This is a genomic window from Streptomyces endophyticus, assembly GCF_035798155.1.
GTDB lineage: Bacteria > Actinomycetota > Actinomycetes > Streptomycetales > Streptomycetaceae > Streptomyces > Streptomyces endophyticus.
Genome location: NZ_JAOZYC010000134.1, coordinates 1 through 57671, shown reverse-complemented (window position 1 = coordinate 57671; position 57671 = coordinate 1). Strand labels below are relative to the sequence as shown.

51 protein-coding genes and 1 tRNA gene are annotated in these 57671 nt (G+C 71.1%); 29 read left to right on the top strand and 23 right to left on the bottom strand.

The window, feature by feature from the left end; all coding sequences use genetic code 11:
* The first annotated feature begins 53 nt into the window (after positions 1-53).
* Positions 54-368 carry a ferredoxin gene (locus tag OKJ99_RS23545; RefSeq protein ID WP_326019357.1) on the top strand — a complete coding sequence of 105 codons (315 nt, stop codon included), beginning with the start codon at positions 54-56 and terminating at the stop codon, positions 366-368.
* A gap of 75 nt (positions 369-443) precedes the next feature.
* Here OKJ99_RS23545 and OKJ99_RS23540 read toward each other — a convergent pair whose 3' ends face one another.
* The 3 genes from OKJ99_RS23540 to OKJ99_RS23530 all read right to left on the bottom strand — a co-directional run bounded on the left by OKJ99_RS23540 (position 444) and on the right by OKJ99_RS23530 (position 3746).
* On the bottom strand, positions 444-1019 hold the full coding sequence (locus OKJ99_RS23540) for a hypothetical protein (RefSeq protein WP_326019356.1): 576 nt from the start codon (positions 1017-1019) through the stop codon (positions 444-446).
* 217 nt (positions 1020-1236) lie between these two features.
* The gene (locus tag OKJ99_RS23535; protein WP_326019355.1) at positions 1237-2142 is read right to left on the bottom strand and encodes a tRNA (adenine-N1)-methyltransferase; all 906 of its coding nucleotides are present in this window, start codon (positions 2140-2142) and stop codon (positions 1237-1239) included.
* A gap of 59 nt (positions 2143-2201) precedes the next feature.
* The gene (locus OKJ99_RS23530; RefSeq protein ID WP_326019354.1) at positions 2202-3746 is read right to left on the bottom strand and encodes a site-2 protease family protein; all 1545 of its coding nucleotides are present in this window, start codon (positions 3744-3746) and stop codon (positions 2202-2204) included.
* Between the two features lie 179 nt (positions 3747-3925).
* Here OKJ99_RS23530 and OKJ99_RS23525 point away from each other — a divergent pair, with 179 nt between their 5' ends.
* Complete coding sequence (locus OKJ99_RS23525; RefSeq protein ID WP_326019353.1) at positions 3926-4825, top strand: RecB family exonuclease; 900 nt, start codon at positions 3926-3928, stop codon at positions 4823-4825.
* 49 nt (positions 4826-4874) lie between these two features.
* Complete coding sequence (locus OKJ99_RS23520) at positions 4875-5546, top strand: response regulator (protein ID WP_266721484.1); 672 nt, start codon at positions 4875-4877, stop codon at positions 5544-5546.
* A 40-nt stretch (positions 5547-5586) separates the two neighbouring features.
* Here OKJ99_RS23520 and OKJ99_RS23515 read toward each other — a convergent pair whose 3' ends face one another.
* The 4 genes from OKJ99_RS23515 to metH form a co-directional block, all read right to left on the bottom strand.
* Complete coding sequence (locus OKJ99_RS23515; RefSeq protein ID WP_326019352.1) at positions 5587-7164, bottom strand: ABC transporter substrate-binding protein; 1578 nt, start codon at positions 7162-7164, stop codon at positions 5587-5589.
* Between the two features lie 71 nt (positions 7165-7235).
* Positions 7236-8843, bottom strand: a complete 1608-nt coding sequence (locus tag OKJ99_RS23510) for an ABC transporter substrate-binding protein (RefSeq protein ID WP_326019351.1) — start codon at positions 8841-8843, stop codon at positions 7236-7238.
* Positions 8844-9200: 357 nt separating this feature from the next.
* Positions 9201-9896: an HAD family hydrolase gene (locus OKJ99_RS23505; protein WP_326019350.1), complete on the bottom strand. Its 696-nt coding sequence runs from the start codon at positions 9894-9896 to the stop codon at positions 9201-9203.
* Between the two features lie 99 nt (positions 9897-9995).
* Entirely contained in the window at positions 9996-13505 is a 3510-nt protein-coding gene (metH, locus tag OKJ99_RS23500) for a methionine synthase (protein WP_326019349.1), read from the bottom strand.
* A gap of 286 nt (positions 13506-13791) precedes the next feature.
* Between metH and OKJ99_RS23495 the strand changes: the two genes are divergently transcribed.
* The 4 genes from OKJ99_RS23495 (at position 13792) to OKJ99_RS23480 (ending at position 18944) form a co-directional block, all read left to right on the top strand.
* On the top strand, positions 13792-14604 hold the full coding sequence (locus OKJ99_RS23495) for an IclR family transcriptional regulator (RefSeq protein WP_326019348.1): 813 nt from the start codon (positions 13792-13794) through the stop codon (positions 14602-14604).
* A 324-nt stretch (positions 14605-14928) separates the two neighbouring features.
* Complete coding sequence (locus tag OKJ99_RS23490) at positions 14929-15723, top strand: MIP/aquaporin family protein (RefSeq protein WP_326019347.1); 795 nt, start codon at positions 14929-14931, stop codon at positions 15721-15723.
* 47 nt (positions 15724-15770) lie between these two features.
* A complete protein-coding gene (glpK, locus tag OKJ99_RS23485) occupies positions 15771-17318 on the top strand; it encodes a glycerol kinase GlpK (protein WP_326019346.1) in 1548 nt (515 codons plus the stop codon).
* Positions 17319-17327: 9 nt separating this feature from the next.
* On the top strand, positions 17328-18944 hold the full coding sequence (locus OKJ99_RS23480) for a glycerol-3-phosphate dehydrogenase/oxidase (RefSeq protein ID WP_326019345.1): 1617 nt from the start codon (positions 17328-17330) through the stop codon (positions 18942-18944).
* Between the two features lie 222 nt (positions 18945-19166).
* On the opposite strand, the gene OKJ99_RS23475 is transcribed toward OKJ99_RS23480, so the two are convergent.
* The 5 genes from OKJ99_RS23475 to OKJ99_RS23455 are packed head-to-tail and all read right to left on the bottom strand — an operon-like array spanning position 19167 to position 24203.
* Complete coding sequence (locus OKJ99_RS23475; RefSeq protein WP_326019344.1) at positions 19167-19688, bottom strand: MarR family winged helix-turn-helix transcriptional regulator; 522 nt, start codon at positions 19686-19688, stop codon at positions 19167-19169.
* 52 nt (positions 19689-19740) lie between these two features.
* Positions 19741-20355, bottom strand: coding sequence for an SRPBCC family protein (locus OKJ99_RS23470; RefSeq protein WP_326019343.1), 615 nt, complete (start codon positions 20353-20355; stop codon positions 19741-19743).
* A 22-nt stretch (positions 20356-20377) separates the two neighbouring features.
* Complete coding sequence (locus OKJ99_RS23465; RefSeq protein ID WP_326019342.1) at positions 20378-22720, bottom strand: xanthine dehydrogenase family protein molybdopterin-binding subunit; 2343 nt, start codon at positions 22718-22720, stop codon at positions 20378-20380.
* A 5-nt stretch (positions 22721-22725) separates the two neighbouring features.
* Positions 22726-23316, bottom strand: coding sequence for a (2Fe-2S)-binding protein (locus tag OKJ99_RS23460; RefSeq protein ID WP_326019341.1), 591 nt, complete (start codon positions 23314-23316; stop codon positions 22726-22728).
* A complete protein-coding gene (locus OKJ99_RS23455; RefSeq protein ID WP_326019340.1) occupies positions 23313-24203 on the bottom strand; it encodes an FAD binding domain-containing protein in 891 nt (296 codons plus the stop codon). Before OKJ99_RS23455 ends, OKJ99_RS23460 begins: the two co-directional genes overlap by 4 nt.
* Positions 24204-24405: 202 nt before the next feature.
* Between OKJ99_RS23455 and OKJ99_RS23450 the strand changes: the two genes are divergently transcribed.
* Positions 24406-25503, top strand: a complete 1098-nt coding sequence (locus OKJ99_RS23450) for a TetR/AcrR family transcriptional regulator (RefSeq protein ID WP_326019339.1) — start codon at positions 24406-24408, stop codon at positions 25501-25503.
* A gap of 72 nt (positions 25504-25575) precedes the next feature.
* Here OKJ99_RS23450 and OKJ99_RS23445 read toward each other — a convergent pair whose 3' ends face one another.
* On the bottom strand, positions 25576-26958 hold the full coding sequence (locus OKJ99_RS23445) for an MFS transporter (RefSeq protein ID WP_326019338.1): 1383 nt from the start codon (positions 26956-26958) through the stop codon (positions 25576-25578).
* 207 nt (positions 26959-27165) lie between these two features.
* On the opposite strand from OKJ99_RS23445, the gene OKJ99_RS23440 reads away from it, so the two are divergent.
* From OKJ99_RS23440 to OKJ99_RS23370, 15 genes are all read left to right on the top strand, one after another.
* Positions 27166-28650, top strand: a complete 1485-nt coding sequence (locus OKJ99_RS23440) for an aldehyde dehydrogenase (RefSeq protein ID WP_326019337.1) — start codon at positions 27166-27168, stop codon at positions 28648-28650.
* Positions 28651-28672: 22 nt separating this feature from the next.
* Positions 28673-29596 (top strand): VOC family protein, encoded by a 924-nt coding sequence (locus OKJ99_RS23435; protein ID WP_326019336.1) that lies wholly within the window; start codon positions 28673-28675, stop codon positions 29594-29596.
* Positions 29593-30387, top strand: coding sequence for an aspartate dehydrogenase domain-containing protein (locus OKJ99_RS23430; RefSeq protein ID WP_326019335.1), 795 nt, complete (start codon positions 29593-29595; stop codon positions 30385-30387). Before OKJ99_RS23435 ends, OKJ99_RS23430 begins: the two co-directional genes overlap by 4 nt.
* A complete protein-coding gene (locus OKJ99_RS23425) occupies positions 30384-31154 on the top strand; it encodes an alpha/beta fold hydrolase (protein WP_326019334.1) in 771 nt (256 codons plus the stop codon). Before OKJ99_RS23430 ends, OKJ99_RS23425 begins: the two co-directional genes overlap by 4 nt.
* A gap of 43 nt (positions 31155-31197) precedes the next feature.
* Positions 31198-31719 (top strand): cupin domain-containing protein, encoded by a 522-nt coding sequence (locus tag OKJ99_RS23420; RefSeq protein ID WP_326019333.1) that lies wholly within the window; start codon positions 31198-31200, stop codon positions 31717-31719.
* Positions 31712-32467 carry an SDR family oxidoreductase gene (locus OKJ99_RS23415; protein WP_326019332.1) on the top strand — a complete coding sequence of 252 codons (756 nt, stop codon included), beginning with the start codon at positions 31712-31714 and terminating at the stop codon, positions 32465-32467. Before OKJ99_RS23420 ends, OKJ99_RS23415 begins: the two co-directional genes overlap by 8 nt.
* Before the next feature lie 32 nt (positions 32468-32499).
* The gene (locus tag OKJ99_RS23410; RefSeq protein WP_326019331.1) at positions 32500-33279 is read left to right on the top strand and encodes an SDR family oxidoreductase; all 780 of its coding nucleotides are present in this window, start codon (positions 32500-32502) and stop codon (positions 33277-33279) included.
* Between the two features lie 9 nt (positions 33280-33288).
* Positions 33289-34929 (top strand): thiamine pyrophosphate-binding protein, encoded by a 1641-nt coding sequence (locus tag OKJ99_RS23405; RefSeq protein WP_326019330.1) that lies wholly within the window; start codon positions 33289-33291, stop codon positions 34927-34929.
* A gap of 10 nt (positions 34930-34939) precedes the next feature.
* The gene (locus OKJ99_RS23400; protein WP_326019329.1) at positions 34940-35881 is read left to right on the top strand and encodes a PDR/VanB family oxidoreductase; all 942 of its coding nucleotides are present in this window, start codon (positions 34940-34942) and stop codon (positions 35879-35881) included.
* A 28-nt stretch (positions 35882-35909) separates the two neighbouring features.
* On the top strand, positions 35910-36155 hold the full coding sequence (locus OKJ99_RS23395) for a recombinase-like helix-turn-helix domain-containing protein (RefSeq protein WP_326019328.1): 246 nt from the start codon (positions 35910-35912) through the stop codon (positions 36153-36155).
* Positions 36156-36160: 5 nt separating this feature from the next.
* Positions 36161-37183 (top strand): Rieske 2Fe-2S domain-containing protein, encoded by a 1023-nt coding sequence (locus OKJ99_RS23390; RefSeq protein WP_407700751.1) that lies wholly within the window; start codon positions 36161-36163, stop codon positions 37181-37183.
* Complete coding sequence (locus OKJ99_RS23385) at positions 37180-38436, top strand: MFS transporter (RefSeq protein ID WP_326019326.1); 1257 nt, start codon at positions 37180-37182, stop codon at positions 38434-38436. The genes OKJ99_RS23390 and OKJ99_RS23385 overlap by 4 nt, the downstream gene beginning before the upstream one ends.
* Before the next feature lie 141 nt (positions 38437-38577).
* Complete coding sequence (locus OKJ99_RS23380; protein WP_326019325.1) at positions 38578-39543, top strand: PAC2 family protein; 966 nt, start codon at positions 38578-38580, stop codon at positions 39541-39543.
* Between the two features lie 295 nt (positions 39544-39838).
* Positions 39839-41581, top strand: coding sequence for a S8 family peptidase (locus OKJ99_RS23375; protein ID WP_326019324.1), 1743 nt, complete (start codon positions 39839-39841; stop codon positions 41579-41581).
* A gap of 38 nt (positions 41582-41619) precedes the next feature.
* Complete coding sequence (locus tag OKJ99_RS23370) at positions 41620-42276, top strand: hypothetical protein (RefSeq protein ID WP_326019323.1); 657 nt, start codon at positions 41620-41622, stop codon at positions 42274-42276.
* Positions 42277-42379: 103 nt separating this feature from the next.
* Here OKJ99_RS23370 and mshC read toward each other — a convergent pair whose 3' ends face one another.
* The 4 genes from mshC to OKJ99_RS23350 form a co-directional block, all read right to left on the bottom strand.
* Positions 42380-43609, bottom strand: coding sequence for a cysteine--1-D-myo-inosityl 2-amino-2-deoxy-alpha-D-glucopyranoside ligase (gene mshC, locus OKJ99_RS23365; RefSeq protein ID WP_326019322.1), 1230 nt, complete (start codon positions 43607-43609; stop codon positions 42380-42382).
* Between the two features lie 204 nt (positions 43610-43813).
* Positions 43814-44644 carry an SCO1664 family protein gene (locus tag OKJ99_RS23360; protein WP_326019321.1) on the bottom strand — a complete coding sequence of 277 codons (831 nt, stop codon included), beginning with the start codon at positions 44642-44644 and terminating at the stop codon, positions 43814-43816.
* Entirely contained in the window at positions 44608-45198 is a 591-nt protein-coding gene (locus tag OKJ99_RS23355) for a DUF3090 domain-containing protein (RefSeq protein ID WP_326019320.1), read from the bottom strand. The genes OKJ99_RS23360 and OKJ99_RS23355 overlap by 37 nt, the downstream gene beginning before the upstream one ends.
* Positions 45199-45296: 98 nt before the next feature.
* A complete protein-coding gene (locus OKJ99_RS23350; RefSeq protein WP_326019319.1) occupies positions 45297-45983 on the bottom strand; it encodes a histidine phosphatase family protein in 687 nt (228 codons plus the stop codon).
* A 62-nt stretch (positions 45984-46045) separates the two neighbouring features.
* Here OKJ99_RS23350 and corA point away from each other — a divergent pair, with 62 nt between their 5' ends.
* Positions 46046-47047, top strand: coding sequence for a magnesium/cobalt transporter CorA (gene corA, locus OKJ99_RS23345; RefSeq protein WP_326019318.1), 1002 nt, complete (start codon positions 46046-46048; stop codon positions 47045-47047).
* A 106-nt stretch (positions 47048-47153) separates the two neighbouring features.
* On the opposite strand, the gene OKJ99_RS23340 is transcribed toward corA, so the two are convergent.
* Both OKJ99_RS23340 and OKJ99_RS23335 read right to left on the bottom strand, forming a co-directional pair.
* Positions 47154-47939 carry a ferritin-like domain-containing protein gene (locus tag OKJ99_RS23340; RefSeq protein WP_326019317.1) on the bottom strand — a complete coding sequence of 262 codons (786 nt, stop codon included), beginning with the start codon at positions 47937-47939 and terminating at the stop codon, positions 47154-47156.
* Between the two features lie 230 nt (positions 47940-48169).
* Entirely contained in the window at positions 48170-49231 is a 1062-nt protein-coding gene (locus OKJ99_RS23335) for an LLM class F420-dependent oxidoreductase (RefSeq protein ID WP_326019316.1), read from the bottom strand.
* 144 nt (positions 49232-49375) lie between these two features.
* Here OKJ99_RS23335 and OKJ99_RS23330 point away from each other — a divergent pair, with 144 nt between their 5' ends.
* Positions 49376-50359: an aldo/keto reductase gene (locus tag OKJ99_RS23330; protein ID WP_326019315.1), complete on the top strand. Its 984-nt coding sequence runs from the start codon at positions 49376-49378 to the stop codon at positions 50357-50359.
* Positions 50356-52620, top strand: coding sequence for a helix-hairpin-helix domain-containing protein (locus OKJ99_RS23325; RefSeq protein ID WP_326019314.1), 2265 nt, complete (start codon positions 50356-50358; stop codon positions 52618-52620). The genes OKJ99_RS23330 and OKJ99_RS23325 overlap by 4 nt, the downstream gene beginning before the upstream one ends.
* Positions 52621-52730: 110 nt before the next feature.
* Here OKJ99_RS23325 and OKJ99_RS23320 read toward each other — a convergent pair whose 3' ends face one another.
* A complete protein-coding gene (locus tag OKJ99_RS23320; RefSeq protein ID WP_326019313.1) occupies positions 52731-53402 on the bottom strand; it encodes a hypothetical protein in 672 nt (223 codons plus the stop codon).
* A 47-nt stretch (positions 53403-53449) separates the two neighbouring features.
* Between OKJ99_RS23320 and OKJ99_RS23315 the strand changes: the two genes are divergently transcribed.
* Positions 53450-53638, top strand: coding sequence for a DUF5703 family protein (locus tag OKJ99_RS23315; protein WP_111666225.1), 189 nt, complete (start codon positions 53450-53452; stop codon positions 53636-53638).
* A gap of 72 nt (positions 53639-53710) precedes the next feature.
* Here OKJ99_RS23315 and OKJ99_RS23310 read toward each other — a convergent pair whose 3' ends face one another.
* From OKJ99_RS23310 to OKJ99_RS23300, 3 genes are all read right to left on the bottom strand, one after another.
* Positions 53711-54433: a chaplin family protein gene (locus OKJ99_RS23310; RefSeq protein ID WP_326019312.1), complete on the bottom strand. Its 723-nt coding sequence runs from the start codon at positions 54431-54433 to the stop codon at positions 53711-53713.
* Between the two features lie 124 nt (positions 54434-54557).
* Positions 54558-54791, bottom strand: a complete 234-nt coding sequence (gene chpH / locus OKJ99_RS23305) for a chaplin ChpH (protein ID WP_326019311.1) — start codon at positions 54789-54791, stop codon at positions 54558-54560.
* 151 nt (positions 54792-54942) lie between these two features.
* Positions 54943-56268: a M20/M25/M40 family metallo-hydrolase gene (locus OKJ99_RS23300; protein WP_326019310.1), complete on the bottom strand. Its 1326-nt coding sequence runs from the start codon at positions 56266-56268 to the stop codon at positions 54943-54945.
* A gap of 196 nt (positions 56269-56464) precedes the next feature.
* On the opposite strand from OKJ99_RS23300, the gene OKJ99_RS23295 reads away from it, so the two are divergent.
* Together OKJ99_RS23295 and OKJ99_RS23290 are read left to right on the top strand one after the other, a co-directional pair.
* Positions 56465-56549: transfer RNA gene (locus tag OKJ99_RS23295), tRNA-Leu, on the top strand.
* Between the two features lie 82 nt (positions 56550-56631).
* Positions 56632-57671, top strand: a 1040-nt coding sequence (locus tag OKJ99_RS23290; protein WP_326019309.1) for a serine/threonine-protein kinase, incomplete at its 3' end; no start/stop codon positions are given.

Here is a 57671-nt window from a genome sequence, read left to right as displayed (position 1 = left end):
TGCTCCTCTGAAGGAGATTTTCGGGGGCCGCGACGCAGGAAACGGCAGGAGAAATGACCGTGCGGCAAGAGGCCGGATCCGGTACCGACAGCGAAGGTCCGCTGGAGGTGTGGATCGACCAGGATCTGTGCACAGGGGACGGGATCTGCGCGCAGTACGCTCCCGAGGTCTTCGAGCTGGACATCGACGGTCTCGCGTATGTGAAGGGCGCGGACGACGAGCTGTTGCAGGACGTGGGCGCGTCAACGCCCGTGCCGCTTCCGCTCCTCACCGATGTGGTGGCGTCGGCGAAGGAGTGTCCGGGCGACTGCATCCATGTGCGGCGGGTCGCGGACCGGGTCGAGGTGCACGGCCCGGACGCGGAGTGAACGCGGGGTAGCCCAAGGTGTGCGAAGGGCCCCGTCCGCCGGTGTTCCGGCGGGCGGGGCCTTTCGTGTGTGGTGTCAGGCGGCGCGGGCCTCGGAGGGCGTGGAGCGGACGAACGCCCCGTCCTTCCACTGCCACTTGGCCTTCTCGTGGACGTCCGGGCGGTATCGGGGCACGGAGTCGGAGGAGTAGCCGTCCAGGTCGGCGAGGACGGATCCGTCCTGTATGGCGAGCGTGGTCGTCGAGTAGTTGTCCTTGGGCGTGACGAGTGTGGCGACGACGCGCGGTTTCGCGCCCGCGGGCTGGGTGAGGACGTAGATGCCGCTGGGCGGTGTGCCGACGCCGGCGTCGCAGCGGACGACGGCGACGGTCTCCGGGCGTCCGTCGCCGTCGAGGTCTCCGGTGGCCTTCTTGACGACGGCGGTCTTCACGGGTCCGCAGTCGAGCGGGAAGTGGACGGCGGTGGGGTCGGGCGGGGCGACAGCCGCGGGTCTGCTCGCGGGTGTCTTGTGCTCGGCCTGGGCCGCGGTGGCGGAGTCCGGCTTGAGGAAGCCGGAGATCGCGACGACCGCGGCGAGGGCGGCCGCGGTGGCCAGCCAGTGGATGGGTCGTGTGGTGGTGTGCGCCAGTTCCGGGACGGCGGATTGCTGCACGAGGAGCGTCTCCTGTGAGGGCTGTGCCGGTGGGGGTGGCCAGCATCGTGCCATACGTCACAGTGCGCGGGAACGGGGGGGTCCGTTCTTTCTCAGGTGATATCTGGTTCTGGTGCTGCCGTTTCGCCAACGAACGAGCGCCGCCGTCGAGTTCCCGTAGGTGAGAGGGAACTCGACGGCGGCGCCGAAGTGTTGTGCGGTGGTGCGTGCGGGTGGCTCAGCGGCCGCGGTTGCCGCCGTCGGCGTTCGGGCCGTCGTAGTCCTCGCCGTAGGCGCCCTTGGAGGGGCGGCGGCGGCGCATGGGCGGCTCGACGCCGTCCGCGAGGCGGCGGGCGGTGAGCAGGAAGCCGGTGTGGCCGATCATCCGGTGGTCGGGGCGGACGGCGAGGCCTTCCACGTGCCAGTTTCGGATCATCGATTCCCAGGAGGTCGGCTCGTTGAAGCAGCCGATCTCGCGGATGGACTCGACGGTGCGGGCGAGCTGCGTGGTGGTGGCCACGTAGCAGCACAGGATGCCGCCGGGGACGAGCGCCTTCTTGACGACGTCCAGGCACTCCCAGGGGGCGAGCATGTCGAGGATGACGCGGTCGACGTCGCCGTCGGACAGGTTGTCCTGGAGGTCGCCGACGGTGAGCTGCCAGGCGGGGTGCGGTCCGCCGAAGTAGCGCTCGACGTTGCCCTTGGCGATCTCGGCGAAGTCCTCGCGGCGCTCGTAGGAGTGCAGCATGCCCTGGTCGCCGATGGCGCGCAGCAGGAAGCTGCTGAGCGAGCCGGAGCCCACACCCGCTTCCACGACGCGGGCGCCGGGGAAGATGTCGGCGAAGGCGAGGATCTGCCCCGCGTCCTTGGGGTAGACCACGGCGGCGCCGCGGGGCATGGACAGGACGTAGTCGGGGAGCAGGGGGCGCAGCGCGAGGTAGGCGACGTTTCCGGTGGTGCGGACAACGCTGCCCTCGGGTGCGCCGATCAGCTCGTCGTGCGGGAAGGAACCCTTGTGGGTGTGGAAGTTCTTTCCCTCTTCGAGCGTGAACGTGTAGTGGCGGCCCTTGGGGTCGGTCAGCTGTACCTGGTCCCCGACCGTGAAGGGCCCGCGCCTGCGGGCGGCACCGGTCGGTTCGGACATGTGAACAGCCTACCGGGCTTGTCGGGGGACGCCGACCACACGGCTTCCGCGACGGTTTTCTACGAAGGGCGGGCCATGGCCTTGACGAAGGCGCGCTCGACGTCGGCCGCGGAGAGCACTCCGTAGATGGCGCCGTTCTCCTCGACCACGAGGTATTCGGTGGCGGGGGTCTCGCGGAGGGTGTCGAGGAGTTCTTCGCCGGCGAGTTCGGCGGAGACGCGCATGCCGTCGGTGAGGTCCTGGGCGAGGCCGCTGACGGGGACCCAGGGGCGGCGGTGTTCGGGGATGCCGACGATGGCGGCTTCGCGGACGAGGGAGTGGGGGTCGCCGTCGGCGTCGACGACGACGAGGGCGCGGGCGCCGGCTTCGTTGGCGCGGCGCAGGGCTTCGGAGAGCGGGGTCTCGGCTTCGACGGGGACGGCGCGGCGGGTGAGGGAGCGGGCGCGCAGGTCGGGGAGGTGTTCGCGCAGGCGTGCCATGCGCAGGCTGTTGCCTGCTCCGGTCCAGATGATCGCGGCGAGGATGGCGGCGAGCAGCGCGTCCATGAGGGTGTCCATGCCGCCCGCTTCTTCGGCGCCTTCGCCGAGGGCGCCGGACTGGGTGAGCAGCGGCAGGCCGATGAGGACGGTGACGGCGAGGGCGCGGCCGACCCAGGCGGCGGCGATGGTGCCGCTCATGGGCTTGCCGGTGAGCTTCCAGACGACGGCGCGGAGCATGCGGCCGCCGTCGAGCGGCAGTCCCGGCAGGAGGTTGAACGCGGCGACGATCAGGTTGGAGATCATCAGGCCCGCGAGGAGGACGCCGGGGACGGTGCCGGGTTCGACGGCGCGCATCGCTACGTAGAAGACGCCGGAGAGGACGAGGGAGAGCAGGGGGCCCACGAAGGCGAGCACGAACTCGCGGCCGGGGGTCTCGGACTCCTTCTCGATCTCGGAGACGCCGCCGAAGAACTGGAGCTGGATGCGGCGCACCGGGAGCTTGTAGCGCAGTGCGACGACGGTGTGGGCGAGTTCGTGGATGAGTACGGAGGCGTAGAAGGCGACGGCGAAGAAGAGGGAGACCAGGTAGCGGGCGGCGCCGAGCTCGGGCAGCACGTGGTCGAGCTGGCCGCCGAACACCCAGGTGATCAGCGCGGCTACGAGGAACCAGCTGGGGGCGACGTACACCGGGACGCCGAAGGGTCGGCCCATGAGCAGGCCGCCGCGCGGTGCGGGGCGCTTGGTGGGGCCCTTGGTGGCGCCCTTGCGGGTGCCGGAGGTGGCGGCGGCGCGTTCGGGGTGGCGGTCGTAGGGGTGCGCGGGGGGCGCGTCCTGCGGGTGGGGGGTGGGGTCGGTGTGCGGGGTGCCGGTGGTCTGCCGCGTCGCCGCGCTGTCCGGTTCCGCGCTGTCCGGTTCCGCGGCGGCCTGTTCCGCGGCGGCCTGTTCCGTGTCGGCCTGCTGCTGCGCCGGGGTGCTCTCCGGCTGCTCGGGGGCCGCGTCCGGCTCGCCCGGGTCCCGGGCCTCGGTGGTTTCGCGGGCTTCGGTCGCATCCGGCTCGACCGCGGCCGGATGCCGGGGCGACGTCGCCTCGCCGGTGCCGGGCTGCGGCTGGCCGCTCTCGTCCACGGTGATCCCTCGGTCCCCTCGTTCGAAGCGTTTCCCGCCGCCCGGCGGGACGTTCTGGCGTCGATGGTATGCGGACAGTGTCGGCGGGCCCCCGTCGACTCCCCCGCGCCACGCTACGCAAGACGCGGCTCGGCGTGCAGATGCCTGACTGTCAGTGCGGGCCCGTATCGTCGTACGGCATGGAGACCAGCACCGATCAGGCCCCCGCGCAGGCCGCGGCCGCCCCGCCGAGGTCGCTCTCGCCGTCGCGCGCGAGCGATTTCATGCAGTGCCCGCTGTTGTACCGGTTCCGGGTGATCGACAAGCTGCCGGAGAAGCCGAGCGAGGCGGCGACGCGGGGCACGCTGGTCCATGCCGTCCTGGAAAGACTCTTCGACGCGCCGGCGGACGAGCGGACGGCGCCGCGGGCCGCGGCGCTGATCCCCGGCCAGTGGGACCGTCTTCGGGAGTCGAAGCCGGAGCTGGCCGAGCTGTTCGCCGACGACGGGGAGGGCGAGGAGGCCGCGGGCGAGCGGCTGGCGCGCTGGCTCGGCGATGTGGAGCGCCTCGTGGAGCGGTGGTTCACGCTGGAGGATCCGACGCGTCTCGAGCCGGTCGAGCGGGAGCTCTTCGTGCAGGCCGAGCTGGAGTCGGGCCTGAAGCTGCGCGGGATCATCGACCGGGTGGACGTGGCGCCGACGGGCGAGGTGCGCATCGTCGACTACAAGACGGGCAAGGCGCCGCGCCCCCAGTACGCGGAGGGCGCGCTGTTCCAGATGAAGTTCTACGCGCTGGTGGTGTGGCGTCTGAAGGGGGTCGTGCCGCGCCGCCTTCAGCTCGTGTACCTGGGCAGTGGGGACGTGGTGACGTACGACCCGGTGATCGCGGATCTGGAGCGGGTGGAGCGCAAGCTGCTCGCGTTGTGGGAGGCGATCCAGCAGGCGACGGAGACGGGTGACTGGCAGCCGAGGCCCACGAAGCTGTGCGGCTGGTGCGATCACCAGGCGGTGTGCCCGGAGTTCGGCGGCACTCCCCCGCCGTACCCGTTGCAGATCGTCTCGGCGGCTCGGGCCGGGGTGGAGGACCTCCCGCAGGCATAGCAGGGCAGAATGGGCCGCCGGGTCTATCGAAGGATCAAAGGAGAGTTTCGTGGCCATCCGCGTCCTACTGGTCGATGACCAGCCGCTGCTGCGTACGGGCTTTCGCATGATCCTGGAGGCCGAGCAGGACATCGCGGTGGTCGGCGAGGCCGGGGACGGTCTGCAGGCGCTTGACCAGGTGCGTGCTCTGCAGCCCGATGTGGTTCTGATGGACATCCGGATGCCGCGGATGGACGGGGTGGAGGCGACCCGGCAGATCTCGGGCCCCGGCAAGGACGGTCCGGCGAAGGTGCTGGTGCTGACCACGTTCGATCTGGACGAGTACGTGGTGGAGGCGTTGAAGGCGGGGGCCAGCGGCTTCCTGCTCAAGGACGCGCCCGCGGGCGAGCTGGTGCAGGCGATCCGTGTGGTGGCGGCCGGCGAGGCGATGCTGGCGCCGAGCATCACCCGCCGTCTGCTGGACAAGTACGCGGATCATCTCCCGTCCGGGGACGAGCCGGTCCCGGACACGCTGCACACGCTCACGGAGCGGGAGGTGGAGGTGTTGAAGCTGGTCGCGCGCGGGCTGTCCAACGCCGAGATCGCCGCCGACCTGTTCGTGAGCGAGACGACGGTGAAGACGCATGTCGGCCATGTGCTGACGAAGCTGGGCCTGCGCGACCGGGTGCAGGCGGCTGTGTACGCGTACGAGAGCGGACTGGTCCGCCCCGGCGCGCAGTGACCGGCCGCCCGCGGGCCCTAAGGCCCGCGGGCAGAGGGTGTCAGCCCTTGCTGATCTCCCAGAACCGGAAGACGGTCGACGCGTCGAGGCAGTTCTCCAGGCCGTACACGTCGGACTTGGCGACGGCGTACTGCTTGGCCTGCCAGACCGGCAGGATGGGCAGCTCGTCGGCGACGATGTTCTGCAGTTGCTCGTAGCGCGGGGCCGTTCCGGAGCGGTCGCTCTGGGCGCCGGTCTCGGGGATGATCCTGCCGGTGATGGTGCTGTTGTCGTAGCGGTTGTCGAGGACGTTGCCCTTGCCGAAGAACGGCTGGGTGAAGTTGTCCGGGTCCGGGTAGTCGGGGACCCAGCCCTTGACGTAGACGCCGTACTTGCCGGACTTGATGTCCCGCTCGTACTGGGCGAATTCGACGGACTTCACGTCGGCGTCGAACAGGCCGCTCGCGTTGAGCTGCTTGGCGATGGTCTTCAACTCGGCGTCGGTGGCGGGGCCGTAGCGCGCGGGCGTGGACCAGAGCGTGAGCTTGACCGGCGTGTTGATGCCGCCGGCGTGCAGCGCGGCCGCCGCCCTGCTCTTCGAGGGGCGGGCCCCGTACTTGTCGAAGAAGGCGGTGTTGTGGCCGGTGATGCCCGCCGGGATGATCGAGTACAGCGACGTGGCGGTCTGGTCGTACACGTCGTCGATGAGGGCGTCGCGGTCGATGAGGTAGGCCATGGCCTTGCGGACGCCGATCTTGCCGGCGACCGGGTCGTCCATGTTGAAGACGAGGTGCTGGACCTCGGCGCTCGTGCCCTCGATGACGTCCAGGTTCTTGGTGCCGGACTTCTCGATGTCGGCGACGTCCTTGGCGGCGAGGCCGCGGTAGGCGAGGTCGAGCTTCCCGGCGAGCAGTGACTTCTTCAGGCCCGCCTGGTCACCGTGGAAGAACTTCATGGTGACGCCCTGGTTCTTGACCTTGGCGGTGCCCTGGTACTTGGCGTTGACCGAGAAGCCGGCCTGCTTCTTGCCGAAGGAGTCGAGCTTGTAGGGGCCGGAGCCGACGGCCTTGCCGTCCGCGCGCAGCTTGTCCGCGGGGTACGCGGTGTGGTCGACGATCGATCCGGCGCCCGAGGCGATCTTGCTGGGGAAGGTCGCGTCAGCGGACTTGAGCTTGAAGGTGACGGTCCTGGCGTCCGGGGTCTCGACCTTGTCCAGCATCGGGAACATGATCGCGGGGCCGGCCGCGTCGTTGATCCTCATCATGCGGTCGAAGGAGAACTTGACGTCCTTCGAGGTGAGCGCGTGACCGTTGCTGAACTCCAGGCCGGAGCGGAGCGTGCACGTGTAGACCTTGGTGGCGGTGTCGCTGAAGTGGCACTCCTTGGCGGCTTCCGGCTGCGGCTCGGTGCCACCGTTGGGGAAGCTGAGCAGCGACTGGAAGACGTTGTTGAACAGCAGCCACGAGCCGGGATCGTAGCCGGAGGCCGGATCAGTGGCCTGGATGTCGTCGGACATTCCCATGACCACGGCGTCGCCGCTGTCGGCGGAGTCGCTCTCGCCTGAGCCACAGCCGGTCAGGAGTGCCGCGGCGAGTCCCGCGCCGAGGGGCATGACCAGCCACTGGTTGCGCATTCTCACGTACGTGCCTTGTCGTCGGTCGAGCGGACGGGCTGGGGCCGGCCCGCGAGTGGACCGGCCCCGAAGTGGGCTCAGCCGCTGACGCCGCGGCCCAGCTCCCACAGTTGAAGGACCGAGGAGGCGGACAGCGCCCATTCCACCCCGGTGATGTCGTCGCGGGCGGCGACGTACTGCTTGCCCTGCCACAGCGGGAGAACCGGCACGTCGTCGGCGACGACGTTCTGGATCTGCTGGATGGGCTTGGACGCGGTGAGCCGGTCGGCCTCGCGGCGCTCGGCCGGGATCAGGTCACTGCGGATGCCGCTGTTGGTGTACGGGGACGCAAGGAAGTTGTCCTTGTCGAGGAACGGCGCGAGGAAGTTGTCGGCGTCCGGGAAGTCCGGGAACCAGCCGAGGCCGTAGACGTCGTACTTTCCCTTGAGCTGGGCGTCGCGGTAGGTGTCCCAGACGTCGCCCTTGATGTCGACGTCGAAGAGGCCGCTGGTGTTCAGCTGCTTCTGGAGGAGCTCGAACTCCGTCTTCGTGCCGGATCCGTAGTGGTCGCTCGTGTAGTGCAGGGTGAGCTTGATCGGCGTGCGGATGCCCGCCTGCTGGAGGATCGACGCCGCCTTGGCCCTGCTGGGGTCGCCGTACTTGTTGAAGAACGAGTTCTGGTGGCCCGTGATGCCGCTGGGCACGAGCGAGTAGAGCGGCTCGGCGCCGGTGCCGTACACCTTGGAGGCGATCTCGCCGCGGTCGACGAGCTGTGCCATCGCCTGCCGGACGGCCTTGTCCCGGACGGTGCTCGCCTTGGTGTCGAAGCCGAGGTAGCGGATCTCCATGCCGGGCATCTCGACCAGGTTGACGTTCTTGGGCGCGCTGTCCGAGTACTTCTTGATCTGCCCCGGCGACATGGTGCGCGTCATCATGTCGATGTCGCCCTTCTCCAGTGCCTTGCCCATGGCGTCGGCGCCGGTGAAGGAGTCCAGCTCCACCTTGTCGTTCTTCGGCTTCAACTGCCCCTTGTAGTGCGGGTTCTTGGTGAAGACGGTCTTGACGACGGCGTCGTTCTTGACGGTGGCCTTCAGGGTGTACGGACCGGAGCCGTTCACCTTGAAGCCGGTGCGCAGCTTGTTCTTCGGGTACTCGTCGGGGTCGACGATGCCGGCGGAGGGCGTGGCCAGCTTGTACGGGAACGTGGCGTCCGGGGACTTGAGGTGGAAGATGACTCCGCGGTCGCCCTGGGTCTCGATGGTGTCGATCGAGGAGAGCAGACCGTAGGAGCCGCTGTCGCTCTTGATGTTCCTGACGCGGTCGATGGAGTACTTCACGTCGGCCGCGGTGATCGGCTTGCCGTCGGCGAACGTGAGGTCCTTGCGCAGCTTGCACGCGTAGCGCTCGCTGCCGCTGTCGGAGAAGATGCAGCTCTGGGCGGCCTCGGGCACGGGCTCGCCGCTGCCGCTGCGCGGCATCGCCATGAGCGTCTGCACGGTCTGGCGCAGCACGTTCCAGGATCCGGTGTCGTAGGCGTACGCCGGGTCGAACGGCGCGGGTACCTTTCCGGAGGCGATGAACCGGTCCGTGGTGCCCACCTTGATCGCATCGCCGCCCGCGTCTCCGCCGTCGGACCCGCCGCACGCGGCGAGCACGGGGGCCAGCAGGCCGATGATGGCCGGCAGCACCAAAGTCTTGCGGTTCATGCTCGAAATTCTCCAGAGCTGTTGAACCCGCCGGCCCGGCGAAAGGGGTGGGACGCGTGGGCGACGGGAGCGTACGGCGATGTTCCCGCGACGACATTAATGGTCGTGCCGCCGCGGTTCGCGGGCGCGGGATCGGGGCGCCCATCACGCTGTGGAATCAGGCGTGGACGCACCGAAAACACCTCAGGAGGAAGGTTCGTCGCACGGGGTGGCCAATCGGGACACAAGGGCACTCCTCGCCGCATGGAAAGCGGTCACCCAGCATGCGTCCGACGAGCTGTCGACCCCCGGGGAAGTGGGAAAGCTCACACCCTCAACGAGCTTGTCGTGCGCCTCGATTCAGCCACCCCGGGGACTTCAGGACGTCATGAGTCCCTGCAGGAAAGGCACGTTGACGTGTTCCAGGGAGCGGACGACGGTGCGCCGGGGCGCGGGCTCGATCGGCGACACGGACGGCACGGCGACGACCTGGCAGCCCGCCGCCTCGGCCGACGTGACGCCGGTGGCGGTGTCCTCGATGACGGCGCAGCGCCCCGGTTCGGCGCCGAGCCCCGCGGCGGCGAGGAGGTACGGGTCGGGGTGCGGCTTGGTGCGTGAGACCTCGTCACCGGCGACGGTGAGGCGGAAGTTGGCCGGTCCGAGGGAGTGCAGGACGCGGTCGATGATGCGGCGGTGGGAGGCGGAGACGAGCGCCGCCGGCACGTCGTGCGCGGCGAGTTCGGCGAGGAGTCTCGCGGCTCCCGGCATCAGCGGCAGGGAGCTGCTGATCCGCTTCTCGAAGCCGTCGTTGAGCAGCACGGTCAGCTCGGGCAGGGTGATGTCGGCGCCGGTGGCCTCGATGAGGAAGCCGGCGCTGCGGGTCATGGGCCCGCCGACGACGACATGGCGCCAGGCGTCGTCGAGGGCGTGGCCGAGTTCGGCGAAGACGGCCACCTCGGCGTCCCACCAGAATCCCTCGGTGTCGACGAGTGTTCCGTCCATGTCGAGGAGCACGGCCTGAAGCGTGGAGCCTTCGGCCGTTCGGGTACCGAGTGCGGGGACCGTACTGGTCATCCGTACACCTCCATGAGGGACGAAGAGGCCGGTTGCCCCCTTTTCGAGCTCAAGGGCAACCGGCCTGCGCTGGACCGAACAGTGTACGACTGCTCGGTACTACCGCGCGTTGAAGTACTTCGCCTCGGGGTGGTGGATGACGATCGCGTCGGTGGACTGCTCGGGGTGGAGCTGGAACTCCTCGCTGAGCTGTACGCCGATCCGCTCCGGCTCCAGGAGGTCGGCGATCTTCGCGCGGTCCTCCAGGTTCGGGCAGGCGCCGTAGCCGAGGGAGAAGCGGGCGCCCCGGTACTTCAGGTCGAACATGTCCGCCATGGCGGCCGGGTCCTCGCCGGCGAAGCCGAGTTCGCTGCGCACGCGCGCGTGCCAGTACTCGGCGAGGGCCTCCGCCAACTGCACGGACAGGCCGTGCAGTTCGAGGTAGTCGCGGTAGGAGTCGGACGCGAACAGCTTCGCCGTCTCCTCGCCGATCCGCGAGCCGACGGTGACGACCTGGAGCCCCACGACGTCGGTCTCGCCGGACTCCTCCGGGCGGAAGTAGTCCGCGAGGCACAGGCGGCGGCCGCGGCGCTGGCGCGGGAAGGTGAACCGGGTCCGCTCGTTGCCCGCGTCGTCCAGGATGATCAGGTCCTCGCCCTTGGACACGCACGGGAAGTAGCCGTGCACGACGGCCGCTTCGAGCATGTTGTCCGTGTGCAGCTTGTCGAGCCAGCCGCGAAGCCGCGGACGGCCCTCGGTCTCCACCAGCTCCTCGTACGTGGGTCCGTCGCCGGTCCGCGCCTGCTTCAGGCCCCACTGGCCCTTGAAGAGGGCGCCCTCGTCGAGCCAGGACGCGTACTCCTTGAGCTGGATGCCCTTGATGACGCGGGTGCCCCAGAACGGCGGCTCGGGGACCGGGTTGTCGACGGCGACGTCGGAGCGCACGGGGCCCTCGTCGGGCGCCTCCTCGACCACCACGTCACGCTTGGGCACCCGGCGCTGCTTGAGCTCCGGCAGCACCGCACCGGGCACGCCGCGCTTGACCGCGATGAGCGCGTCCATCAGGCGCAGGCCCTCGAACGCGTCGCGGGCGTAGCGGACTTCGCCCTCGTAGATCTCGTGCAGGTCCTGCTCGACGTACGCGCGGGTGAGGGCGGCGCCGCCCAGGATGACCGGGAAGTCGCCTGCCATCTTGCGCTGGTTGAGCTCCTGAAGGTTCTCCTTCATGATCACGGTCGACTTGACCAGGAGGCCCGACATGCCGATGACGTCGGCCCGGTGCTCGGCGGCCGCGTCGAGGATCGCGGAGACGGGCTGCTTGATGCCCAGGTTGACCACGTTGTAGCCGTTGTTGGACAGGATGATGTCGACGAGGTTCTTGCCGATGTCGTGGACGTCGCCGCGCACGGTGGCGAGCACGATGGTGCCCTTGCCCTCCGAGTCGGACTTCTCCATGTGCGGCTCCAGGTAGGCCACCGCGATCTTCATGACCTCGGCGGACTGGAGCACGAACGGCAGCTGCATCTGGCCGGAACCGAACAGTTCGCCGACGACCTTCATGCCCTCCAGGAGGGTGTCGTTGACGATGTCGAGGGCCGGCCGGGTCTGCAGCGCTTCTTCGAGGTCGGCCTCCAGGCCGTTCTTCTCGCCGTCGATGATGCGCCGCTGGAGGCGCTCGTCCAGCGGAAGGGCCGCCAGCTCCTCGGCCCTGCCCGCCTTCAGGGACTTCGTGGTGGCGCCCTCGAACAGCGCCATCAGCTTCTGCAGTGGGTCGTAGCCCTCGGCGCGGCGGTCGTAGATCAGGTCGAGGGCGGTGGTGACCTGCTCCTCGTCGAACCGGGCGATCGGCAGGATCTTGGAGGCGTGCACGATCGCCGAGTCCAGGCCCGCCTTCACGCACTCGTCGAGGAAGACGGAGTTGAGGAGGATGCGGGCTGCCGGGTTGAGGCCGAAGGAGATGTTCGACAGGCCCAGCGTCGTCTGTACGTCGGGGTGGCGGCGCTTGAGTTCGCGGATCGCCTCGATGGTGGCGGTGCCGTCGCCCCGGGACTCCTCCTGACCGGTGCAGATCGTGAACGTCAGGGTGTCGATGAGGATGTCGGACTCGAGGATGCCCCAGTTCCCGGTGAGGTCGTCGATGAGCCGCTCGGCGATCTGGACCTTGTGCTCGGGGGTGCGGGCCTGGCCCTCCTCGTCGATGGTCAGCGCGATCAGCGCGGCGCCGTGCTCCTGCGCCAGCCTGGTGACCTTCGCGAAGCGGGACTCGGGGCCGTCCCCGTCCTCGTAGTTCACGGAGTTGATGACCGCGCGGCCGCCGAGCTTCTCCAGGCCGGCCTGGAGGACGTCGACTTCGGTCGAGTCCAGGACGATGGGCAGGGTGGAGGCGGTGGCGAAACGCCCCGCCAGCTCCTGCATGTCGGCGACGCCGTCGCGGCCCACGTAGTCGACGCACAGGTCGAGCATGTGCGCGCCCTCGCGGATCTGGTCGCGGGCCATCTCCACGCAGTCGTCCCAGCGGGCCTCCAGCATGGCCTCGCGGAACTTCTTCGAGCCGTTGGCGTTCGTACGCTCACCGATCGCCATGTACGCGGTGTCCTGACGGAACGGCACCGTCTGGTAGAGCGAGGCGGCGCCCGGCTCGGGCTGCGGGGTGCGCGGCGTCGGCTCGGTGCCCCGGACGCGCTCGACGACCTGGCGCAGGTGCTCGGGCGTCGAGCCGCAGCAGCCGCCGATCAGCTGGAGGCCGAAGTCGCGGACGAACGTCTCGTGGGCGTCGGCCATCTCCGGCGGGGTGAGCGGGAAGTGCGCGCCGTCGCTGGTGAGGACGGGCAGTCCCGCGTTGGGCATGCACATCAGCGGCGTCGCCGAGTGGCGGGCGAGATAGCGCAGGTGCTCGCTCATCTCGGCCGGGCCCGTGGAGCAGTTGAGGCCGATCAGGTCGATGCCGAGCGGTTCGAGGGCGGTGAGCGCGGCACCGATCTCCGAGCCGAGCAGCATCACGCCGGTCGTCTCGAAGGCGAGCGAGCACACCAGCGGGACCGAGACACCGAGCGCGTCCATCGCCCGGCGGGCGCCGATGAGGCTGGACTTGGTCTGCAGCAGGTCCTGCGTGGTCTCGACGATCAGCGCGTCGGCGCCGCCCGCGAGCAGGCCCTCGGCGTTCTTCTGGTAGCCGTCACGGATCGTGGCGTAGTCGATGTGGCCGAGCGAGGGCAGCTTGGTGCCGGGGCCGATGGAGCCGAGCACCCAGCGCGTCCTGCCGTCCTTGGCGGCGAACTCGTCGGCGACCTCGCGGGCGAGGCGGGCGCCCGACTCGGACAGTTCGTGGATCCGGTGGCCGATGTCGTACTCGCTGGCGGCGGTGTGGTTCGCGCCGAACGTGTTCGTCTCGACGCAGTCCACGCCCACCGCGTAGTACTCCTCGTGCACGGAGCGCACGATGTCGGGGCGGGTGAGGTTGAGGATCTCGTTGCAGCCCTCGAGGTTCTCGAAGTCCTCGAGGGTCGGGTCCTGCGCCTGCAGCATGGTGCCCATCGCTCCGTCGGCCACCACGACGCGGGTGGCGAGGGCTTCTCGGAGGGCGTCCACACGGGCGCGGGAATCGGATGCGGGCGTTGGCAACGAGGCCATGAAAGTTCTCCCAGAGGTGCGACGGCTGTCGGCTTTGCGGCTCCACTCCCGGAGGCGCACCCGGTCAGGGTAACGGGGACGATGGTCCTGTCGTAGGTAGGTCCACGAGCCGGAACGGCGTGCGCGTGTCGTGGCCGGAAGCATCCGATGGAAATATTGGCGCACGCCGCGCTCGCCGGAGGTCGGCAACGACCGATACTGTTCAGCATTGCCGAACGTCGCATGGCGACCACCCCTGCCGGCCGTCAGCTGTCAGCGAGAAGAACCGAGGGAGGAAGGGACTGCGATGGCACGCAACATCCAGTCGCTCGAACGGGCCGCGGCCATGCTCCGGTTGCTCGCGGGCGGCGAGCGGCGGCTCGGCCTCTCGGACATCGCCGCCTCGCTCGGCCTCGCCAAGGGCACGGCCCACGGCATCCTGCGCACCCTGCAGGCCGAGGGCTTCGTGGAGCAGGACTCCGCCTCGGGCCGCTACCAGTTGGGCGCCGAACTGCTGCGCCTGGGCAACAGCTACCTGGACGTGCACGAGCTGCGGGCGCGTGCCCTGGTGTGGACGGACGACCTGGCCCGCTCCAGCGGTGAGGCGGTCTACCTCGGCGTCCTGCACCAGCAGGGCGTGCTGATCGTGCATCACGTCTTCCGGCCCGACGACAGCCGGCAGGTCCTGGAGGTCGGCGCGATGCACCCGCTGCACTCCACGGCCCTGGGCAAGGTGCTCTCCGCGTACGACCCGGTGGCGCACAGCGAGGCCCTGGAGGCCGAGCGCAAGGGCTTCACGGCGCGCACGGTGTGCGACCCCGGGGAGCTGGAGGCGGTGTTCGACCTCACGCGTGCGCGCGGGTACGCCGCCGACGTCGAGGAGACCTGGGAGGGCGTGGCCTCGGTCGCGGCCCCGATCCACGACCGGCACCGGATGCCGGTGGGCGCGGTGGGCATCACCGGCGCCGTGGAGCGTGTCTGCAAGGCCCCCTCCTCGGACGGGGACGAGGCCGGGGCCGGTGGCGGCGCCGCGTCGGGCGGGCTGCGCCCCGAGCTGATCGCGGCCGTCCGCGACTGCGCCCGCGCCGTCTCCCGCGATCTGGGCGCCAGCCGCTTCTGAGCCGCGGCGGGTGCGGCTCAAGGTGCAGGCCGCATCAATCCGAGTGACCATCGTTGGACGCCCACCGGCCCCCGACGGGCGATAACCGCAGGCGATCAATAACGATCGCGCATTCGATAAAAGATCCCTTGACGAGCCAGGAGCCGCAGAGCGAGACTCGCGTCCATCGGTCGGCATTGTCGAACACCTACCGGCAATACGCGTTAGAGTGTGAACAGGCCAGACCGGACCCGACCCTCGCCTGAGGGTCTCGGACCACCGGAAAGGGACCCGGAGGGTTCGTTACTCGGGTTTCCCACTGGACGAAGGACAAAGGAGTCGCGGGTGTCCAGCCACGACATCTTCATCGGCGAGACCATCGGTACCGCCATACTCACCCTGTTGGGCGGTGGCGTCTGCGCCGCCGTCACATTCAAGCGCTCCAAGGCGTTCGAGGCCGGCTGGGTCGCCATCGCGTTCGGCTGGGGCTTCGCGGTCCTGACCGGTGCCTACCTGGCCGGCGGCGTCTCCGGCGCGCACCTCAACCCCGCGGTCACTCTCGGCCTCGCCATCGAGGGCGGCACCAAGTGGAGCGACGTACCGCTCTACCTCGTCTCCCAGCTCTTCGGCGCCATGATCGGCGCGGTCCTGGTCTGGCTCGCGTACTACGGGCAGTTCCACGCCCACCTGACCGACCGCGAGGTCCTCGCCGCGCACAACGGCAGCGCCGACGACGAAGGCCTCGTCGACCCGAAGGCCGCGCCCGAGGCCGGCCCCGTGCTCGGCGTCTTCTCCACGGGTCCCGAGATCCGGAACATGGTGCAGAACCTCGTCACGGAGATCATCGCCACGGTCGTGCTCGTCCTGGCGATCCTCACGCAGGGCCTGAACGCCGAGGGCAACGGCCTCGGTGTGCTCGGCGCCCTGATCACCGCGCTCGTCGTGGTGGGTATCGGTCTCTCCCTCGGTGGCCCCACGGGCTACGCCATCAACCCGGTACGCGACCTCGGTCCGCGCATCGTGCACGCGCTGCTCCCGCTGCCCAACAAGGGCGGTTCGGACTGGTCGTACGCCTGGGTCCCGGTGGTCGGTCCGCTCATCGGTGGTGCCCTCGCCGGCGCCATCTACCAGCTGTTCTGAGCGGCGCCACCGAAACCGACCACTTCACGTACGACGAGGAGCACTCCGTGACCGACGCACACACCACCGGCCCCTTCATCGCGGCGATCGACCAGGGCACCACGTCCAGCCGCTGCATCGTGTTCGACAAGGACGGCCGGATCGTCTCCGTCGACCAGAAGGAGCACGAGCAGATCTTCCCGAAGCCGGGCTGGGTCGAGCACGACGCGAACGAGATCTGGACCAACGTCGAGGAAGTCGTCGCCGGGGCCATCACCAAGGCCGGCATCACGCGCGACGACATCAAGGCCATCGGCATCACCAACCAGCGCGAGACGACGCTGCTCTGGGACAAGAACACCGGCGAGCCCGTCCACAACGCCATCGTCTGGCAGGACACCCGCACCGACGCCCTGTGCAAGGAGCTCGGGCGCAACGTGGGCCAGGACCGCTTCCGCCGCGAGACCGGCCTGCCGCTGGCCTCGTACTTCGCGGGCCCCAAGGCCCGCTGGCTGCTCGACAACGTCGAGGGCCTGCGGGAGCGCGCGGAGCGCGGCGACATCCTCTTCGGCACGATGGACACCTGGGTCATCTGGAACCTGACGGGCGGTGTCAACGGCGGCAAGCACTTCACCGACGTCACCAACGCCTCCCGCACGATGCTGATGAACCTGCACGAGATGGAGTGGGACGAGCGGATCTGCTCCTCCATCGGCGTCCCGATGTCGATGCTGCCGGAGATCCACTCCTCCGCCGAGATCTACGGCGAGGTCACCGGCGGCAAGCTGGGCGACCTGCTCGGCGGCATCCCGGTCGCCTCGGCGCTCGGCGACCAGCAGGCGGCCCTGTTCGGCCAGACCTGTTTCGCCGAGGGCGAGGCCAAGTCCACGTACGGCACCGGCACCTTCATGCTGATGAACACCGCGGACAAGGCCATCAATTCGTACTCCGGCCTTCTCACCACGGTCGGTTACCAGATCGGCGACCAGAAGCCGGTCTACGCGCTCGAGGGCTCGATCGCCGTCACGGGCTCCCTGGTGCAATGGATGCGCGACCAGATGGGCCTGATCAAGTCGGCCGCCGAGATCGAGACCCTGGCGTCCTCGGTCGAGGACAACGGCGGCGCGTACTTCGTGCCCGCCTTCTCCGGCCTCTTCGCCCCGTACTGGCGCTCCGACGCGCGCGGTGTCATCGCGGGCCTGACCCGCTATGTCACCAAGGCGCACCTCGCGCGCGCCGTGCTCGAGGCCACCGCCTGGCAGACCCGCGAGATCACCGACGCCATGACGAAGGACTCCGGCGTCGAGCTGACCGCGCTCAAGGTCGACGGCGGCATGACATCCAACAACCTGCTGATGCAGACCCTCTCGGACTTCCTGGACGCGCCGGTGGTGCGCCCGATGGTCGCCGAGACGACCTGCCTCGGCGCCGCCTACGCCGCCGGTCTCGCCGTCGGCTTCTGGTCCAACACCGACGAGCTGCGTGCCAACTGGCGCCGGGCCGCCGAGTGGACCCCGAACATGGACGCGGACACCCGCGACCGTGAGTACAAGAGCTGGCTCAAGGCCGTGGAGCGGTCCATGGGCTGGCTCGAAGACAGCTCTGTCGAGGAGTAACACCCCACCATGAGTACCCAGTCCACCCTCCAGACCGTGCCTGCCCTCGGAACGCACCCGGTCGCCGGTTCCAACCCGAGCCGCGCCGAGACCCGCGAGCAGCTTTCCAAGGCGACGTACGACCTCCTGGTCATCGGCGGCGGCATCCTGGGCATCTCCACTGCCTGGCATGCGGCGCAGTCCGGTCTCAGGGTGGCCCTGGTCGACGCCGGCGACTTCGCCGGCGCCACGTCCTCCGCGTCTTCCAAGCTGCTCCACGGCGGTCTGCGCTACTTGCAGACCGGTGCGGTGAAGCTGGTCGCGGAGAACCACTTCGAGCGGCGTGCGGTGTCCCGCAATGTGGCCCCGCACCTCGCCAACCCCCTGACCTTCTACCTGCCCGTCTACAAGGGCGGCCCGCACGGCGCGGCCAAGCTGGGCGCGGGTGTCTTCGCGTACAGCGCGCTGTCCGCGTTCGGCGACGGTGTGGGGCACCTCTTGAGCCCGTCGAAGGCGCAGCAGGACGTGCCGGAGCTGCGGACCGACAACCTGAAGGCCGTCGCCGTGTACGGCGACGACCAGATGAACGACGCGCGGATGGCGCTGATGACGGTCCGCGCGGCCGTCGACGCGGGCGCCGTCGTCCTCAACCACTCCGAGGTCACCGGGCTGCGCTTCACCAACGGCCGGGTCACCGGCGCCGAGCTCAAGGACCGCACGAGCGGTGACGAGTTCGGGGTCAGCGCCCGCCTGGTGCTGAACGCGACCGGTCCGTGGGTCGACCACCTGCGCAAGATGGAGGACCCGAACTCGGCGCCGTCCATCCGCCTGTCCAAGGGCGCGCACCTGGTCATGAAGCGGACCTCGCCGTGGAAGGCCGCGCTCGCGACCCCCATCGACAAGTACCGCATCACCTTCGCCCTCCCCTGGGAGGACATGCTGCTGCTCGGCACGACCGACGAGGAGTACGAGGGTGACCCCGCGGACGTCTCGGTCACCGAGAAGGACATCGACCAGATACTCGACGAGGCCGCGTTCTCGGTCCGCGACCAGCAGCTCAAGCGCGAGCTGATGACGTACTCCTTCGCCGGTCTGCGCGTGCTGCCCGGCGGCCCCGGCGACACGTCGAAGGCCAAGCGCGAGACGGTCGTCAACGAGGGCAAGGGCGGCATGCTGTCCGTCTCGGGCGGCAAGTGGACGACGTTCCGGCACATCGGCCGCACGGTCATGCAGAAGCTGGAGTCGCTGCCCGGCCACCCGCTCGGCGACGACTACGAGCCGATCAACTCGCTGCCGAAGAAGCTGCCGCTGCCGGGTGTCGCCAACCCGCGCGCCGTCGCGCACCGCCTCCTGGTGGACAGCCCGGCGCCGGGCCCGCGGATGGGCGCCGACACGGCCAAGCACCTGGCGACGCACTACGGTTCGCTGTCCTTCGACATCGCCCGGCTCGCCAACGAGAGCCCGGAGCTCGCCCAGCGCGTCCACCCGGACGCGCCGGAGATCTGGGCGCAGGTGGTGTACGCCCGTGACAACGAGTGGGCCGAGACGCAGGACGATGTGCTGCGGCGCCGGACGACGCTGACGATTCGTGGCCTGGACACGGATGATGTGCGGGCCAAGGTGCAGGATCTGCTCGACAAGAAGTAGGTCCTGCCCGGCGTGACGAAGGGGCGGCTCCCACGGGGGGTGCCGCCCCTTTCTGGTGCCCTGCGACGGGGTTGCGGTCGCGGGGCTCTGCCCCGGACCCCGCGCCTCAATCGCCGGCGGGGCTGATTTCGCCGAACCGACGTTGCGGTCGCGGGGCTCTGCCCCGGGCCCCGCTGCTCAATCGCCGCAGGGGCTTGATTTGGCTCAGCCGCCGCAGAGGCTCTAGTCGTCGTCCGCGTCCAGGATTGAGGACTCCAGCTTGCCGAGCAGTCTTGCCAGTTGGCGGCGTTCGGCCGGGGAGACGCCGGCGAGCATCCGCTCCTCGTTGGCCAGGTGGTCCGCGAAGACCTCGTCGACCATGGCGAGCCCCTCGTCGGTGAGCCGGGAGTAGACCACGCGGCGGTCCTCGGCGTCCCGCTCGCGCACTATCAGGCCGTCCTTCTCCAGGCGGTCCATCCGCAGCGTGACCCCGGCGGACGAGACGAGCCCCGAGTCGGCGAGCTGCCCGGCGGTGAGCCGGTAGGGCTTGCCGGCGCGGCGCAGCGCGGTCAGCACGTCGAACCCGGCCACGGACAGGCCGTGCCGCTCGATCGACGCGTTGAGCTTGGTGTTGTAGCGCAGGAACGAGCGGTGCAGCCGGGCCAGCACCTCCAGCGGTCCTGTGTCGAGCTCGGGCCGCTCACGCGCCCAGTCCGCCACGATCTGTGTCACGGCGTCGTGCCGCTTCGCCTTCCGCTCGGCCATCCCCGTCCCCTCGCGCGTCTCACGGGCGTGAATTGTTACGCCCCTGAAAATTCTACCCCTGAAGCGATCCGCGGCGGCGCCTGCCGATCACTCGGACCAGTATCACCGCCGCGAGCACGGCGGCGGCCGGAACGGCGGCCTTCTTCAGGAGGACGGGCAGGGCGGCGGCGCCGAGGTCGACGGCTTCCGGTTCGGCGGGTGCCGCCGCAGTGGCGGTCCCCACCTGCGGGCCCGACATCAACTCCGCGAGGCGGTCGGCGAATTGGCCGACGATGCGGTCGCCGACCTCGGCCATGATGCCGCGCCCGAACTGGGCGGGCCGGCCGGTGATGTCGAGGTCGGTACGGACCCGGACGCGGGTGCCCGCGGGGTCGGCGACGAGCTCGGCGGTGACGGTCGCGGAGGCCGTGCCCGCGCCGCGGGTCTCACTGCCGCTGAGGGCGAGCCGCATGGTGCGGGCGGCATCGTCGCGGGTCACGGTGCCCTCGCCCCGGTAACTCATCTGCACCGCACCGACCTTGACCTTCACCCGGCCGGTGAAGGTGTCGCCTTCGAGGGTGTCGAGGACGGCGCCGGGCATGCAGGGGGCCACGCGGCCGAGGTCGTGGAAGAGCTTCCAGGCCTCGTCGGGCGCGGCCGGGACGGTGAAGGTGTGGTCGAGTTGCATGGTCGATCTTCCCGGTCGTGGGTCAGTGGGTGGCGGGGGCCGTGCGCAGCAGGTCGCGGATACGGCTGGGTGAGAGCGGGCCGCGGCGGACGACGACGCCGAAGGGGCGCAGGGCATCCTCGACGGCGTTCGCGAGGACGGCCTGCGGGGCGATGGCACCGCCTTCGCCGAGCCCCTTCACGCCGAGGTCGTTCATGGGGCTCGGCGAGTGGATCTCGTCCATGTCGAGGTCGGGGATCTCGGAGGAGGTGGGGACGAGGTAGTCCATGTACGTGCCGGTGCGGGGCTGGCCGTCGGGGCCGTAGATCATCTCCTCGTAGAGGGCGCCGCCGATGCCCTGGGCGATGCCTCCGGTGACCTGGCCCTCGGCGATCAGCGGGTTGACGATGACACCGGCGTCGTGGACGACGACGTACTGGAGGATCTCCAACTCGCCGGTGTGCTCGTCGACTTCGACGACGGCGGCGTGCGCTCCGCTGGCGACGGCGAAGCCGGGCGGCCGGAAGTGGACGGTCTCGCTGAGTTCCGTGCCGTAGCGCCCGTCGGTGGGTTCGGGGGTGTCGGGGAGCGGGGCGCGGCCCGCGAGTTCGGCGAGGGTGAGGGTGGGCCCGTCGGGCTCCTTGGTGGTGAACACGCCCTCGGTGAGGGTGAGTTCGGCCGCCGGGACGGAGAGGCGGCGCGCTGCCGCGTCGAGGGCCTTCTCGCGTACGAGCCTGCCTGCCCGGTGGGTGGCATTGCCCGCGTTGACGAGGGCGCGGCTGGCGATGGTGCCGACGCCGAAGGGGGTCGCGGAGGTGTCACCACCCACCACGTCGATGACATCAAGCGGCACACCGAGTGCGTCGGCCGCGATCTGTGCCATGGATGTGCGGTGGCCCTGACCCTGTGAGGGTGCGCCGATGGCGAGTTTGACGCGGCCGCTGGGGGCGATGTCGATGCGCGCGGTCTCGAACGGGCCGAGCCCGGTGGCCTCGATGTACATGGCGTAGCCGACGCCGATGTGCTTGCCCTCGCGCGGTTCGCGGCGGGTGGTGTCCACCTTGGCGCGGGCCCGGCGCAGGAGTTCGGGGAAGTCGCCGGAGTCGTACGACTGGGGGTTGCCGGAGCGGTCGACGAGGCCGGTCGTGTACGGCATGTCGTCGGGGCCGATGAGGTTGCGGGCCCTCAACTCTGCGGGTTCCAGGCCGAGTTGTGCGGCGAGCCGGTCCATGGCCCGCTCCATCGCGAACACCGTCTCGGGGCGTCCGGCGCCCCGGTAGGGCGTGGCGAAGGCGGTGTTGGTGAGGACGCCGAGGACGTCGATGTCGACGTTCGGGATCCGGTAGGGGCCGAGGAGGTGGCACAGCGAGTTGTACGGGACGACCAGGCCGGTCATGTTGTACGCGCCGAAGTTGACGGTGATCCGGTCGCGTACGGCGAGGAGTCTGCCGTCGGCGTCGGCGGCGAGCTCGATGCGGTGGATCTGCTCGCGGGCGTGCGAGGCGGCGGTGAGGTTCTCGCCCCGGTCCTCGCGCCAGACCACGGGGCGGCCCAACTTGCCCGCCGCGTACGGGATCAGCATTTCCTCTACGTAGAGGATGCCCTTCTGGCCGAAGCCGCCGCCGACGTCGGTGGCGATGACGCGGACGGATTCGGCGTCGAGGCCGAGGGTGGTGGCGATGGACTCGCGGACGCGGTGCGGGGTCTGGGTGTTGGACCAGACGGTGAGGTCGCCGCTGTAGGGGTCGACGCGGGCGGCGACGGCGCGGGTCTCGATGGGCGAGGCGACGTAGCGGTGCGCCTGGAACTCCTCGCTGATGACGGTGTGCGCGGCGGCGAACGCGGCGGCGGGGTCGCCCACTTGGGCGGCGACGGCGACCGCCGTGTTGTCCGGCAGGTCCTCGTGGAGCAGCGGGGCGTCGTCCGCGAGGGCGCGGTCGGGGTCGACGAGGACGGGCAGCGGCGCGTAGCGGACGTCGACGAGTTCGAGGGCGTCCTCGGCGAGGTAGCGGCTGTCGGCGAAGACGATGGCGACGGGCTGGCCGACGTAGAGGACCTTGTCGGTGGCGAGCAGCGGCATCGGGGTCGTGGCCACGCGCGGGTCGAGGAGTTCGGCGAGGCGGGGCGGGGTGCGCAGCTCCTCCTTGTTCAGGAGCGGCGCGAGATGGGCGACGTCGGCGCCGGTCCAGACGGCGAGGACGCCCGGGGCTTCGAGTGCGGCGGTCACGTCGACCGACTCGACGCGGGCGTGGGCGTGCGGGCTGCGCAGGACGGCGGCCTCGGCGGCGCCGGGCAGTTCGATGTCGTCGACGTAGCGGCCGTTGCCGCGCAGCAGGCGGTCGTCCTCGACGCGGGGAACGGGGCGGCCGATCCAGGGGGCGGGCATGTGGGTCACTCCCCTTGCCGTGAGTCTTGCTGCGAGTGCTGTGGGTGCTGCGAGTCGGTGGCTGTCTCGTACGTCTCGTCGAGGGCCCGGCCGAGCGCGCGGCGGATGCCCCGGTAGCCGGTGCAGCGGCAGAGGTGGCCGCTGAGCGCGTCGGCGACCTCGGTGTCGTCGGGCCGTTCGTCCTGTTCGGTCAGGGCCGTCGCCGTCATGAGGAAGCCGGGGGTGCAGAAGCCGCACTGCATGCCGTGGCACGTGTGGAAGGCCTCCTGCACCGGGGTGAGCGGCGCGTCCGGCCGGGCCAGGCCCTCGACGGTGCGCAGTTCGGCGCCCTCGCACTGCACGGCGAGCGTGAGGCAGGAGCGGACGGGCGTGCCGTCGACGAGGACGGTGCAGGCTCCGCACACGCCGTGCTCGCAGCCGACGTGCGTGCCGGTGAGCCGGAGCCGGTCGCGCAGGAAGTCGCTGAGCAACAGCCGGGATTCGACCTGTGCGGTGACGGGTTCGCCGTTGACGGTCAGGTGTATCTCGTGCCAGCCGGAGGGTTCGGCGAGTGGCGGGGTCCGCGCGGGGCGGGCGGCGGGGGTCACGGAGGTCATCGGGTGCGCTCCCAAGCTGTCGTGCAGGCGCGGGCGAGGAGGTGGGCGGCGGCCTCGCGGCGGTACGCGGCCGTGGCGTGGACGTCGTCGGACGGGGCGAGGTGCGCCAGGGCGGCCTCGCGCGCGGCGTCGCGGGCGGCGGGACCCGCGTCGGTGCCGGTCAGCGCCGCTTCGACGGCGGGCAGCCGGACCGGGGTGGGGCCGACGCCGCAGAAGACGACGCGGGCGGTGCGCACGGTGTCGCCCGAGCCTTCGTCACCCGAGCCTTCGTCACCCGAGCGCTCCAGAAGGACGGCGACGCCGACCGTGGCGAAGTCGCCGTGTCTGCGGGTGAGTTCCTCGAAGGCCCAGCCGCCGCCGCGGGCCGGGAAGACGACCTCGGTGAGGAGTTCGTCCGGCTCGACGGCGGTCTGGAAGGTGGCGACGAAGAACTCCTCGGCTCCGACGGTGCGCTCTCCCGCCGGTCCCGCGATGACGAAGCGGGCGTCCAGCGCCACGGCGGCGGTGGGGAGCTCGGCGGCCGGGTCGTGGTGGACGAGGCTGCCGCAGACGGTGCCGCGGGCCCGGATCTGCGGGTGCCCGATGTGCCCGATCGCGGCGGCGAGCAGCGGCCAGCCGTCGCGGAGCCGTGGGTCGGCGGCCGCTGCGGACTGGCGGACGGCGGCGCCGACGCGCAGCGCGCCCGACGCGTCGACGGAGAGTTCACCGAGGCCGGGGATGCGCGTGATGTCGACGAGGAGGCCGGGGCGGGCGAGCCGCATGCTCAGCATCGGGATCAGCGACTGGCCGCCGGCCACCACCTTGGGCTCGCGGTCCTCGTCGGCGAGCAGGGCGAGCGCCTCCGGGACGGAGCGCGGGGCGCTGTAGTCGAAGGGTGTGGGTTTCAAACCGTCTGCCACCAGGCCTCTCGGATCGGGCGAGCGGGTACGGGTATACCTAAGACCTGAAATGATTGACCCTGAAGTACCTTCTTGGCAAGAGGTTCACCCGAACCAGTGTTTCCCAGTGTTTCCACGTGTTTTCAAGGGGAACCGTTTTGAACGGTCGTGCAGAAATCTGCCGCTCCCCCCGCTCGACTACTGTGGCGACGTGGACGCACAGCAGGAGACGCAGGAGAAGCGGCGCGGCCGCTCCCACGACCCCGAGGGGAACCGGAGGGCCGTGCTCGAAGCGGCCCGGCGGCTGTTCGCGGCCCACGGGTACCAGGGCGCCGGCATCCGGGCGATCGCCACGGAGGCCGGGGTGACGCCCGGCCTCGTCATGGCGTACTTCGGGTCCAAGGACGGGCTCTTCCGCGCCGTCGTCGGCGAGGGGACCGGCGTCACGGCCGCCCTGCTCGACGAGGCGGGCAACGATCCGGCCGGTCTCCCGGGGGCCCTCGCCCACTCCTACCTCGACCGCTGGGACCGGCTCTCCACGCGGGACCCGCTGGCCGCGCTGATCCGCTCGGCGCTCAACCACCCGCCCAGCGCACAGCAGTTGAGCGAGCTTCTGGAACGGCTGGTGACCGGGCCCCTGGAGGGCGTACTCGGCGAAGGACCCGAGGCGGCGGCCCGGATCGGCATGATCCGCAGCGTGCTGTTCGGGGTCATCATGGAGCGCTACCTGTTCGCGCACGAGCCGGCCCGCTCGGTGCCGACGGCCGACCTGGAACCGCTGCTCGCGGACGTACTGGCCGCGGCGATCGGCACGCCCGCGGAGGGCGCCGCCGAGCCGCCGCGGGCCGAGGACTCCCCCGCCACCGACGCCGACACCCGCGTCTTCGCCGCCCTCACCGACTCCGCCGACCGCTACCGCACCCTGATCGGCCGCGTCGTCAAGCGGCACGGCCTCTCCCTCGCCGCCTTCGAGGTGCTCGCCGAGCTGCGTCGCACCCCCGCCCCGCACCGCCGCACCATGGGCGAGCTGGCCGCGGCCGGTGCGGTCGGGGCCGGCGGGATGACCCAGCACGCGGACCGGCTCGCGGGGGCCGGGCTCATCGAGCGGGAGCGGGACGACCGGGACCGGCGGATCGTGCAGCTGCGGCTGAGCGAGGCCGGGCGGGTCCTGGTCGACCAGGTGACCGAGGAGCGCAGGGCGGGTGAGCGGGAGCTGCTCGCCGGGCTGCGGCCGGACGAGCGGCGGAGCCTGCGGCGCCTGCTGGGCACGCTGGGCGGTGCCCTCACGGATCCGCCGGGCCCCGCGTGAACACCGGCCCCCGCATGACGGCGGCGCCGGAGCCACCTGGCCCCGGCGCCGCGGCATGCCCGCAGTCCCCCGTTACGAGTTGAGCTCCTCCAGCGTCTTCCCCTTCGTCTCCACCGCGAACAGGGCGATCACCGCGCCCACGACCGCCACGGCCGCCAACTGCGCGAAGACCAGGCCGAGTCCACCGCCGGAGCTGATGATCGCGCCGACCGTGATCGGGCCGAGGATCACGCCGAGCCGGTTCCACAGGCCGCCGAAAGCCGCGCCGGTGGCCCGGTTACGCGTCGGGTACAGCTCCGGCGAGTAGAGATAGAGGCCCGCGTTGATCGCGTAGACGAAGAACGTGGTGCAGGAGGCGAACAGGGCGACCTGGATCCCCGACGTCACCCCGGCCACGGCCAGGATCCCGAGGGTGAGCGCCGTGCCGCCCAGCGCCGCGACCAGCGCGGGGCGCCGCCCGATCCGGTCGATGACGAGCGCGACGACGAAGGTGCCGACCAGGCCGGTGATGTTGCTGAGCAGCGTGTAGACCAGCGCGGTCGTCAGGTCCAGGCCGAAGTTCTTGGTGTAGAGCGAGGGCAGCCACGTCGAGATGCCGTGGTTGACGTAGTACGCGACGAACCACAGGCCGGACAGGACGGCGGTGCGCCGCAGATAGCGGCCGGTGAACAGGTCCCGCAGCCGGCCGCGTCCGGTCTCCGCCACGGGCGCAGGGCCGGGCTCCGGCAGCGGCTTGCCCACGGCCCGCTCGACCTCCCCCTCGATCCGGGTGATGACCTGCTCGGCCTCCTCCAGCCGCCCCTGGGAGAGCAGCCAGCGCGGCGACTCGGCGACGTGCTTGGGCAGCGCCACGGCGATCAGGACGGGCAGCGCGCCGAGCACGAACATCGCGCGCCAGCCCAGGTTCGGCACGACCCACACCGCGACGAGGCTGGCACACGCGAGCCCGGCCGGGAAGATCATCTCGTAGAGCAGGACGAAGCGGCCGCGCTTGTCGGAGCGGGAGATCTCGTTGATGTACGTGGCCGCGACCGGGACGACGCCGCCGATGCCGAGGCCCTGGACGAACCGGAAGAGCGAGAACAGCTCGATCCCGTTGGCCGTGGCGACGGCGAGGCTGGCGAGGCCGGTGATCGCGACACCCAGGGCCACCGTACGCACCCGGCCGATCCTGTCGCCCAGCCACCCGGCGACCAGCGCGCCGAGCAGCATGCCGATGGATCCCGAGGTGACCGCGAAGGTCGCCTGCCCCGTGCTCAGGTGCCAGTCCTTGATGAGGACGGGCAGCGCGGAGGCGGCCAGGAGCTGGTCGAAGGCCTCGAAGAACGTCACGGCGCCGATCAGGAAGCGCACCTTGACGTGCCAGCGGGAGTGCGGCAGCCGTTCGAGTCTGGCCGCGATCGAGCCGAGGCCCTGGCTGCCGGATTCTCCGGCCTTACCGGCCACAGTCGTCATGGAGGGGTCCTTCCGCGAGCACGCGAACACGAGGGGAATGCGGCGACAGTAGAAGCCAACTCCTTAGCGGTCAATGGTTAGGCGCTTAGGCATCTGAAGACGGGTGAACCGCGAAGCTTCCGACGGCAGGGTCTTGCGGAGAAACATTTAAGCGCTTAGCTTTCTAGTGCTTCAGCAAGTCAACTCCCGTGTGTCGGAGGTCCCGCCGTGTCCCACCACCCCACCGAAATCCTTGTCGCGGGCCAGTGGCGACGGGGCGCCGGTGCCCCGCTCGACACGGTCGACCCCGCCACCGGGCAGGTGCTCGCCACGCTGCACACCGCGTCCGCCGAAGAGGTCGACGAGGCCGCGCGGGCGGCGGCAGCGGCCGCGGCGGACCCGGCCTGGCGCGACCTCCTCCCCCACCAGCGGGCCCGGCTCCTGTACCGGATCGCGGAGCTGACCGAGGAGGCCGCCGACGAGCTGGCCGCGACGCAGACCGCCGACACCGGCAAGACCCTCACCGAGACGAAGGCGCTCGCGCTCAGCGCGGCCGGCACCTTCCGGTACCTGGCCGCGACGCTGGAGACCGCCGAGGAGACGATCACCCCCTCGCGCGGCCCGTACGTCACGATGAGCGTGCACGAGCCGATCGGCGTGGTCGGCGCGATCAACCCGTGGAACTCCCCGGTCGCCAGCGACGCGCAGAAGATCGCGCCCGCCCTGGCCGCCGGGAACGCGGTGCTGCTCAAGCCGGCCGCCTGGACCCCGCTGGTCTCTTTGAAGCTCGGCCGGATCATCACCCGGGCCCTCACCGAGCTCGGCCTGCCCACCGCCCTGCTGTCGGTGCTTCCGGGCAGCGGACGGGTGGTCGGCGACGCCGTCGTACGGCACCCGCTCGTCGGCCGGATCGGCTTCACGGGCGGCACGGAGACCGGCCGCTCCATCGCCGGGATCGCCGCGCGCAAGCTGATCCCCGCCTCCCTCGAACTGGGCGGCAAGTCACCCACGATCGTGCGGGCCGACGCGGACGTGGAGCAGGCCCTCGCGGGCGTGATGTTCGGGATCTTCTCGTCCAGCGGGCAGTCCTGCATCGCGGGTTCGCGACTGTTCGTCCACGCGTCGCTGTACGAGTCGTTCGTCGGTGAAATCGTCTCGCGGGTAGCCAAGTTGCGTGTCGGACCCGGCACCGACCCCGACACGCAGGTGGGCCCCCTCGTCCACGCGAACCACCGGGACTCGGTCGCCGCCTACGTCGACCTCGCCCGCTCCGAGGGCGCCGAGGTGCTGTGCGGCGGCGCCGCGCCCGAGGGCCCCGCGTACGAGAACGGCGCGTACTACCTGCCCACCGTCCTCGCCGGCCTTGCGAACGACTCCCGGACCTGCCAGGAGGAGATCTTCGGCCCGGTCCTGGTGGTGCTTCCCTACGACGACGAGGACGACCTGGTCGAGCAGGCCAACGACTCCGTGTACGGCCTGGCCTGCGGGATCTGGACCCGCGACCACCGCGCCGCCTGGAACCTGGCCCACCGGATCGACGCGGGCACCGTGTGGATCAACACGTACAAGCAGTTCAGCGCGTCCACCCCGTTCAGCGGGATGAAGGACAGCGGCCTCGGCACCGAGAAGGGACGTGACGCCATCCGCGCCTACCAACGCCAGAAGTCCCTGTACTGGGGCACGTCCGAAGCCCCGCTCCCCTGGGCCAACTGACCACGATCCAGGAGTCCTTACGATGTCCCACCCCCCGATCGCCCGGCTGCGCGCGCTGCGCTCCGTCGAACTGCTCACCCCCTCCTTCGCCGAGGCCACCGACTTCTACGAAGAGGCGTGGGGCCTTGAGGTCGTCGAGTCCGAGCACAGCGCGAGCTGGCTGCGCGGCACCGGCGAGCAGCACCACGCCCTCCAGCTCACCCGCTCCGACCGCACCGGCCTCGGCCGCCTCGTGTTCGCCGTCACCACCCCCGCCGAGATCGACGAGGCGGCGCGCCGCCTGGAGGCCCGCGGGATCGTGCCGGTCGCGGGGCCCGGAATGCTCGACCAGGTCGGCGGCGGCTACGGCCTGCGGTTCCACGACCACGAGGGCCGGCTCGTCGAGCTGTCCGCCGAGACCTGGGCGGTCGCGCCGCGCGGCCAGGACACGGCCGTGCCGGTCGGCGTCACGCACGCGGTCCTCAACACCCCCGACATCGACGCCGCCGTCGCGTTCTACCGCGACGTCCTCGGCCTGCGCGTCTCCGACTGGTCCGAGCACCAGATGGCGTTCCTGCGCTGCAACGCCGACCACCACTGCATCGCGTTCAACCAGGCCGAGTGGGTGTCCCTCAACCACGTGGCGTACGAGATGAGTTCGGTCGACCACTTCATGCGCGGGCTCGGCCGACTGCGCCACCACGGGATCGTCCCGCAGTGGGGTCCCGGGCGGCACGGGCCCGGCAACAACACCTTCTCCTACTTCACCGACCCGACCGGGCTCGTCTGCGAGTACACGTCCGAGGTCGCGCAGATCGTCGAGGACCGGTGGATCGCCAAGGTGTGGCGGCGGGTGCCGGAGCTGTCCGACCTGTGGGGCACGGCGGGGCCGCCGTCGAAGGAGATCCGCTGTCACATGGCCGGTTCGCCGGAGTCCCCGGTCATTCCCGAAGGAGCAGAGAAATGAGCACGCTGAAGGTCGGACTCGTCGGCTGGGGCGCCATCGGCCGCATCGTCGGCACCGCGCTCGCCGGGCAGGACGTCCAGGGCGCCGAGCTGACGTGCATCGTCGACAACCGGCCGCTCGGTGAGGCGGCGCCCGCGCCGCAGGTGACCTTCGAGGAGGCCATCGAGCGCTGCGACCTGATCGTGGAGGCGGCCGGTCAGGGTGTCGTACGGGAGTGGGGCGAGCACGTCCTCAGCTCCGGTACCGATCTGCTCGTGGCCTCGACCGGGGCCCTCACCGACGACGAGCTGGCCAAGCGGCTGCTCGCCGCCGGGCCCGGCCGGGTGTACTTCACGGGCGGCGCGGTCGGCGGCCTCGATCTGCTCCAGGCCGTGCGGGCCCTGGGGCCGATCGAGGACGTCCGACTGACGACCACGAAGCTGCCCTCCACCCTCGAACAGCCGTGGATGGACGAGGAGTTGCTGGGCCGGATGCGCTCGGCGACCGGGCCCGTCGTGGTCATGTCCGGCACGGCGCGCGATGTGCCGGTGAAGTTCCCCAAGTCGACGAACGTGGCCGCCTCGGTCGCCCTCGCCGTCGGCGACCTGGACGCTGTGCGGGTCGAGGTCGTCGCCGATCCGGGGGCCACGCTCACCCGGCACGTCATCGAGGCGTCCGGGGAGCACGGTTCGTACCGCTTCGAGGTCGCGCACCGGCCCGACCCGGGCAACCCGGCGACCAGCCAGGTCGTCCCGTACTCGGTGCTGCGGTCGGTGGCCGCGCTCGCCGGGCGGTCGGGGCAGATCCTGTGAGCACGATCCATGTGGAAGAGGCGGGCGGCGAAGGCCCCCTGCTGCTCTGCCTGCACGGGATCGGCTCCTCGTCGGCCGCGTTCGCGCCGCAGCTCGAAGGGCTCGCGCCGTACGCCCGGGTCATCGCCTGGGACGCGCCCGGCTACGCCAAGTCGGCTGATCCGGAAGGTCCGTTGGACCTCGACGGCTTCGCGGACGCCGCGGCGGAGCTGATCCGCTCGTACGGGACTTCGGCGCACGTCCTCGGCGTCTCGTGGGGCGGTGTCATCGCGCTGCGGCTGGCGACCCGCCACCCGGACCTCGTCGACTCGCTGATCGTCGCCGACTCCAGCGCGGGCTCAGGCACCGAGGCGGCGAAGGCCGCCGGGATGCGGGCCAGGGCCACGGAGCTGGCCGAGGTCGGGCCGCGCGCGTTCGCCGAGAAGCGCGGACCGCGCCTCGTCTCGGACCTGGCGCCCGCCGCGCTCGTCGAGCGGGTCGTCGACACCATGGCCTCCTCCGTGCGGCTGCCCGGCTACGGGTACGCCGCCGAGGCCATGGCCGGCGCCGACCTGCGCCCCGAACTGTCCGCCGTCTCCGCTCCCACGCTCGTGATCTGCGGCGACCGCGACAAGGTCACCGGCGTCGAGGCCTCCCAGGTCATCGCCGGGGGCCTGCACAAGACGGCCTACGTGATCGTCAAGGACGCCGGTCACCTGGCCAACCAGGAACAGCCCGAGCGGTTCAACGCCTGGGTCCTGTCCCACCTGCACATCGTCACTGCCTGACGGTCACTGCCCGACCGTCAGTGCCTACCTAAGGACGCACACCATGCCTCTGACCACCAACGAGTACGACAACGGCGGCGACCTCGGCACGTACACCGACTCGCTGATCGCGTCGAAGGAGTCCCGCGTCGCCGACTTCGACACGCTCTCCTTCCAGGAGAAGGCGGGCAAGCAGTACCGCCGCGGCCAGATCCGCTACGTCGGCTCCGGCGCCACCGGCAACCACGAGGGCGACAGCCGCATCCTCCCGTCCGGCGGCTTCACCTTCTCCAACATGCTGCTGCCGCCCGGCGCCGAGGGCCCGGCCCACACCCACCACGACGTGGAGGAGGCCTTCTTCGTCCTGGAGGGCGAGGTCCGCGTGGGCGTGCACCGCGGCCCGGACGAGGTCGAGTACCGCACGCTCGGCTACCGCGACATGATCGTGGTGCCCGCCGGTGTGACCCGCTCGCTGAAGAACGAGGGCGACACCGACGCCCTGTTCTGCGTCGTCATCGGCACGCAGAAGCCGCAGGTGCCCTCGTACCCCGAGTACTCGCCGATGCACGGCGTCACCCGTGACTGAGCAGTCCCCCGACGAGGTGCGCACGGTCGTCGTGACCGGGGCGGGCCGTGGCCTGGGACTGGCCATGGCCCGCCGGGCCGGCGCGGACGGCTTCCGGGTCGTCCTCGCCGAGCTCGACCCCGAGCGCGGCGCCCGGGCCGCCGAGGAGCTGCGGAGCGAGGGGCACGACGCGCACTTCGCGCGCTGCGACGTGGCGGACCCGGCATCCGTCGATGAACTCGCCGCTTTTGTACGGGAGTTGGGCGGGCTCTACGGACTCGTCAACAACGCGGCCCTCGCCAACGGCGTCGGCGGCAAGGAGTTCCAGGACATCGACATCGAGACCTGGGACCGCCTGATGACGATCAACGCGCGCGGCCCCTGGCTGGTGGCCAAGGCGCTGCACCCGCTGTTCGGCCCGACCGGACGCATCGTCAACATCGCCTCGGACGCGGCCCTTTACGGTTCGCCGCGGCTCGCGCACTACATCACGTCGAAGGGTGCGGTCATCGCCCTCACCCGCGCCATGGCCCGGGAACTGGGCGAGCGCGGCATCACCGTGAACGCCCTCGCGCCGGGCCTCACCGAGTGCGAGGCGACCGAGGGAGTACCGGAGGAGCGGCACGGGCTCTACGCCGCGAACCGGGCGATCTCCCGGCCGCAGCAGCCCGACGACCTCACCGGTCTCGCCTCCTTCCTCCTCTCCGAGGAATCCCGCTATCTGACCGGACAGGTGATCGCCGTCAACGGCGGCTTCACCATGAACTGACCTACTGAACTGACCCACTGGAGCACTGAGTTATGGATCTGGGCCTCGCCGATAGGACCTATGTGGTCACCGGAGGCAGCTCGGGCGTCGGCCTGGCCACGGTCCGCGCCCTCCTCGACGAAGGCGCGAACGTCGCCACCTGCGGGCGCGACGCCGACCGCCTCAAGAGGATCGGCACACACGACCGCCTCTACACCGCGACCTGCGACGTCCGCGACGCCGACGCCGTACGCGACTTCGTCCGCGCCTCGGCCGGAGCGTTCGGCGGCGACCGCGTCGACGGTCTCGTGAACAACGCCGGGCAGTCCCGCATGAAGCGCCTCGACGACACGACCGAGGACGACTGGCGCGACGAGCTGGAGCTGAAGTTCGCGGGCGTGCTCAACCCGCTTCAGGCGGCGCGGCAGTACCTGAAGGCGTCCGACGCGGCCTCCGTCGTCAACGTCAACGCGGTCCTCGCCAAGCAGCCCGAGCCGCGGCTGATCACGACGAGCGCCGCGCGCGCCGGCATCCTCAACCTCTCGAAGTCCCTGTCCCAGGAGCTGGCTTCGGACGGCATCCGGGTCAACTCGGTCTGCCTCGGTCTCATCGACACCGGTCAGTGGACGCGCCGGCACGCCGCCGCGGACTCCGGGATGAGTTACGAGGACTGGCAGGCGGAGCTGGCCGCCGACCGCGGCGTCTCGCTCGGCCGTCTTGGCCGCGCGGAGGAGGTCGCGTACGCGATCGTCGCGCTGCTCTCACCGCGCGCCTCGTACATCACCGGAACCGGCGTCGACGTCTGCGGCGGCGTCGGCCGCGGCATTCTCTGAGGAGTTCACATGCCAGTTGACACGCAGTACACCACCGGCGGTGACCTCCTCGTCGCCGTCCTGAAGGAACTCGGCATCGACACGGTCTTCGGCATCGTGTCCGTGCACAACCTGCCCCTGGTCGAGGCCGTCGACCGCGAGCTGCGCTTCGTACCCGTGCGGCACGAGGCGAGCGCGGTCAACGCCGCCGACGCCTACGGCCGGGCCCGCGGCTCCCTCGGCTGCGCGCTCACCTCCACCGGCACGGGCGCGGGCAACGCGGCCGGTTCGCTGATCGAGGCGCTCGCCTCCGGCACGTCCGTGCTGCACGTCACCGGCCAGGTCGAGGCCGAGTTCCTGGGCAGCGGACGCGGGTTCATCCACGAGACGAAGAACCAGCTCGGCATGCTCGACGCCGTCTCGGTGTTCGCGGCCACGGTGCGCTCAACCGAAGAGGCGGGCGACGTGCTGCGGTCCGCCGCGCGTGCCGCCCTCGCGTCGCCGGGCGGCCCGGCGAGCGTGGAGTGGCCGATCGACCTGCAGTTCGCGGCACAGACGGACGCACCCGCCGCCGTGGAGCGGGCCGCCGTATCGGCCCCGGACGACGAACTGGCCGTCGCCGCCCAGCTGTTGGCGTCCGCCGAACGCCCCCTCATCTGGGCCGGCGGCGGCGTTCTCCGCGCCGGCGCCGAGCTCACCGCGCTCGTCGAGGCGACCGGCGCCGGTCTCCTCACCTCCAACTCGGGGCGCGGCGCCGTGCCCGAGGACCACCCGCAGGTGATCGGCAACTTCGCGACCACGCCGGCCGTTCGCGCGCTGCTCGCCGACGCGGACGTGCTGCTGACCATCGGCACGCACTTCCGGTCCAACGAGACCGCCGACTACGGCCTCGAACTGCCGGGCGCCGAGCGGCACATCCAGATCGACGTCGACGCCGCCGCCCTCGGCCGCGTCTACCCGGCCGCGCACACCCTGCACGCCGACGCCGCCGACACCCTGGCCGCCCTGCTCCCCCACGCCCGCGCCGCCGAGCCGTCGTGGACGCGGCGGATCAAGGACGTACGCGCCGAGGTGCGGGCCACGCTGCACGACAACATCGGCCCGCAGGCGGCCATCTGCGACGCGCTGCGCGCCGTGCTGCCGCGCGACGCGGTCGTCGCCCGCGACGTGACCATCCCGTCCAGCAGCTGGGGCAACCGGCTCCTGGAGATGTACGACCCGCGCTCCAACGTCTTCCCGCGCGGCGGCGGCATCGGGCAGGGCCTCGGCATGGGCATCGGCGCCGCGCTCGCCGACCCCGAGCGGCCCACCGTCGTCATCGCGGGCGACGGCGGCCTCGCCGTGCACCTCGGCGAGCTGCTCACCGTTGCCCAGGAGCGGCCCCGCCTCACGGTCCTCGTCTTCAACGACGGCGGCTACGGCGTGCTGCGCAACATGCAGGACCGCTACAGCGAGCGCCGCTCCGGTGTCGACCTCGCCACGCCCGACTTCGAACTCCTCGCCCGCGCCTGCGGGTTGCCGTACCTGCGGATCGCCGACACCGAGCACGCCCGGCCGGTGCTCGAACAGGCCGTCGGCGCCGAGGGTCCGACGCTCGTCGAGGTGGACCTGGCCGCGCTCGGCCCGATGAAGAACCCGTTCACCCCGCCCGTGAAGATCCCCGGCACATAAGGAGGCCACCATGACCGAAGAGCGTCGCCTTGACCTGCTGGTCCGGCGGATGACATGGGAGGCCGACGGTGTCCTGTCCGTCGAGCTGACCCACCCCGAAGGCAAGCCGCTGCCCACCTGGGCGCCGGGCGCGCACCTCGACGTGCACGTCGGCGGCCAGGTGCGCCAGTACAGCCTGTGCGGCGACCCGGCCGACTGCGGCACGTACCGCATCGGCGTGCTCAACGAGCCGTCCTCGCGCGGCGGTTCGCGGCACGTGCACACCAAGCTGCGCCCCGGCCAGCAGGTCACCGCGTCCGAGCCGCGCAACCACTTCGCGCTGGAGGACGCCCCCGCGTACGTGTTCATCGCCGGCGGCATCGGTGTCACGCCGATCCTCGCGATGGCACGGGAGGCCGCCCGGCGCGGCGCCGACTGGCGCATGGTGTACGGCGGCCGGGGGCGCGCCTCGATGGCGTTCACCGATGAACTTGGGGCGCTCGGCGGTGACGTGACCCTCGTACCGCAGGACGAGCAGGGGCACATCGACCTGGACGCGACGCTCGCCGCTCTGCCCGAAGGGGCGCTCGTCTACTCCTGTGGGCCCGAGCCGCTGCTCGCCGCCGTCGAGGAGCGCTGCCCCGCCGACCGGCTGCGCCTTGAGCGCTTCGCCGCCCCCGTCGTCGAACGGTCCGCGGACGACGGTGAGTTCGAGGTCGAGTGCCGCACCTCGGGACAGACCCTCACCATCGGCGCCGACACCTCGATCCTGGAGGCCGCCGAGACCGCGGGCATCGACGTCGCCAGCTCGTGCCGCGACGGCATCTGCGGCTCCTGCGAGACCCGCGTCATCGAAGGCGCCCCCGAACACCGCGACTTCCTCCTGTCGGAAGCCGAGCAGGCCGCGAGCGCCTCGATGATGATCTGCGTCTCGCGCTGCGCGGCCGGCTCCCGCCTCGTACTGGACCTTTAAGCCCCTCCTGAAGACGTAGGAGACACCCATGAGCAGCACCCCGAACACCGCGAACACCGACTGGCCGTACCTGGAGACCCACCAGTCCCGCGACCACGAGCCGAGTCCGTACGAGTACAAGCTGGCGGCGACCCTCGAAGAGGTCTTCACCAAGGTCGGCCACGAACTCACCGACGTCGTGAGCGGGCTGAACGCCCGTCAGGTCCACGCCCCCGACGGGGCGCCGTGGACCGAGGAATCCTTCCGCGCCGAGATGCACCGACTGGGAGCGTGACCGCAGTGACCGCCAAGACCCGCACCGCCGACCACATCTACGCGACCGGTCTGCGCAACCAGTGGCACCCCGTCGTGCCGTCCTCCTTCGTCGCGCCCGGCGCGATGCGCAAGGTCACCGTCCTCGGCGAGCAGTGGCTGCTGTTCCGCCGCTCCGACGGCACCCTGAGCATGCTCGCCGACCGCTGTCCGCACCGCGGCGCCCCGCTCTCCCTCGGAAAGCACCTGGGCGACCGGGTGGCCTGCTGGTACCACGGCGTGGAGATCGAGACCGACGGCACCGTCTCCTCCGTGCCGGGCCTGCCCGGCTGCAACCTGGAGGGCAAGAAGCTCGTCACCTCGCTGCCCGTGCGCGAGGTGTCCGGCGCCGTCCTCGCGTACTTCGGCGACGAACAGCACCCGGAGCCGGTCGAGTTGACGCTCCCCGAGCCGCTCACCGACCCCGACACCGACGCCATCCTGTGCTACGCCGAGTGGAACGCGCCGTGGCGCTACGGCGTCGAGAACCTGCTCGACCCGATGCACGGCCAGTTCCTGCACCACGACTCGCACACCATGTTCGACGGTGACATCACCGCCAAGTTCCGCATCCGCGAGACCGACCGCGGCTACTTCTTCGAGAAGACCGACCAGCGGGGTGTGAACTTCGACTGGGTCGAGCTGTGCCGCACGGGCGTGGACTGGGTCGACCTGTCGATCCCCTACCCGCCGTCGGCGGGCCCCGGCGGCCCGTTCGGCATCGTCGGCATGGTCCGCCCGGTCGACGAGGAGCGCTGCGCCGTCTTCTTCTGGCGCTACCGCAAGGTCCAGGGCTGGCAGCGCGACACCTGGCGCTTCCTGTACAAGACGCTGATCGAGCAGCGGCACTGGGACGTCCTGGAGCAGGACCGGGAGATGCTGGAGGCCATGCCGGCCGACGCCGACCAACAGGAGAACCTGTACCAGCACGACCTCGGCGTGGTCCGCCTGCGCCGCATGTACCGCGGCGAGGCCGAGAAGCAGGCGACCGGGAAGCAGCCGACCGCATGAGTGCGAGAGCGCGCTGGGCAGGGGTCCTGAGCCTGCTGGTCATCGTGCTGATCAGCTACGTGGACCGGGTGAACGTCTCCGTCCTCATCACGGACAAGGCGTTCACCGACCACTTCGGCATCACCGGTGACCCCACGGCGCAGGGCGCCCTGTCGACCGTGTTCCTCATCGGGTACGGCATCGCGGCGTTCGTCCTCACCCCGTTCTACGAGACGTCGCTCGGGGTGCGCCGCGGCCTCGTCGTCAGCGTCGCCCTGTGGTCGCTGATGACACTGCTCTCGCCGTACGCGCTCGGCGCGCTCACGCTGACCGTCCTGCGCGCCCTGCTCGGCGCGGCAGAGGGACCGCTGTTCTCGCTCAAGACGATGTACGTGCGCGAGCACTTCGCGCCGCACGAGGCGGGCCGCCCGAACGCGGTCAGCTCCATGGGGGTGTCGCTCGGCACGGCCGCGGGCCTGCCCCTGATCACATACCTCGTCTACCGCTTCGACTGGCACACCTCGTTCGTCGCCCTCGCGGCACTGAACGCGGTGATCGGCCTCCCGCTGATCCTGCTGTTCGTACGGGTCCGACGGGAACGCGGTGTACGCGGCGCCGAGCGTCCTGGCTTCCGGGCCACGCTGAAGGGCGCCCTGCGGATGCCGCGGCTCGCCCCGATCCTGGTCATCGAGATCGCCACGCTCGCGTATCTGTGGGGGTCGAGCGCCTGGCTGCCCTCGTATCTGCTGCACGAGCGGCACTTCTCCCTCTCCGCGATGGGCATCGTCTCGGCCCTGCCGTTCCTGATGTCGCTGGTGTCCGGGTTCCTCGGCGGGCTGCTCCTCGACCGGCTGCCGCGGCGGCTGCTCGCACTGCCCTTCGTGGTGGGCTCGACCGGCACCGCCGTGTGCGTGCTGCTCGTCGCGGGCGCGGACAGCGACGCGGCGGCGGCCACCGCTCTCATCCTGGCCGGCGGTTTCTGGGGTCTTCAGGGCCCGGCCATCCCCACCCTCGTCCAGCACTGCGCGCCCGCGCACCTCGTCGGCAGCGCCTACGGGGTCGTGAACGGGGTCGGCAATCTCGTGTCGGCGTTCATGCCCACCCTCATGGGCGTGGCCATCGCGGCGAGCGGCGGCCACGGCTTCGGCGCCGGATTCAGCCTCCTCGCCGGGGCCCAGGCGCTGACCCTGGTGTGCGGGGCATGGCTGCTGGTCAGGCCGGTCCGCGAGGCACCGGCCACCGAACCCGGCACCGCGCCGCTCGCGCGGACCTGACGGCTGCCCCACGGTGGAGTGGACCACTCCGCCGTGGGGCAGTGTTGGGGGCAGTCCGCGCCCACAAGGGGGCTGCGGAGGGCCCCCGCCGACGCCGTAAGGTGGGCAGGTACGCGAGGGCACGTCGGAAGGAGGCACTGGGTGATCGAGCTCGAGGGGGTACCCGAGCTGGTCGACCCGGTCATGGTGGCCGCGTTCGAGGGCTGGAACGACGCCGGCGACGCCGCCTCCACCGCGGTCGAACACCTCGACAAAGAGTGGAAGGGCCAGGTGTTCGCGGCGCTGGACGCCGAGGACTACTACGACTTCCAGGTCAACCGCCCGACCGTGTTCGTGGACAACGGCGTGCGAAAGATCACATGGCCCACGACGCGGCTCTCGGTGATCCGTATCGGCGGGGACAAGCCGCGCGACCTGGTCCTGGTCCGGGGCATCGAGCCGTCCATGCGCTGGCGCTCGTTCTGCAACGAGCTGCTCGGCTTCGCGCACGAGCTGGGCGTCGAACTCGTCGTCGTCCTCGGCGCGCTGCTCGGCGACACCCCGCACACCCGGCCCGTTCCGGTCAGCGGCGTCACGTCGGACGCGGACCTGGCCTCGCGGATGAACCTGGAGGAGACCAAGTACGAGGGCCCGACGGGCATCGTCGGCATCCTCCAGGAGGCCTGCACGCACGCCGGTGTCCCCGCGGTCTCGCTGTGGGCCGCCGTTCCGCACTACGTGTCGCAGCCGCCGAACCCGAAGGCGACGCTGGCCCTCCTCAACCGCCTGGAGGACCTGATCGACCTGCGCATCCCGCTGGGCGAGCTGGCCGAGGACGCGCGGGCCTGGCAGTTGGGCGTGGACCAGCTGGCGGCCGAGGACAGCGAGGTCGCCGAGTACGTGCAGTCCCTGGAGGAGGCCCGTGACACCGCGGAACTCCCCGAGGCCTCCGGCGAGGCCATCGCCCGCGAGTTCGAGCGCTATTTGCAGCGCCGCGATCCGGACGCCGCGCCGGGCGGTCACGCGACGGACGGCGGCGACGGCTCCTCGCATCTGCGCGACAACCCGAGCGGCAGGACCCAGCCGCCGAAGCCGCCGCGCCCCGAGGGCGACGACGGCGACGAGTAGCCGCAGCACGCAGTGACCGTCAGGGCGGGGCGCCGAGCGCCCCGCCCTTCGTCGTGTCCCAACCCGTCGCGCCCGCCCCCGGAGTCTGGCCGGTTTGGGGCGTGACAGTGGTTTCCGGACGAATTGATGGCAGATGCAGGGGGTTCCCCATTCAACTTGTTTTCAAACGCAGTTGACCGACGGGGTCTGGACGGGCGGGCGTCGGCGTAGCAAGGTGAGCCCGGACGAGCCTCAAGGAAACACACGGCACAAGCAGACCCGTACGACCTGATGTGGCGAGGGGAGCTGTGGACCGATGACCGACCAGCACGCAAGCCCGGCACAGGGGCCGGGAGCGGCCGGGCCGGGACCGGACGGATCCGGTTTCACCTATCGCGGGGCGGAAGAGGAACTGATCGTCGTGGCGCGCCCGGAGGCCCGCCTGCGCGTCCAGGCCGACGGCGTGCGCTCCGCCGCGGGCGCCGACGTATCGGCGCTGAACATGTTCCTCGGGGACGAACAACTCGCTCTTGAACCGCTGTTCGGCGGCGAGGAGCGGGTCCAGGGAGCCGGCGAGGCACCCGGGGCCGACGTACCGGACCTGGCGCTGTTCTACCGGGTGCGCGGCGGATCCGAGCGGGCGCAGGAGCTGCGGTCACGGATCGCGGCGCTCCCGGAGATCGACACGGCGTACGTGAAGCCCGGCGCGGTGCCCGCGGCGCGCGCGTCGTCCCCGGAGAACTTCGAGGAGGCGCGGCGGCTGAAGGAGAAGACGGCCGCGACGCCCGACTACACGGGCCGCCAGGGCTATTTGGGCCCCGCGCCCGCCGGTATCGACGCGCAGTGGGCGTGGCGGCGGCTCGGCGGCAGCGGCGAGGGCATCACCGTCATCGACGTGGAGGGCGCCTGGCAGTTGGGGCACGAGGACCTGTCGGCGAAGCTCGCGGGCATCGTGATCGGCACGCCGATCTCGGACGTGGCCTGGCGCAATCACGGCACCGCGGTCCTCGGTGTGATCGGCGGCGACCGCAATGAGCGCGGTATCACGGGCATCGTGCCGGAGGCGGTGACCGCGGCGGCCTCGTTCCAGGGGGTGGGCACGGCGGCGGCGATCCACGCGGCGGCCGACCGGCTGAACGCCGGAGACGTGATCCTCATCGAACTGCACCGCCCGGGGCCGCGGTTCGACTTCGAGCCGCGCGACGACCAGCGCGGCTACATCGCCCTGGAGTGGTGGCCCGACGACTTCGCGGCCGTCAAGTACGCGACGGCGAAGGGCATCGTGGTCGTGGGCGCTGCGGGCAACGGCGGCGAGTCCCTCGACGACGCGGTGTACGAGCGGCGGCCCGACGCGTTCCCGACGTGGTGGCACAACCCGTTCAACCCGTCGAACCGCTCCTCGGACGCGGTCCTCGTCGGCGCGGGCGCACCGCCGCCCGGCACCCACGGCCGCGACCACGGCCCCGACCGCTCGCGCCTCTCGTTCTCCAACTACGGCGCCCGTGTGGACGCCCAGGGCTGGGGCCGCGAGGTCACCACCACCGGCGGCTCCTGGAACCGGCCCGGCGATCTGCAGGGCGGCACCGAGGAGATCGCCTGGTACACAGACACCTTCTCCGGCACCTCGTCCGCCTCCCCGGTGGTCGTCGGCGCGCTGACCGCCCTCCAGGGCATGCTCAAGGCAGGCGGTCAGCGCCCGATGACCTCGCAACGGGCGCGCGAAGTGCTCCGGGCGATCGGCTCACCACAGCAGGACGCCCCCGGCCGGCCCGCCTCACAGCGGATCGGCAACCGGCCCGACATCAAGGGAGCGGTCACCAACCTGCTTCCCTCGACGGTCGGTTCGGGCCAGGCCGAGCGGTACTGGGACGAACTGATCCCGTATCCGCCGGAACTCCCGCCCCGGCTGCGTCTGTTCGTGGCGGGCTCCTGGCGCAATCTGAACAACCCGTCCCCGGAGACCCGCCAGGCGGTGCACACCGCCTTCGCGGGGGGACGGCCCGACGTACGTGTGTGGTTCTCGGACGACGAGGTCGTCGGCCTGGTCGTCACGGGCTGAGGCAACGCAACCAACCATTGATGGAAGGTGGCACCCGCATGAGCATCACCCCGCAGATGGGTCAGCAGGGGCAGCAGTTCCCGAGCACCTCTCCCTACCAGCAGGGCATGGGCCAGCAGCAGCCGTTCGGGCAGCAGATGCAACAGCCCTTCGGCCAGCAGTCGTCCGGCTCCCAGCAGTACGGCTCCCAGCCCTACGGCCAGGAGCAGCTCCAGCAGCAGCTTCACCAGCTCGGCCAGCAGCAGCCGTACCAGCAGCTGCTGCAGCAACTCGGCGGGCAACAGCAGCAGCAGTCCGGACAGCAGCCGTTCGGCCAGCAGCAGTACGGGCAACAGCAGTACGGGCAGGGGCAACAGGACCAGCAGGACCAGCAGGCTCAGCAGATCGAGCAGCAGATGCAGCAGCTGATCCAGCAGCTCCAGCGGACCGCGATCCAGCAGTCCCACCAGCAGGTGCAGCAGCAGGCCCTGGCCGCCGGTGTCGCGAACGGCTACATCGACATCGTGCAGCCGCTGCCCGGCCAGCCGAGCCAGATCTTCCTGCGCATCAACAACCAGTTCCGGGTCCTCAACAACCCGACCCCGCAGGCGCACGACGAGATCCAGGAGGCCTTCGCGTTCGGCCACCAGGTCGTCGGTGTCTGGGACACCGGGACGCCGACCGTGCTGCGCAGCGTACGGGTGCAGCGCGTCTGACCGGGAAGTGACCGCCGCGCACACAGCGGCGCACACGGAAAAGGGGCGCCTCCCCGCATGGGGAGGCGCCCTCTGTGCTACCGGAAGGGGGGTGCTACAGCTGCTACAGCGCCACGCCCAGCAGGGCGTCCACGGCACGCGATACGACGCCGGGGGCGCCCTCGTCCGTGCCGCCTCCGGCCGACTGGGTCTCGGCCCAGCGGTCGACGGCGATCAGCGCGGTCGGCGCGTCCAGGTCGTTGGAGAGCGCCTCGCGGATCTCCTCGACCAGCGCCTCGGCGGACGGGCCGTCGGGGCGGGAGACGGCCGCGCGCCAGCGGTCGAGGCGGGCCACGGCGTCGGCGAGCACCTGGTCCGTCCACTCCCAGTCCGAGCGGTAGTGGTGGGAGAGGAGCGCGAGCCGGATGGCGGCGGGGTCGACACCGTCGCGACGCAGCGCGGAGACGAACACCAGATTGCCCTTGGACTTGGACATCTTCTCGCCGTCGAGCCCGACCATGCCGGCGTGCACGTACGCCTTGGCCATCGGGAACTCGCCGGTCAGCGCCTGGGCGTGGGACGCGCCCATCTCGTGGTGCGGGAAGGCCAGGTCGGAGCCGCCGCCCTGGACGTCGAAGCCCATGCCGAGGTGGTCGAGGGCGATGGCGACACACTCGATGTGCCAGCCGGGGCGCCCCTGGCCGAGCGAGCCGCCGTCCCAGCTGGGCTCGCCGTCGCGCGCGGCCATCCACAGCATCGGGTCGAGCGGGTTCTTCTTGCCCGGACGGTCCGGGTCGCCGCCGCGCTCGGCGGAGAGCAGCCGCATCGCGGCGGCGTCGAGGTTCGACACGGACCCGAAGTGCGGGTCGGCGTCGACGGAGAAGTAGGTGTCGCCCTCGAGCTCGTAGGCGGCACCGGAGTCACGCAGTCGTTCGACGAGCGGCACGATGCCGGGTATCGCCTCGACCGCGCCTATGTAGTGCTGCGGCGGCAGCATCCGCAGGGCGGTCATGTCCTCACGGAAGAGGGCGGTCTCGCGCTCGGCGAGACCCTCCCACTCGATGCCGTCACGCACGGCCCGCTCCAGCAGAGGATCGTCGACGTCCGTCACGTTCTGGACGTAGTGAACCTGCCGCTTGGTGTCGAGCCACACGCGCTGCACGAGGTCGAACGCGTTGTAGGTCGCCGCGTGACCCATGTGGGTCGCGTCGTACGGCGTGATGCCGCAGACGTAGATACGGGCGACGGGACCAGGGGCAAGGGTGACGAGCCCACTGGTCGCGGTGTCGTGGATCCGGAGGTCGCGGCCCTTGCCAGGCAGGGCGGGGACCTCAGAAGCGGGCCAGGCATGCATGCATCGAGCGTAACCGGACGGTGCTTCCGGATACGAACCGGACCAGGCGCAATGGCCGATCCGGCCCTCTTGCGCGATCTTGACGGGCGCGCTAAGCACATCAGCCCCCGCGGCGCTTGAGCAGGCTCTTCAAGCCCCTGCGGCGCTTGAGCAGCGGGGTCCGGGGCAGAGCCCCGAGACCGCAACACCGGTGCGGGCCGCGCACTACACCGGCGGCCAAGGAATCGCGGGCCAATCCCCACCCGGCTCCCGATGCCGCCCGGTCTTGAGCAGCCCCGCGACCCGCTCCCGCACAGCCTCCAACTCGGCCTCCGTAATCAGCTCGCCCAGCCGCGCAGCGAGCCACTCGCCCGCACCAAGAGCCCCGCGCAACGCCTCCAGGGCGGCGACGGCCTCCTCGGTCAGCGGCTCCCCCGCCCAGCCCCACAGCAACGTGCGCAGCTTGTCCTCGGCGTTGAACGTCACACCGTGGTCGATGCCGAACAGGTGCCCCTCGGCGTCGACGAGCAGGTGCCCGCCCTTGCGGTCACCGTTGTTGATCACGGCGTCGAGCACCGAGAGCCGGCGCAGGCGGGCGTCGTCGGCATGCACGAGCAGCGCCGTGCGGCCCTCGCCGACCTCGGCGAACCCGATGGCCTTCCAGCCCTCCCCCGGCTCCTCACGGTCGACGAGGGCGAGCAGCTCGGCGTCGTCCCCCGCCTCTTCCGGGGTGTCGATCCACAGCTGGCACATGCCCTCGCCGTACGGCCCGTCGCGCAGCACCGTCAGCGGCACGAGGCCCCAGCCGAGCGCCTCGGAGACCTCGTACGCGGCGACCTCGCGCCGCGCCAGGTTCCCGTCGGGGAAGTCCCACAGCGGGCGCTCGCCGCGTACCGGCTTGTAGACGCAGGCGGCCTCGCGGCCCTCGTGGGTGACGGTGCACAGCAGCACCGCGTTCGACGCCTCGCGGATCTGTCCCTCGACGTTCAGCTCACCCAAGGTGAGCAGGTCCCGGTCGCTCACGCGTCGCGCCGGTATCCGTTCTGGCGCGGACATACGTGTCCCTCCGGGTCGAGCGGCAGGCTGCACAGGGGGCACGGCGGGCGGCCCGCGTTCACGACGTCCAGGGCCCGCTTGGCGAACGCGCGGGCCTGGTTCCCCGTGAGGCGGACGCGCAGCATCGGCGGGCCGTTCTCCTCGTCCTGGAGAAGCTTCTCCTCGGCCTCCGCCATGTCCTCCTCGGACTCGGCGTCCAGCTCGACGAGGGCCTGCGCCTCGACGATCATGCGCTGTTCGTCGCCGTCCCAGGCGAGTGCCATGGTGCCGACGCGGAACTCCTCCTCCACGGGCGCCTCCAGCGGCGCGGTGTCGGAGACCTCGCTGGGTGCCACGGCGGGCACCGGGGCGTTGCCCCCGGTGCGCCGCACGACCTCGTCGAGCAGTTCGTCCATGCGCTCGGCGAGCGCGGCCACCTGGGTCTTCTCCAGAGCCACGCTGGTGACCCTGGCTCCGGCGGTGGCCTGCAGAAAGAAGGTGCGGCGCCCGGGGAGCCCGACCGTACCGGCCACAAACCGCTCCGGAGGGTCGTAGAGGAACACCTGACGGGACACGTCCTGTCTCCATGGGATCGGGATCGACTGGCTGGGACCGGTCATGTCCGACCGGGCCGACCGTGCTTACGGCTGCTTCACCCTACTGCGGCCGACGATCACGGTGCGCCCGCGCCGCCCCCGACCGGCGCATCGGGCTCCTGCGGCGCCTCACGCGGCGCCAGGGACGCGAAGTCACCGGTGTCTCCGAGGCGTACGAGAAAGGGGCGCAGCCGTGTGTAACGGATCGCTGTGATGGAACACGGCTCTACGGAGATGCGCTGAAAGAGGTCCAGATGCAGCCCGATGGCGTCCGCGACAAGGGACTTGATGATGTCGCCGTGCGAACACATCACGTAGGCGGCGTCATCGCCGTGCTCGCGCTCCACGCGCGCGTTCCACTCACGTACCGCCTCGGCGGCCCGGTGCTGCATCTGCCGCATCGATTCCCCGCCGGGGAACGCGGCGGCCGTCGGGTGCTGCTGCACGACCTGCATCAGCGGCTCGTCGGTCAGCTCGGCGAGCTTGCGGCCGGACCAGTCCCCGTAGTCGCACTCGCCGATGCGGTCGTCGGTGCGCAGGGTCAGCTCCGGGCGCGCGGCGAGCAGCGGCGCGACGGTCTCCCGGCAGCGCTGCAGCGGGCTGGCGACGATCTCGGCGAGGGGCAGGTCCGCAAGGCGTTCGGGCAGCCGCGCGGCCTGCGCGGCGCCGCGCTCGTCGAGCGCCACACCGGGCGTCCACCCGGCGAGCACCCCCGCGGTATTGGCGGTGGACCGGCCGTGCCGGACAAGGATCAGCGTGGGCATGTGCCCCACCCTAGGCACACGACAACGTGCGGCAGTGCCCGGTCCTGGGAAGAATTCACTTCGTGATCGTCGACTGCGCCATCTACCGCGACGGGCGCCGCATCGAGCGGCCCGCCGACTTCTCCGACGCCCTCGACGAGGCGCGCTCGGCGGGCGACGCGTTCGTGTGGATAGGGCTGCACGAGGCGAGCGAGGACGAGTTCGAGCGGGTCGCCCAGGAGTTCGCGCTGCATCCGCTGGCCGTGGAGGACGCCCTGAAGGCGCACCAGCGGCCCAAGCTGGAGATCTACGACGACTCGCTGTTCGTGGTCCTCAAGCCGGTCGTGTACGAGCCGAAGAGCGACAAGGTGTCCACGGGCGAGCTGATGCTGTTCCTGGGCGACTCGTTCGTGGTGACCGTGCGGCACGGCGAGGGCGCGCCCCTGAAGGCCGTACGACAGCGTCTGGAGGCCGAGCCGGAGTTCCTGAAGCAGGGGCCGACGGCGGTCCTGTACTCGGTCGCGGACGCCACGGTGGACCACTACCTGGAGGTCGCGGCCGAGTTGCAGACCGACCTGGAGGAGCTCGAGACGGACGTCTTCTCCCCGGAGGGCGGCGGCACCCGCGACACCGCGTCGCGGATCTACACGTTCAAGCGCCAGATCCTCGAATTCCGGCGCGCCACCGGGCCGTTGGCGATGCCACTGGCCCGGCTCGCCGGGGTCGGCCCGTGGGGTCTGGCCGCGGTGCCGTTCGTGCACGAGGAGGCGCGGCCCTTCTTCCGCGACGTGAACGACCACCTGACGCGGATCAACGAGTCCGTGGACGGCCTGGACCGCCTCGTGTCGGACATCCTGTCCGCGCACCTGGCGCAGATGAGCGTGCGGCAGAACGACGACATGCGGAAGATCTCGGCGTGGGCGGCGATGGCCGCGGTGCCCACGATGATCGCGGGCATCTACGGCATGAACTTCGACCACATGCCGGAGCTGCACTGGGTGTGGGCGTACCCGGCGGTGATCGTGCTGATGGCACTCCTGGAACTGCTGCTGTACCGCCTGTTCAAGCGCCGCGGATGGCTGTGACCACATCAAGCCCTGCTGTCCCCGATCAAGCCCCGCCGGCGATTGAGGCGCGGGGTCCGGGGCAGAGCCCCGCGACCGCAACGCCGGACGAGTAATGCCGGACGGCTCAGGCGAACTCGACCGTGGCAGGCGGCCCGCCAAGCGCATCCCGCCGCTCCGGCATCCGCAACGACACCATCCGCCGCCAGCCGCCGAGCCGCTCGTACGCGTACATGGCGTGGATCCCCGCGGCGAGCGCACCCGCCTTCGGCCTCGACCAGCGCAGGACGCGGCCCATGTGGTCCATGACGGCGAGGCTGACGTCCCGGTATATGGCGATCTCCGCGAGGGCGCACTCGCGCAGGATGCGCTGGATGGTGCGGCCGTGGCCCGCGTACGCGAAGCGCAGCAACTCCTCGTGGCAGTACGCGAGATGGTTGTCCTCGTCGTTGGAGATCATCTTGACCGCGCGGCCGAGGTCGGGGTCGTCGGCGAAGTGCTTGCGGAGCATCACCATCTGCTCGGAGGCCCGCTGCTCGGTGACGCGGCTGTGCGCGAGGTACGTGACGATGTCCTGTACGGAGAGCCGCTCGTCGCGCCGCAACTGATCGTGCGCGAGGCCGATCCCGTGCTTCTCCAGAAGCATCGTGTAGTCGGCCTCCGCGGGGACGGGCGCCGGCTCCAGGCCGCGCTTCTTCATGAGGGCGTTGAAGATCCGCCCGTGCTTGTCCTCGTCCGCGCCGTGCCGCGCGATCTTGGGAGCGAGGCCGCGCTCGCCCTCGGGGACCAGCGCGGCGATCCGCCCGTTCTCCCAGCCGCCCTGTGATTCGCCGCTGGCCGCGATGGAGCAGAACAGCCGGAACGACTCGTCGTTGTCGATGATCTCCTGGAACAGACTCCTGGCCGACAGCATCTGCTACCTCCATCTCACCGCGCCGGACTCCGCAGTACTGCAAAGTCCGAGTCAAATGCGGGACATGGGGCAGGGCAACAGCTATGCGGGTGAACTCGTCCGAAAGGAGGACCCGGGACGCGGGACGAGCCGTAACCAGGCCCCTCATGGCGCGTTGAGCAAGGCGTCGGCCGTGGCGGGGAAGACCCCCCGAGCCCCCACCACGGCCGCAGAAGAACTCCCCCCAAGCCTTACGCCAGCCCGGCGCGCTCCATCGCCTCGGTGCCCGCGCGCAGCGCGGCCAGGCGGTCGTCGAGCGTGAGCCCGGCCGGGTTGACGGTCAGCGTGGTGACACCGGCCTCGGAGTAGGCCCGCATCCGGTCGGCGATCCGGTCCACGGAACCGAGCAGCGTGGTGGAGTCGATGAGCTGCTGCGGGATCGCCGCGGCCGCGCCCTCCTTGTCGCCGGCCAGGTACTTGTCCTGGATCTCGGCGGCCTCCTTCTCGTAGCCCATGCGCTGCGCGAGCTGGTTGTAGAAGTTCTGCTTACGGCTTCCCATGCCGCCCACGTAGAGGGCGGTGTACGGCCGGAACATGTCGGCGAGCGCGCTCACGGAAGCCTCGTCGGACCCACCGAGTGCCAGCGGAACCGTCGGACAGACGTCGAAGCCCTCCATGGTCTTGCCGGCCTTCTCGCGGCCCGCGCGGATGTGCTGGAGCGCGGTCTCCTCCAGGTGCTCGGCCGCCGGGAAGATCAGCAGGGCGCCGTCGGCGATCTCGCCGGTCTGCTCCAGGTTCTTCGGGCCGATCGCCGCGATGTAGAGCGGGATCCGCTCGCGCTCCGGGTGCACGATCAGCTTCAGCGGCTTGCCGGGCCCGTCGGGCAGCGGGAGCGTCCAGTGCGCGCCCTCGTGGCTGACCCGCTCCCGGCTCATCGCCTTGCGGACGATCTCGACGTACTCGCGGGTGCGCGCCAGCGGCTTGTCGAACTTGACCCCGTACCAGCCCTCGGAGACCTGCGGCCCGGAGACACCGAGGCCGAGCCGGAAGCGGCCCCCGGACAGCGAGTCCAGGGTCGCGGCCGTCATCGCCGTCATCGTGGGCTGCCGGGCCGGGATCTGGAAGATGGCCGAGCCGACGTCGATCCGCTCCGTCTGCGCGGCGACGTACGCGAGGACGGTGGCGGCGTCGGAACCGTAGGCCTCCGCTGCCCAGCACACCGCGTAGCCCAGTCTGTCGGCCTCCTTCGCGACGGCCAGGTTGTCCGCGTCCATGCCTGCGCCCCAGTAGCCGAGGTTGATGCCGAGCTTCATTGACCACATCCCCTTAACGCCTTGCCGGATCCAGAGAATTACCCATGGGTAGGGTGCCTCGCCCGGCACCCTAACCCGGCGACCCCGGCGGCAGATATCCACAGGGGCCCCGTTCCTGACCTTCGGCCAGTAACCTCAGCGCCCATGGAGCAGAGGCATCTCGGCCGCACCGGCCTGCGTGTGTCCCGGATCGGACTCGGCACCCTCCTGTGGGGCCGGGACACCGACGAGCACGACGCCGCCGACCTGTTGAAGGCCTTCTGGGAGGCGGGCGGCACGCTCGTCGACACGGCCGACGTGTACGGGGACGGGGAGTCGGAGTATCTGCTCGGCAGGCTCATCGAGGGCCTGGTGCCGCGGCGCGATCTGGTCATCTCCACGAAGGCGGGCAGCGTGCCCGATCCCGACCGGCGCTTCGACGGCTCGCGCGGGCACCTGCTCTCCGCGCTCGATGCCTCGCTCGGCCGGCTCGGCACGGAGTACGTCGACCTGTGGCAGGTGCACGCGTACGACCCGGGGACCCCGATCGAGGAGACGCTCCAGGCCCTCGACATCGCGGTCAGCAGCGGACGTGCGCGCTACGCGGGCGTCTCGAACTTCTGCGGCTGGCAGCTGGCCAAGGCCGGTACGTGGCAGCTCTCCGCGCCCGGCGCGCGCACGCGTCTCGCCAGTACGCAGATGGAGTACTCGCTGCTGCAGCGGGGCGTGGAGCGCGAGGTGCTGCCGGCGGCGCTCGACCTCGGCATCGGTCTGCTGCCCTCGTCACCGCTGGGCCGCGGGGTGCTGACCGGAAAGTACCGCTCCGGCACCCCGTCCGACTCGCGGGGCGGCTCGGACCACATGGCGCCGTTCGTCGAGCCGTATCTCGACGAGGCGGCCGGGCACATCGTGGACGCGGTGGCCACGGCGGCGGACGGGCTTGCCGTGACGCCGCTCCAAGTGGCCCTCGCGTGGGTCAGGGACCGGCCGGGAGTGGCTGCCCCGATCGTCGGCGCGCGCAACGCGCAGCAGCTCACAGCGGCATTGTCAGTGGAGGCCCTTAGTCTTCCTGACGAGATCTGCCAGGCGCTCGACGACGTGTCGGCGCCCGTGCACCGCTATCCCGATCAGGACTGGAGCACGTTGTGAGTACGGAGTCCGCTGCCGCGGAGAACGAGTCAGGGGCCCGCCCCGACACGGATCCGGCTGCCGCCGCGAGCGCGGAGGCGGAGCCGGTGTCGGCGGACGACGCCGGGGCCGGGTCGACCGGGACCGACGACACGGAGGAAAGCGCCGTAGCGGCGCCGCCGGACGAGACCGACGAGGACGACGCGGAAGCCGCATCGGAGGACGGCGCCGCGAAGGGTGCTGAGGTGTCCGAGGCCGAGGCCGAGTTGGCGGCTCAGCGGGAGTTCCGGGAGCGGATCGCGGAGCGCAAGGCCGCCAAGGAGGCGCCGATCGACGCCGGGACGAAGCTGAGCGGGACCGCCGCCGACCTGCTGGCCGCCGTGCGCGCGGTGGAGAGCGGGGAGAAGCCGGTCGCCGCCCCCGTACTCGCGCGGACCGAGCCTGAGCCGCGGCGGGACACCTCGGCCGCCTCCCCCGCCGAACCCGTGCGCAGGCCACAGGCCGTCGGCCAGGCGAGCCCCGACCCGGAAGCCGTCACCGCGGTGCGGGCCGTGCTCGTCGAGGGCGGGGCCCCCGATTCGCTGGCCGCCGCGACCGCCGCGGCCCTGGGCGAGGGCGCGGGCGACGAACTGCGCGCGGATCCGTGGCAGTTGCTGCGGGTGAGCGGGGTGCGGCCCGAGCAGGCCGACGGGTTCGCGCGGGCGCTGCTCGGCGCGGAGTGCGGGCCCGACGACGAGCGGCGGGGCCGCGCCGTCACCGTATGGCTCCTTGAGCAGGCCGCGGATGCCGGGCACACGGCCCTCGACCTGCCGGTGCTCGCGGACGCGCTCGGCAAGCGCGGGGTGCCCGATCCGGAGGAGGCCGTACAGAGCGCCGTCGCCGAGGGCGACGCGCTGATCTTCCACGACCCCCTGGAGGACGCGCCCGCCGCCGCGCCCGCGCCCGCCACCGATGAGGAGGACGGCGAGGAGGAAGAGGCGGAGCGTCCTGTCCGGGTCCTGGTCGGGCTCGAGCGGTACGCGCTCGCGGAGGAGAGCCTCGCCGACGGGCTCGCGCGGCTGCTCAACGCCACGCCCAAGGACGAGGGTTCGGCCACCGCCGGCCTGGAGGAGGCCGCCGGTGCCGCGCGCGGCACGACGGCCGAGCTGATCCGGGCGATCGCCGCGCACCGCCTCGTCCTGCACACCGGCGGCGAGGCGGCCCGCGCCGAGCCTGTCGCCGCGGCCGCCGCCGCGGGCGGTCTCGGCCTGCGGGTGTGCGTCGCCGCACACGGTGCGGACGGCCGGCGCCGGGCCGCTGAACTCCTCGGCCCGGACGCGCCCGAGACGGCCACCGCGACCGTCGCGGGCCTGCTCGCGCAGGCGGAGGGGCCCGGCCTCGACCGGGACGGGGCGTTCGCCCTCGACCTCCTGGTCGTCCTGGACGCGCCGCAGTTGGACGTGGGCGACGCCGCGATGCTCGTGGAGCTGCTTGCCGACGGGACGTGCCTGGTGCTCAGCGGAGACCCGGGGACGCTGTGGTCGGCGGGCCCTGGCCGGGTCTTCGCGGACGTCGCCGCGGCCGAGATCTGCCCGCGCATCACCTCCCGCACACCGGACTTCGGGCCGATCGGCGAGCTGGTCTCCGGTATCGGCATCGGTGAGCTGAACCAGGTGGAGGCGCCCGGCAAGGAGGTTGTGATCGTTCCGGTGCGGGATCCGGCCGAGGCGATCCACCGCACCGTGCAGCTCGTCGCGGACTCGGTGCCGCGGGCGATCGGGGTGCCGGCCGAGCAGACGCAGGTGATCACGCCGGGCCACGGGGGCGCCGCGGGGACGCGGGCGTTGAACGTGGCGCTGAAGGAGCGGCTCAACCCGGGTCCCGGTCAGTTCGGGGGCTTCGATCCCGGTGACCGGGTGGTGTACGTGACCGGGCGCGGGCGGATCCGGCCCGGCGTGGTGGTCGGGGCCGACGCGGAGGGCCTGCGCATCGAGTGCGACGGCTCCCCCGTCCTCGTACCGAAGGAGCAGGTGGAGCAGGGCGCGGTGCGGCACGGGTGGGCCGTGACCGGGCATCAGGCCGTGGGGGTTCGGTGGCCCGCGGCCGTGGTGGTGCTGCCGGGCGACGCGACGCAGGCGCTGAGTCGTCCCTGGGTCTATACGGCCTTCGGGCGCGGTGAGCGTCATCTTTCGGTGGTGCAGGGTGCGGATGCGGCCCTGCCACGGGCCGTGGCGGAGGTCCCGGCCAAGCCCCGCACGACACGCTTGCGCAGCCTGGTCCGTTCCCAGGTCCCGGCTTCGTAGGAATATCAAGCCCCGCCGACGATTGAGGCGCGGGGTCCGGGGCGGAGCCCCGCGACCGCAACCCCGGTGCGGCAGAAACAGCCGCCCCGGGGATCCGCGGCAGCGGGGTGTCAGCGGTCCGCCTCCTCCAGCGGCTCGTCGACCTCGGCGGAGCCGTCGTCGTCGAACTCGTCGTCGTCGAAGACCGCGCTCACGTCGAAGCGGCACACCACCCGCTGCGGATCGACCTGCTCGAAGGGGGATTCCAGCCACTCACCAGGGTCCGTGGGCTCGTCCGATGCCGTGACCCAGAGCGTGGAGTCGCCCTCCTCCAGGCCGAACTCCTTGTGCCGGGAGGCGATTTCGTCGGGCTCGAACTCGCCGAAGAGGACGCCGAGCGCGGCGTGCACACTGCTGCCCGCCCCGTTGGCGGACTCCGCGTCCGGCTCCGCGTCCAGGTCGGCGACCCGCCCGGCCTGGGCAAGCAGGCGCTGCGGCTCGACCACGGCGTAGTCGCGTCGGATCAGCACGCTCAGCGCGTTCGGCTCCTCCGGCCCCGCGTACGGCGGCAGCGAGTCCTCGCTGCCGGGGATCTCGAAGGGGGTGACCTCGTCGTAGCGGTCGTAGAGGAGTTCGTCGTACTCCTCGGCCGCGGCGGCGAGTTCATTGAACGCTTCATAGACGGCCGGATCGTCTTCTCCCGACCGGCGCTCGACCGCCGCCAAGTGGACGTCGAGCGCAGCCTTGACCGCCTCGGCGGCGGCGCGTACCTCGGCAGCGGTGGGCTGCGCAGCATCAGACATAGTGCAGACGCTATCCGTACCGGGCCGCTGCCCGCACAATAGATGCGATGCCGGAATACGAATTTGTCGACGTGTATGTACCTCGCGGGGTCTCCCGCAAGGACGCGACGCGTCTGCTGACGGACCATGCTGAGTACGGACACTGGGAGTTGGACCGCTTGAGCCTGCGTCGCGACGGCAGCCGCCGGGTGCGTCTGCGTCGACGGATCATCCGCCAGGTGCGGGCCACATGGTGACCTGAGGGCGAGGAGAGACAACGGAGCGGGCCCCGTCCGTGCGGGGCCCGCTCCGTTCTGTACCGCCTGATGTCACGCCGCCGCGTTCGCCCGCCGGTAGAGCAGCGCGCCCACGAGCAGCGCGCCTCCGGCGATCGGGATGACCCCGCCGATCGGCACCGAGCTGCCGGTCTCCGCGAGCGTGCCGGTCGCCCGAGGGCTGCCGGTCTGCCCGAGCTGGGACTCTCCCTGAGGCATGGCGACGGTCTGCGTCCCCGGGTCGTTGGGAGTGTCCGCACCGGTGCCCACGCCCGGGTGCCCGGCCCGCGAGGGCGGGGTGTTCGAGTCCGCGGGCGGCGTGGTGGTGCTGCCGCCCCCGCCGTCGTCGGAGCAACCGTTACCGGTGGTCCCGTTGCCGATCGAGCCGGCGCCGACGGAGTTCCCGCACGCGTTCACCGGCACGTTCACCGGGACCGACACGTGGTTGCCCGAGCCGACACCGGGCGAGTCACTGCTGTGCCCGCCCGCCTGCGCGCCGCCGTCCGAGGACTGGTCGCCGGCCTTGTCGCCGCCGCCCGAGCCACCGCAGTCGTTGCCGGACGCGGGGTTCAGCAGTCCGACGACGTTGATCGTGTTGCCGCAGGCGTTCACCGGAACGTCCACGGGCGCCTCGACGGAGTTGCCGGACAGCACGCCCGGTGAGTCCGACGAGCTTCCGTTCGCACTTGAGTCCGCGTGTGCGTAGCCACCGGTGACGGCGAGTACGCCGGACGCGGCCGCCACGGTGATCAGGCCCTTCCGCATGACCTGTCGCATAGGTTTCCCTGCCTTGCCTTAGAAGTCTTGCCTTGGAACCTTGTCCAACCCGTCGGCCCCGGAGTGCATGGCTCGCACTCCGGGGCCGTGGGCTCAAACCCTCAAGGGGTGAGGCACAACAACGTCAGTCGTTGGCGCAGGTGTTACCGAAGGCAGGGTTCAGCAGCCCGATCACAGAGACCGTGTTGCCGCACACGTTCACCGGCACGTGAATCGGGGCCTGGATGACGTTGCCCGAAATGACGCCGGGGGACTGCGTCGCAGCACCCTGAGCGCCGGAGTCGGCGACGGCCAGACCCGCACCCGCGAGAACCAGACCACCAGTGGCTGCCGCAGCGGCGACGACCTTCTTGAGCATTATTCCTCCTTGTTGGCAATGCAGTCCCAGCCGCGGACTGCACTCCCTGTAACGAGGAAGAACTGATGGGGCTACGAGCGTACGGCTCCTTTCACTCTTTCCGGTCCATTACGCACGTGCGAGCGATTTCTGCCCCTTCGCCGGGTTGACGTCAGGACGCGTCGATGAAGCGGTCCAGGACCCGCACACCGAACTTGAGGCCGTCCACCGGCACCCGCTCGTCGACACCGTGGAACATGCCGGCGAAGTCCAGCTCGGGCGGCAGCTGCAGCGGCGCGAAGCCGAAGTTGCGGATGCCGAGCTCCACGAAGGACTTGGCGTCGGTGCCGCCGGAGAGCATGTACGGGATGGCCTTGCCGATCGGGTCCTCGGCCTCGATCGAGGTCTTCATGGCCTCGACGAGCGCGCCGTCGAACGTGGTCTCGACGGCCTTGTCCGCGTGCACGTCCGAACGCTTGACCTTCGGGCCGAGGATCCGGTCGAGGTCGGCGAGGAACTCGTCCTCGTGGCCGGGCAGGAAGCGGCCGTCGACGTTGGCGGTGGCCTCGCCGGGGATCACGTTGACCTTGTACCCGGCGTTGAGCTGCGTGGGGTTCGCGGTGTTGGAGAGCGTGGCGCCGATCAGCTTGGCGATGCCGCCGAGCTTGGCGATGGTCTCCTCCATGTCCTCCGGGTCGAGCTCGGTGCCGAGGGCGTCGCCGAGCTCGTCGAGGAAGTGTCGGAGCGTCTTGGTGACGCGGACCGGGAACTTGTGGCGGCCGAGGCGCGCGACGGCCTCGGACAGCTCGGTGATCGCGTTGTCCCGGTGGATCATGGAGCCGTGCCCGGCGGTGCCGGCCACGGACAGCTTCATCCAGTGCATGCCCTTCTCGGCGGTCTGGACGAGGTAGAGCCGGCGCTGCTCGTTCACCGTGAAGGAGAAGCCGCCGACCTCGCTGATCGCCTCGGTGACGCCCTCGAAGAGGTCCGGGTGGTTGCGCACCAGGTGGCGGGCGCCGAAGACGCCGCCGGCCTCCTCGTCGGCGAGGAAGGCGAGGACGATGTCGCGCGGGGGCTTGCGCCCGGTGCGCAGCCGGTCGCGGACGACCGCGAGGGTCATCGCGTCCATGTCCTTCATGTCGACGGCGCCGCGGCCCCAGAGGCAGCCGTCGGCGATCTCGCCGGAGAACGGGTGGTGGGTCCAGTCCGCCGCGTTCGCCGGGACGACGTCGGTGTGACCGTGGATGAGGAGGGCGGGCCGCGAGGGGTCCTCGCCCTCGATCCGGGCGACCGTGGAGGCGCGGCCGGGGTGGGACTCGAAGATCTTCGGTTCGAGGCCGACCTCGGCGAGCTTCTCCGCCGTCCACTCGGCGGCCTTGCGCTCGCCCGGTCCTGAGTGGTCGCCGTAGTTGCTGGTGTCGATCTGGATCAGTTCGCGGCAGAGGTCGACGACCTCGTCCTGCCCGGAGACCGCCCTGCCCGTGCTCGGCTCGCTCACGCTGGTTCCTCTCTTGCCGTGGATGCCTCTCATCCTCTCTCTCCCGGCCTCCGGACCCAAGGCCGGGCGCCTCTCGTCACGTGCCGTTCACAGGCGGGACGACCGGGCCGGGGGGCTGATCGAGGCACTCCGAAACCCTGGTAATGTTCTCTCTGTCGCCGCGGGAAACGCCCCGCACACAGGCGGCAGACACCTAGTCCGGGTGGCGGAATGGCAGACGCGCTAGCTTGAGGTGCTAGTGCCCTTTATCGGGCGTGGGGGTTCAAGTCCCCCCTCGGACACAGAGTAAAGACCCCAGATGACTCTGGGGTCTTTTGCGTTGCCCCGGCACCGACGGTGGGGTGCGGTACGTCACGTGATGCAATGGACCCTCGACGCAACCTGGGGGTGCAGCGCGACGTGTGGGCGAACAGGGAGCCCGGCAATGGCGGTTTCCGTCCGCTGGACGACAAGGATCCGCGGACGGTGGGCGGGTACCGCCTGGTCGCGGGGCTCGGCTCCGGTGGCATGGGGCGCGTCTATCTGTCGCACACGCCGGGCGGCCGGGCCGTCGCGGTCAAGGTGATCAGACCCGAGCTGGCCGAGGACCCGGAGTTCCGCCGCAGATTCCGCACCGAGGTCGCCGCGGCGAGCAAGGTGCACGGGCTCTACACGGCGCCGGTCGTCGACAGCGACACGGAGAGTCCGGTGCCGTGGTGCGCGACGGCGTACGTGCCCGGGCCCTCACTCGCGGAGGCGGTGCGCGAGCACGGGCCGCTGCCGGTGGACACGGTGCTGCGGATGACGGCCGGGATCGCGGAGGCGCTGCAGGCGGTGCACGACGCGGGGATCGTGCACCGCGACCTGAAACCGTCGAACGTGCTGCTGGCCTCCGACGGGCCCCGCGTCATCGACTTCGGTGTGGCGCGGGCCGCGGACGCGACGTCCGTGACGCGCAGCGGGGCTGCCGTGGGCACGGTCGCGTACATGGCTCCGGAGCAGGTGCTCGGCGGCTCCGCGAGTGGGTCCGCCGATGTCTTCGCGCTCGGCCAGACCGCGGTGTTCGCCGCCACCGGGAGCACGGCGTACGGGGAGGGCGAGCCGCACGCGGTGCTCTACCGGGTCGTGCACGAGGAGCCGGATCTGTCCAAGGTCCCGGACGCCCTGCGGGAGTTGATATCCCGCTGCCTCAGCAAGCCCGCCGCCGACCGGCCGACGGTGCGGGAGGTCATCGAGACGGTCCAGGTGATCCGTGAGGCGCAGCCCGGTGGTCCCGGGCCCGCGACCGACGCCTGGCTTCCCGGTGAGCTCGCCGAGGGGATCGCGGCGCGTGCCGAGGGGGCCCGGGTGACCGGGGCGGAGCCGACGGGGTTCGCGACGCCGCCGCGCGGTGCCACGGGTGCGCCCGCGACGCCCGGGAGCCC

Bases quoted from the DNA above. Each gene is read 5' to 3' on its own strand.
- OKJ99_RS23545 (WP_326019357.1), top strand. From the start codon at position 54: ATGACCGTGCGGCAAGAGGCCGGATCCGGTACCGACAGCGAAGGTCCG.
- OKJ99_RS23535 (WP_326019355.1), bottom strand. From the start codon at position 2,142: ATGTCCGAACCGACCGGTGCCGCCCGCAGGCGCGGGCCCTTCACGGTC.
- OKJ99_RS23525 (WP_326019353.1), top strand. From the start codon at position 3,926: ATGGAGACCAGCACCGATCAGGCCCCCGCGCAGGCCGCGGCCGCCCCG.
- OKJ99_RS23510 (WP_326019351.1), bottom strand. From the start codon at position 8,843: ATGAACCGCAAGACTTTGGTGCTGCCGGCCATCATCGGCCTGCTGGCC.
- OKJ99_RS23505 (WP_326019350.1), bottom strand. From the start codon at position 9,896: ATGACCAGTACGGTCCCCGCACTCGGTACCCGAACGGCCGAAGGCTCC.
- metH (WP_326019349.1), bottom strand. From the start codon at position 13,505: ATGGCCTCGTTGCCAACGCCCGCATCCGATTCCCGCGCCCGTGTGGAC.
- OKJ99_RS23495 (WP_326019348.1), top strand. From the start codon at position 13,792: ATGGCACGCAACATCCAGTCGCTCGAACGGGCCGCGGCCATGCTCCGG.
- OKJ99_RS23480 (WP_326019345.1), top strand. From the start codon at position 17,328: ATGAGTACCCAGTCCACCCTCCAGACCGTGCCTGCCCTCGGAACGCAC.
- OKJ99_RS23475 (WP_326019344.1), bottom strand. From the start codon at position 19,688: ATGGCCGAGCGGAAGGCGAAGCGGCACGACGCCGTGACACAGATCGTG.
- OKJ99_RS23470 (WP_326019343.1), bottom strand. From the start codon at position 20,355: ATGCAACTCGACCACACCTTCACCGTCCCGGCCGCGCCCGACGAGGCC.
- OKJ99_RS23465 (WP_326019342.1), bottom strand. From the start codon at position 22,720: ATGCCCGCCCCCTGGATCGGCCGCCCCGTTCCCCGCGTCGAGGACGAC.
- OKJ99_RS23460 (WP_326019341.1), bottom strand. From the start codon at position 23,316: ATGACCTCCGTGACCCCCGCCGCCCGCCCCGCGCGGACCCCGCCACTC.
- OKJ99_RS23445 (WP_326019338.1), bottom strand. From the start codon at position 26,958: ATGACGACTGTGGCCGGTAAGGCCGGAGAATCCGGCAGCCAGGGCCTC.
- OKJ99_RS23435 (WP_326019336.1), top strand. From the start codon at position 28,673: ATGTCCCACCCCCCGATCGCCCGGCTGCGCGCGCTGCGCTCCGTCGAA.
- OKJ99_RS23430 (WP_326019335.1), top strand. From the start codon at position 29,593: ATGAGCACGCTGAAGGTCGGACTCGTCGGCTGGGGCGCCATCGGCCGC.
- OKJ99_RS23420 (WP_326019333.1), top strand. From the start codon at position 31,198: ATGCCTCTGACCACCAACGAGTACGACAACGGCGGCGACCTCGGCACG.
- OKJ99_RS23410 (WP_326019331.1), top strand. From the start codon at position 32,500: ATGGATCTGGGCCTCGCCGATAGGACCTATGTGGTCACCGGAGGCAGC.
- OKJ99_RS23405 (WP_326019330.1), top strand. From the start codon at position 33,289: ATGCCAGTTGACACGCAGTACACCACCGGCGGTGACCTCCTCGTCGCC.
- OKJ99_RS23400 (WP_326019329.1), top strand. From the start codon at position 34,940: ATGACCGAAGAGCGTCGCCTTGACCTGCTGGTCCGGCGGATGACATGG.
- OKJ99_RS23395 (WP_326019328.1), top strand. From the start codon at position 35,910: ATGAGCAGCACCCCGAACACCGCGAACACCGACTGGCCGTACCTGGAG.
- OKJ99_RS23385 (WP_326019326.1), top strand. From the start codon at position 37,180: ATGAGTGCGAGAGCGCGCTGGGCAGGGGTCCTGAGCCTGCTGGTCATC.
- OKJ99_RS23375 (WP_326019324.1), top strand. From the start codon at position 39,839: ATGACCGACCAGCACGCAAGCCCGGCACAGGGGCCGGGAGCGGCCGGG.
- OKJ99_RS23370 (WP_326019323.1), top strand. From the start codon at position 41,620: ATGAGCATCACCCCGCAGATGGGTCAGCAGGGGCAGCAGTTCCCGAGC.
- mshC (WP_326019322.1), bottom strand. From the start codon at position 43,609: ATGCATGCCTGGCCCGCTTCTGAGGTCCCCGCCCTGCCTGGCAAGGGC.
- OKJ99_RS23360 (WP_326019321.1), bottom strand. From the start codon at position 44,644: ATGTCCGCGCCAGAACGGATACCGGCGCGACGCGTGAGCGACCGGGAC.
- OKJ99_RS23350 (WP_326019319.1), bottom strand. From the start codon at position 45,983: ATGCCCACGCTGATCCTTGTCCGGCACGGCCGGTCCACCGCCAATACC.
- OKJ99_RS23340 (WP_326019317.1), bottom strand. From the start codon at position 47,939: ATGCTGTCGGCCAGGAGTCTGTTCCAGGAGATCATCGACAACGACGAG.
- OKJ99_RS23335 (WP_326019316.1), bottom strand. From the start codon at position 49,231: ATGAAGCTCGGCATCAACCTCGGCTACTGGGGCGCAGGCATGGACGCG.
- OKJ99_RS23330 (WP_326019315.1), top strand. From the start codon at position 49,376: ATGGAGCAGAGGCATCTCGGCCGCACCGGCCTGCGTGTGTCCCGGATC.
- OKJ99_RS23320 (WP_326019313.1), bottom strand. From the start codon at position 53,402: ATGTCTGATGCTGCGCAGCCCACCGCTGCCGAGGTACGCGCCGCCGCC.
- OKJ99_RS23315 (WP_111666225.1), top strand. From the start codon at position 53,450: ATGCCGGAATACGAATTTGTCGACGTGTATGTACCTCGCGGGGTCTCC.
- OKJ99_RS23310 (WP_326019312.1), bottom strand. From the start codon at position 54,433: ATGCGACAGGTCATGCGGAAGGGCCTGATCACCGTGGCGGCCGCGTCC.
- chpH (WP_326019311.1), bottom strand. From the start codon at position 54,791: ATGCTCAAGAAGGTCGTCGCCGCTGCGGCAGCCACTGGTGGTCTGGTT.